47 protein-coding genes (1 of these 47 running past the window's edge) are annotated in these 56,933 nt (G+C 64.3%); 20 read left to right on the top strand and 27 right to left on the bottom strand.

Annotated features, from left to right (window positions below; genetic code table 11):
• The 3 genes from phoU to phoR all read left to right on the top strand — a co-directional run.
• Nucleotides 1–356, top strand: the 3' portion of a protein-coding gene (phoU, locus tag ACHWUQ_RS09490) for a phosphate signaling complex protein PhoU (protein WP_239811620.1). It extends 346 nt beyond the left edge of the window; only the last 356 of its 702 coding nucleotides appear in the window; the start codon falls outside the window, past its left edge; the stop codon is at nucleotides 354–356.
• 10 nt (nucleotides 357–366) lie between these two features.
• On the top strand, nucleotides 367–1,074 hold the full coding sequence (phoB, locus tag ACHWUQ_RS09485) for a phosphate regulon transcriptional regulator PhoB (RefSeq protein ID WP_021026591.1): 708 nt from the start codon (nucleotides 367–369) through the stop codon (nucleotides 1,072–1,074).
• Nucleotides 1,075–1,179: 105 nt separating this feature from the next.
• Complete coding sequence (gene phoR, locus ACHWUQ_RS09480; RefSeq protein WP_394680988.1) at nucleotides 1,180–2,529, top strand: phosphate regulon sensor histidine kinase PhoR; 1,350 nt, start codon at nucleotides 1,180–1,182, stop codon at nucleotides 2,527–2,529.
• Here phoR and ACHWUQ_RS09475 read toward each other — a convergent pair.
• The 3 genes from ACHWUQ_RS09475 to ACHWUQ_RS09465 form a co-directional block, all read right to left on the bottom strand.
• Nucleotides 2,526–3,905, bottom strand: a complete 1,380-nt coding sequence (locus ACHWUQ_RS09475; protein WP_312455252.1) for an MATE family efflux transporter — start codon at nucleotides 3,903–3,905, stop codon at nucleotides 2,526–2,528. The two genes, phoR and ACHWUQ_RS09475, sit on opposite strands and share 4 nt — an antisense overlap.
• 8 nt (nucleotides 3,906–3,913) lie before the next feature.
• Nucleotides 3,914–5,626, bottom strand: a complete 1,713-nt coding sequence (locus ACHWUQ_RS09470; RefSeq protein WP_394680987.1) for a hypothetical protein — start codon at nucleotides 5,624–5,626, stop codon at nucleotides 3,914–3,916.
• Between the two features lie 191 nt (nucleotides 5,627–5,817).
• A complete protein-coding gene (locus ACHWUQ_RS09465) occupies nucleotides 5,818–6,063 on the bottom strand; it encodes a type B 50S ribosomal protein L31 (RefSeq protein WP_021026595.1) in 246 nt (81 codons plus the stop codon).
• Nucleotides 6,064–6,902: 839 nt separating this feature from the next.
• Between ACHWUQ_RS09465 and ACHWUQ_RS09460 the strand changes: the two genes are divergently transcribed.
• Genes ACHWUQ_RS09460 through ACHWUQ_RS09450 form a run of 3 tightly spaced genes read left to right on the top strand, consistent with a single transcriptional unit; the run spans nucleotide 6,903 to nucleotide 11,334 of the window.
• Entirely contained in the window at nucleotides 6,903–7,976 is a 1,074-nt protein-coding gene (locus ACHWUQ_RS09460) for an efflux RND transporter periplasmic adaptor subunit (protein ID WP_394680986.1), read from the top strand.
• Between the two features lies 1 nt (nucleotide 7,977).
• Entirely contained in the window at nucleotides 7,978–9,927 is a 1,950-nt protein-coding gene (locus ACHWUQ_RS09455) for a MacB family efflux pump subunit (RefSeq protein WP_394680985.1), read from the top strand.
• Nucleotides 9,928–9,930: 3 nt separating this feature from the next.
• Nucleotides 9,931–11,334, top strand: coding sequence for an efflux transporter outer membrane subunit (locus ACHWUQ_RS09450; RefSeq protein ID WP_394680984.1), 1,404 nt, complete (start codon nucleotides 9,931–9,933; stop codon nucleotides 11,332–11,334).
• 53 nt (nucleotides 11,335–11,387) lie between these two features.
• On the opposite strand, the gene rho is transcribed toward ACHWUQ_RS09450, so the two are convergent.
• A complete protein-coding gene (rho, locus tag ACHWUQ_RS09445; RefSeq protein ID WP_239811627.1) occupies nucleotides 11,388–12,650 on the bottom strand; it encodes a transcription termination factor Rho in 1,263 nt (420 codons plus the stop codon).
• Between the two features lie 354 nt (nucleotides 12,651–13,004).
• Nucleotides 13,005–13,337: a thioredoxin TrxA gene (gene trxA / locus ACHWUQ_RS09440; protein ID WP_027010832.1), complete on the bottom strand. Its 333-nt coding sequence runs from the start codon at nucleotides 13,335–13,337 to the stop codon at nucleotides 13,005–13,007.
• A 257-nt stretch (nucleotides 13,338–13,594) separates the two neighbouring features.
• Here trxA and ACHWUQ_RS09435 point away from each other — a divergent pair, with 257 nt between their 5' ends.
• The 4 genes from ACHWUQ_RS09435 (at nucleotide 13,595) to ACHWUQ_RS09420 (ending at nucleotide 16,278) form a co-directional block, all read left to right on the top strand.
• Nucleotides 13,595–14,092 (top strand): hypothetical protein, encoded by a 498-nt coding sequence (locus ACHWUQ_RS09435; RefSeq protein WP_394680983.1) that lies wholly within the window; start codon nucleotides 13,595–13,597, stop codon nucleotides 14,090–14,092.
• Nucleotides 14,093–14,250: 158 nt separating this feature from the next.
• A complete protein-coding gene (gene dut, locus ACHWUQ_RS09430) occupies nucleotides 14,251–14,700 on the top strand; it encodes a dUTP diphosphatase (RefSeq protein ID WP_239811629.1) in 450 nt (149 codons plus the stop codon).
• An 80-nt stretch (nucleotides 14,701–14,780) separates the two neighbouring features.
• Entirely contained in the window at nucleotides 14,781–15,329 is a 549-nt protein-coding gene (locus ACHWUQ_RS09425) for a glycine zipper 2TM domain-containing protein (RefSeq protein ID WP_394680982.1), read from the top strand.
• Between the two features lie 160 nt (nucleotides 15,330–15,489).
• Nucleotides 15,490–16,278: a transporter substrate-binding domain-containing protein gene (locus tag ACHWUQ_RS09420; RefSeq protein ID WP_394680981.1), complete on the top strand. Its 789-nt coding sequence runs from the start codon at nucleotides 15,490–15,492 to the stop codon at nucleotides 16,276–16,278.
• A 116-nt stretch (nucleotides 16,279–16,394) separates the two neighbouring features.
• Here ACHWUQ_RS09420 and ACHWUQ_RS09415 read toward each other — a convergent pair whose 3' ends face one another.
• Entirely contained in the window at nucleotides 16,395–16,850 is a 456-nt protein-coding gene (locus ACHWUQ_RS09415) for a hypothetical protein (RefSeq protein WP_394680980.1), read from the bottom strand.
• A gap of 150 nt (nucleotides 16,851–17,000) precedes the next feature.
• A complete protein-coding gene (locus ACHWUQ_RS09410) occupies nucleotides 17,001–17,813 on the bottom strand; it encodes a pyruvate, water dikinase regulatory protein (protein ID WP_394680979.1) in 813 nt (270 codons plus the stop codon).
• 290 nt (nucleotides 17,814–18,103) lie between these two features.
• Between ACHWUQ_RS09410 and ppsA the strand changes: the two genes are divergently transcribed.
• The gene (gene ppsA / locus ACHWUQ_RS09405; RefSeq protein WP_239811634.1) at nucleotides 18,104–20,497 is read left to right on the top strand and encodes a phosphoenolpyruvate synthase; all 2,394 of its coding nucleotides are present in this window, start codon (nucleotides 18,104–18,106) and stop codon (nucleotides 20,495–20,497) included.
• 130 nt (nucleotides 20,498–20,627) lie between these two features.
• On the opposite strand, the gene wrbA is transcribed toward ppsA, so the two are convergent.
• Nucleotides 20,628–21,227 (bottom strand): NAD(P)H:quinone oxidoreductase, encoded by a 600-nt coding sequence (wrbA, locus tag ACHWUQ_RS09400; protein WP_133855561.1) that lies wholly within the window; start codon nucleotides 21,225–21,227, stop codon nucleotides 20,628–20,630.
• A 184-nt stretch (nucleotides 21,228–21,411) separates the two neighbouring features.
• Entirely contained in the window at nucleotides 21,412–22,302 is an 891-nt protein-coding gene (locus ACHWUQ_RS09395) for a LysR family transcriptional regulator (protein WP_394680978.1), read from the bottom strand.
• Between the two features lie 163 nt (nucleotides 22,303–22,465).
• On the opposite strand from ACHWUQ_RS09395, the gene ACHWUQ_RS09390 reads away from it, so the two are divergent.
• On the top strand, nucleotides 22,466–23,944 hold the full coding sequence (locus ACHWUQ_RS09390; protein ID WP_394680977.1) for an MFS transporter: 1,479 nt from the start codon (nucleotides 22,466–22,468) through the stop codon (nucleotides 23,942–23,944).
• A 15-nt stretch (nucleotides 23,945–23,959) separates the two neighbouring features.
• Here the strand turns inward: ACHWUQ_RS09390 and ACHWUQ_RS09385 are convergent, their stop codons facing one another.
• Nucleotides 23,960–24,598, bottom strand: coding sequence for a helix-turn-helix transcriptional regulator (locus ACHWUQ_RS09385; protein ID WP_394680976.1), 639 nt, complete (start codon nucleotides 24,596–24,598; stop codon nucleotides 23,960–23,962).
• Between the two features lie 88 nt (nucleotides 24,599–24,686).
• On the opposite strand from ACHWUQ_RS09385, the gene ACHWUQ_RS09380 reads away from it, so the two are divergent.
• A complete protein-coding gene (locus ACHWUQ_RS09380; RefSeq protein ID WP_394680975.1) occupies nucleotides 24,687–26,129 on the top strand; it encodes an MFS transporter in 1,443 nt (480 codons plus the stop codon).
• A gap of 74 nt (nucleotides 26,130–26,203) precedes the next feature.
• Here the strand turns inward: ACHWUQ_RS09380 and ACHWUQ_RS09375 are convergent, their stop codons facing one another.
• From ACHWUQ_RS09375 to ACHWUQ_RS09355, 5 genes are all read right to left on the bottom strand, one after another.
• On the bottom strand, nucleotides 26,204–26,998 hold the full coding sequence (locus ACHWUQ_RS09375; protein ID WP_239811639.1) for an ABC transporter ATP-binding protein: 795 nt from the start codon (nucleotides 26,996–26,998) through the stop codon (nucleotides 26,204–26,206).
• Nucleotides 26,999–27,011: 13 nt separating this feature from the next.
• Nucleotides 27,012–27,896 carry an ABC transporter permease gene (locus ACHWUQ_RS09370; protein ID WP_239811640.1) on the bottom strand — a complete coding sequence of 295 codons (885 nt, stop codon included), beginning with the start codon at nucleotides 27,894–27,896 and terminating at the stop codon, nucleotides 27,012–27,014.
• A 116-nt stretch (nucleotides 27,897–28,012) separates the two neighbouring features.
• A complete protein-coding gene (locus ACHWUQ_RS09365) occupies nucleotides 28,013–28,981 on the bottom strand; it encodes an ABC transporter substrate-binding protein (protein ID WP_239811641.1) in 969 nt (322 codons plus the stop codon).
• 342 nt (nucleotides 28,982–29,323) lie between these two features.
• Nucleotides 29,324–29,821, bottom strand: coding sequence for a lipocalin family protein (locus ACHWUQ_RS09360; RefSeq protein WP_394680974.1), 498 nt, complete (start codon nucleotides 29,819–29,821; stop codon nucleotides 29,324–29,326).
• Between the two features lie 354 nt (nucleotides 29,822–30,175).
• Nucleotides 30,176–31,882: an electron transfer flavoprotein-ubiquinone oxidoreductase gene (locus ACHWUQ_RS09355; protein ID WP_239811643.1), complete on the bottom strand. Its 1,707-nt coding sequence runs from the start codon at nucleotides 31,880–31,882 to the stop codon at nucleotides 30,176–30,178.
• A gap of 244 nt (nucleotides 31,883–32,126) precedes the next feature.
• Between ACHWUQ_RS09355 and ACHWUQ_RS09350 the strand changes: the two genes are divergently transcribed.
• Entirely contained in the window at nucleotides 32,127–32,549 is a 423-nt protein-coding gene (locus tag ACHWUQ_RS09350) for an acyl-CoA thioesterase (protein ID WP_394680973.1), read from the top strand.
• Between the two features lie 212 nt (nucleotides 32,550–32,761).
• Here ACHWUQ_RS09350 and ACHWUQ_RS09345 read toward each other — a convergent pair whose 3' ends face one another.
• Together ACHWUQ_RS09345 and ACHWUQ_RS09340 are read right to left on the bottom strand one after the other, a co-directional pair.
• Nucleotides 32,762–35,203 (bottom strand): membrane-bound PQQ-dependent dehydrogenase, glucose/quinate/shikimate family, encoded by a 2,442-nt coding sequence (locus ACHWUQ_RS09345; RefSeq protein ID WP_394680972.1) that lies wholly within the window; start codon nucleotides 35,201–35,203, stop codon nucleotides 32,762–32,764.
• 307 nt (nucleotides 35,204–35,510) lie between these two features.
• Entirely contained in the window at nucleotides 35,511–35,870 is a 360-nt protein-coding gene (locus ACHWUQ_RS09340) for a hypothetical protein (RefSeq protein ID WP_394680971.1), read from the bottom strand.
• A 245-nt stretch (nucleotides 35,871–36,115) separates the two neighbouring features.
• Between ACHWUQ_RS09340 and ACHWUQ_RS09335 the strand changes: the two genes are divergently transcribed.
• Together ACHWUQ_RS09335 and ACHWUQ_RS09330 are read left to right on the top strand one after the other, a co-directional pair.
• Nucleotides 36,116–37,267, top strand: coding sequence for a saccharopine dehydrogenase family protein (locus tag ACHWUQ_RS09335; RefSeq protein ID WP_239811646.1), 1,152 nt, complete (start codon nucleotides 36,116–36,118; stop codon nucleotides 37,265–37,267).
• Between the two features lie 500 nt (nucleotides 37,268–37,767).
• A complete protein-coding gene (locus ACHWUQ_RS09330; RefSeq protein ID WP_239811647.1) occupies nucleotides 37,768–38,805 on the top strand; it encodes a TRAP transporter substrate-binding protein in 1,038 nt (345 codons plus the stop codon).
• A gap of 110 nt (nucleotides 38,806–38,915) precedes the next feature.
• Here ACHWUQ_RS09330 and ACHWUQ_RS09325 read toward each other — a convergent pair whose 3' ends face one another.
• Both ACHWUQ_RS09325 and ACHWUQ_RS09320 read right to left on the bottom strand, forming a co-directional pair.
• Nucleotides 38,916–40,772, bottom strand: coding sequence for an AMP-dependent synthetase/ligase (locus ACHWUQ_RS09325; RefSeq protein ID WP_394680970.1), 1,857 nt, complete (start codon nucleotides 40,770–40,772; stop codon nucleotides 38,916–38,918).
• 247 nt (nucleotides 40,773–41,019) lie between these two features.
• Complete coding sequence (locus tag ACHWUQ_RS09320; RefSeq protein ID WP_394680969.1) at nucleotides 41,020–41,589, bottom strand: DUF2007 domain-containing protein; 570 nt, start codon at nucleotides 41,587–41,589, stop codon at nucleotides 41,020–41,022.
• A gap of 226 nt (nucleotides 41,590–41,815) precedes the next feature.
• Between ACHWUQ_RS09320 and ACHWUQ_RS09315 the strand changes: the two genes are divergently transcribed.
• From ACHWUQ_RS09315 to ACHWUQ_RS09305, 3 genes are all read left to right on the top strand, one after another.
• On the top strand, nucleotides 41,816–42,700 hold the full coding sequence (locus tag ACHWUQ_RS09315; RefSeq protein WP_239811650.1) for a 2-keto-4-pentenoate hydratase: 885 nt from the start codon (nucleotides 41,816–41,818) through the stop codon (nucleotides 42,698–42,700).
• Nucleotides 42,701–42,947: 247 nt separating this feature from the next.
• Nucleotides 42,948–43,862 carry an alpha/beta hydrolase gene (locus ACHWUQ_RS09310; protein WP_312834542.1) on the top strand — a complete coding sequence of 305 codons (915 nt, stop codon included), beginning with the start codon at nucleotides 42,948–42,950 and terminating at the stop codon, nucleotides 43,860–43,862.
• Between the two features lie 57 nt (nucleotides 43,863–43,919).
• Nucleotides 43,920–44,831, top strand: coding sequence for a YbgC/FadM family acyl-CoA thioesterase (locus tag ACHWUQ_RS09305; protein WP_394680968.1), 912 nt, complete (start codon nucleotides 43,920–43,922; stop codon nucleotides 44,829–44,831).
• Between the two features lie 30 nt (nucleotides 44,832–44,861).
• Here ACHWUQ_RS09305 and ACHWUQ_RS09300 read toward each other — a convergent pair whose 3' ends face one another.
• Complete coding sequence (locus tag ACHWUQ_RS09300) at nucleotides 44,862–45,131, bottom strand: hypothetical protein (protein WP_312524830.1); 270 nt, start codon at nucleotides 45,129–45,131, stop codon at nucleotides 44,862–44,864.
• Nucleotides 45,132–45,134: 3 nt separating this feature from the next.
• Nucleotides 45,135–46,055, bottom strand: coding sequence for a folate-binding protein (locus tag ACHWUQ_RS09295; protein WP_312454911.1), 921 nt, complete (start codon nucleotides 46,053–46,055; stop codon nucleotides 45,135–45,137).
• Between the two features lie 10 nt (nucleotides 46,056–46,065).
• On the opposite strand from ACHWUQ_RS09295, the gene mltG reads away from it, so the two are divergent.
• Nucleotides 46,066–47,091 carry an endolytic transglycosylase MltG gene (mltG, locus tag ACHWUQ_RS09290; RefSeq protein ID WP_394680967.1) on the top strand — a complete coding sequence of 342 codons (1,026 nt, stop codon included), beginning with the start codon at nucleotides 46,066–46,068 and terminating at the stop codon, nucleotides 47,089–47,091.
• Nucleotides 47,092–47,163: 72 nt separating this feature from the next.
• Here the strand turns inward: mltG and ACHWUQ_RS09285 are convergent, their stop codons facing one another.
• The 6 genes from ACHWUQ_RS09285 to ACHWUQ_RS09260 form a co-directional block, all read right to left on the bottom strand.
• Nucleotides 47,164–49,140 (bottom strand): diguanylate cyclase domain-containing protein, encoded by a 1,977-nt coding sequence (locus tag ACHWUQ_RS09285; protein ID WP_394680966.1) that lies wholly within the window; start codon nucleotides 49,138–49,140, stop codon nucleotides 47,164–47,166.
• A 243-nt stretch (nucleotides 49,141–49,383) separates the two neighbouring features.
• A complete protein-coding gene (locus ACHWUQ_RS09280) occupies nucleotides 49,384–50,136 on the bottom strand; it encodes a sulfite exporter TauE/SafE family protein (RefSeq protein WP_394680965.1) in 753 nt (250 codons plus the stop codon).
• Between the two features lie 118 nt (nucleotides 50,137–50,254).
• Complete coding sequence (gene gcvP, locus ACHWUQ_RS09275) at nucleotides 50,255–53,122, bottom strand: aminomethyl-transferring glycine dehydrogenase (RefSeq protein ID WP_394680964.1); 2,868 nt, start codon at nucleotides 53,120–53,122, stop codon at nucleotides 50,255–50,257.
• A gap of 10 nt (nucleotides 53,123–53,132) precedes the next feature.
• On the bottom strand, nucleotides 53,133–53,516 hold the full coding sequence (gene gcvH, locus ACHWUQ_RS09270) for a glycine cleavage system protein GcvH (protein ID WP_009687031.1): 384 nt from the start codon (nucleotides 53,514–53,516) through the stop codon (nucleotides 53,133–53,135).
• A gap of 327 nt (nucleotides 53,517–53,843) precedes the next feature.
• Nucleotides 53,844–55,049: a sodium/glutamate symporter gene (gltS, locus tag ACHWUQ_RS09265; protein ID WP_033691431.1), complete on the bottom strand. Its 1,206-nt coding sequence runs from the start codon at nucleotides 55,047–55,049 to the stop codon at nucleotides 53,844–53,846.
• Nucleotides 55,050–55,215: 166 nt separating this feature from the next.
• The gene (locus ACHWUQ_RS09260; RefSeq protein WP_047150239.1) at nucleotides 55,216–56,724 is read right to left on the bottom strand and encodes a sigma-54-dependent transcriptional regulator; all 1,509 of its coding nucleotides are present in this window, start codon (nucleotides 56,722–56,724) and stop codon (nucleotides 55,216–55,218) included.
• Nucleotides 56,725–56,933 lie beyond the last annotated feature (209 nt).

Here is a 56,933-nt window from a genome sequence, read left to right as displayed (position 1 = left end):
GTGCGGCCCGCTCGCTGCCGACGTCGGACCTGCGCGTGGCCGCCGAGCTGGCTTCGGGCCTGCTGCGCAAGACCTTGGACGCCTTTGCCCGCCTGGACACGGCAGCGGCCGTATCGATCCTCAAGGAGGACGACCTGATCGATGCCGAGTTCGATGGCTTTGTGCGCAAGCTGATCACCTACATGATGGAAGATCCGCGCAAGATCTCCCCGAGCCTGGACCTGCTGTTCCTGGCCAAGGCCATCGAGCGCATCGGTGACCACTCCAAGAATGTGGCCGAGCTCATCATCTACCTGGTCAAGGGCATTGATGTGCGCCACACCACGATGGACGAAATTGAATCGAGTGTTTTGTAAAGCCTGAGTTATGAAAAAACTGCCACGCGTACTCATTGTCGAAGACGAGCCCGCGATTGCCGAGCTGATCGCGGTGAACCTGCGGCACAACGGCTGCCTGCCCATCTGGGCAGAGGATGGTGATGCTGCACAGCGCGAACTGGACGCGGTGCTGCCCGATGTGATCTTGCTGGACTGGATGCTGCCGGGCCAAAGCGGCCTGTCGCTGGCGCGCAAATGGCGTGCCGATGCGCGCGTCAAGGGCATTCCTATCATCATGCTGACAGCGCGCGGCGATGAGCCCGACAAGATTGCCGGTCTCGATGCCGGTGCCGATGACTACATCACCAAGCCGTTCTCCACGCAGGAGTTGTTGGCCCGCATCCGTGCGGTGCTGCGCCGGCGCATTCCCGAGCAGGTCAACGACAGTGTGACGATTGGCGAGTTGGTGCTGGATGCGGCCACGCACCGCGTGACCTTCCAGGGTGAGCTGCTGAAGCTGGGGCCCACCGAGTTCAAGCTGCTGCACTTTCTGATGAAGCATGCCGAGCGTGTCCACTCGCGTTCGCAGTTGCTGGACAAGGTCTGGGGCGACCATGTGTTCATCGAGGAGCGCACCGTGGACGTCCACGTCAAGCGGCTGCGTGAGGCCCTGGGGGCTGCCAATGTGATGGTGGAGACCGTGCGCGGTGCCGGCTACCGTATCACCGGCCAGCCCCAGGCGCTGCAGCGCGCATAGCCTTGCACCGTGCCGGCGATGCGGAGATACTGCCGCATCCGGGCACCTGGGGTTTCGTAGGCTGCGCTGGTCGCAGCTTTTTTTGTTTTTGAGCGTTAGGCTTGCATGCTGTTTCGCATTGTCAGTTTTTTGGTGTTTCAGGCCCTGGGCGCGGCGCTGGGGTGGTGGCTGGGCCAGCTGCAGGGCGCGCTGTTACTGGCCATCATTGGCGCATGGTGCTGGTTCCTGATCGATATGTGGCGGGCCAACAAGGTGGTGGGCTGGCTGCGGCATGGGGATGTGGATGCGGCGCCCCAGTTGCTGGGCCAGTGGGGCGAGGCGGCTGACCGGGCGCGCCGGCTGGTGCGCCAGCTGCAGAAGAACGAGGCGCAGGCCGATGACCGGCTGCACCAGGTGCTGACGGCCATCCAGGCGTCACCCAACGGCGTGGTGCTGCTCGATGAGCACAGCCATATCGAATGGTGCAACCAGACTGCATGCGACCACTTTGGCTTCAACCTGGAGCGTGACCACATGCAGGTGATTACCAACCTGGTGCGCGCGCCGGAATTCATCGGCTATTTCAACGCCAACAATTTCAGCAAGGATGTGGTGATGGTCAGCCCGGTCGTGCGTGCTGCCAGCCCGATGCGCATTTCGGTGCAGATGTTTCCCTACGGCGGCAACCGCAAGCTGCTGCTGTCGCGCGATGTCACCTCGCTGGAGCTGGCCGATGCGATGCGGCGTGACTTCGTGGCCAATGTATCGCATGAAATACGCACGCCGCTGACCGTGCTGACCGGCTTCATCGAGACCCTGCAGACCCTGCCGCTGAGCGCCGAAGAGCGCACCCAGTATCTGGGCTTGATGTCCAACCAGGCCCACCGCATGCAGGGGCTCGTGGTCGATCTGCTGACCCTGTCGCGCCTGGAAGGCAATCCGCCCCCCAGCCTCAACGAATGGGTCAGCGTCGGCAGCCTGCTCAAGCGCTGTGAGGAAGACGCCCATGGTCTGGCACGCATGATTGCCAAAGAGGGCGACAAGCCTTTGCAACTGTTCTTTCCAGATGCGAACGCGGAGGCGGGTGACTATGAGTTGGCAGGCGCGGGCAACGAGCTGCAAAGCGCGCTGTCCAACCTGGTCAACAACGCCGTGCGCTACACGCCGGCGGGTGGAGAGATCCGGGTGCAGTTCAGCCGCCAGCCCGATGGCTCGGGCCGGGTCAGCGTCACCGACACCGGCCCTGGCATCGCGCCCGAGCATATCCCGCGCCTGACCGAGCGTTTCTACCGCCTGGACCGCAGCCGCTCGCGCGACACCGGCGGTACCGGCCTGGGCCTGGCGATTGTCAAGCATGTGCTGCAGCGCCATGGCGCGCAGCTGCAGATCCGCAGCACGATCGGCAAGGGTTCGGAATTCAGCGTGGTGTTTCCGCCGTCGCGCGTGCGCAAGCAGCTCGCAGAAGAGCTGGTTTAACGGCCCTGGCGCACCGCGCGAGCGGTCACCCGGTGCAGCAGGACCAGGAAGCAGGCCGCAGCCAGCATCAGCGCACTGGCAGCGCACATCCAGAAGGCGATCGGCGAACCCATCGCCGCGTGGCCGGCGATGCCGTGGTAGGCCAGCTGAAAGCCGCCCCACAGCCCTACACCCCAGAGCAGGCTGCAGTACACCAGCAAAGGGGTGACGGTGATGCGGTAGCTGCGCAGCACAAAGATCGACACCGTCTGGCTGGCATCGGCCAGGTGGTAGAGGCTGACCCAGCCCAGCAGGCCCAGCGCAATGGCGGCCACCTCTGGCGTTGCGGTGTAGATCGGCACGATCCAGCCCTTGGTCAGCCAGACCAGCAGTGCCAGCGTAGCCGCCAAGCCCATGGCGCTGAACAGGCCCAGAAACACCACCTGGCGCGCCCGCGCCTCATCGCCGGCGCCGCGCCAGTAGCTGGCGCGCGCGCTGGTCGCAATGGCCAGCGACAGCGGCACCATGTACATCAGCGCGGTGACATTGGCGGCAATCTGGTGCGCGGCCGATGAGGCTGTGCCCATGCGCGCCACGTAGAGCGCCATCAGGGTGAACGAGGTGATCTCGACGAGGATCGACAGGCTGGCGGGCACGCCCAATTGCGCAAACTGCGCCAAGGTGGGCCAGTGCGGCCGCTCCAGGCGGCGCCAGATATCGGCCGGTGCATAGACGGACTGGCTGCGCAGCAACCACCAGCCCAGCGCGCAGAGCAGAAAATTGACCACAAAGGTGGCCCAGGCGCAGCCCAGCACGCCCATTGGCGCCAGGCCCAGGCCACCAAAGGTGAACCAGACGGACAGCGGCAGCTTGACGAGCAAGGACATGGCCTGCAGCCAGGTGACCATCTTGGGCTTGCCCAGCGACTGGCTCAGCGTGCTGAAGATGCGGAACAGCAGCGCTGCCGGCAGGCTCCAGCCGATGATGGCCAGGTAGCTCCGGACCAGCGATTGCAGCTCTTGCGGCACCTCGGTCCAGCGCAGGATCGGTGCGGGGTTGAACAGCACGGCCCAGCCCAGCAAGGTGGCGGCCAGGCAGATGTAGAGCGACTGGCGCAGCGAGGCGCCAATCTCGGCATGGCGGCGCGCACCGTGCATCTCCGACCAGATCGGCATCAGCGCCTGCAGCAGGCCCATCAGCGAGACGTAGACCGTCACAAAGATGGCCGAGCCCACCGACAGTGCCGCCAGCGAGGCCTCGGCATGGCGGCCGGCGACGATGGTGTCGACGACGCCAAAGCCCATCACGGCAATCTGGCCGACAAACACCGTCCCCGCATGCTTGGCCAGCACCCGCATATCGCGGCCTGCCAGCAGGCGCGTCCAACTCTCCCGCATGCGCACCCTCAATTCGCTTGACGACGGTAGATGACGATCTCCGCGTTCTTGTCGGTCGGACGGGCCACCGCAGCCAGGCGCTGCCACTCAGGGCCCAGCACCTCGTTGCTCGGGGTGCGCTGTGACTCCAGCGGCATCGTCAGCCAGTTGCAGGATGCGCTGGTCGGGTCGGTCAAGGTCTTGAGCTGCCAGCCGCCCTGGGCCTGCAGGGCCACAATCTGCGAACGGCTCAGGCCCCAGGCGGCGACGCAGCCCGCCGATGCGGGCGGCGGCAGCACCTTGGCCAAGGCCTGCACCTGGGCGGTGTAGCTGCGGCCATAGTCCAGCATCGGCATCCAGATGCTCATCAGCAAGATCCAGCTGAGCACGGTGCCGCCGGCCGGCAGCACCAGGCTGCGCCAGATCTCGGGCCGGTTGCGGCGGGCACGCCAAAAGGCCAGCGCGCACCAGGCCAGGGTGGCCAGCACGGCCATGACAAACTGGGGCAGCGAGAACTGGGCGACGAAATCGGGGGCAATGCGCGCCACGTTGGCCGCTGGCTTGGCCGGCGTACCGGTGTAGACCGCCAACCAGATCACCCAGATAGTGATGGCCGCTGCGCTGAAAAAGAGCAGGGTGAACCAGTCGATCAGCGCTGCCATTGCGCGGCGGAAGGTAGGCAGCGCAAAGGCGGCCAGCGCGGCAAACGCGGGCAGGCCCAGCAGCAGCGCGCGGTCCGATGGCGTGGTGATGACGGTATTGACCAGCGCCAGGGCGCCCAGCAGGATCGGCAGCCACAGATGGCGGTGCACAAAGCGCCAGTCAGCCACCTGGCGGCGCCAGATCCACAGGGACCACAGCGCCAGCGGCCAGGCCGGCCAGACATACCAGACCACCAGTTCGAACAGCGGGCGCAGCTGGCGGAAGTTCTCGGCCGGCAGAATGCGCCACTGCCACTGGTGCAGATAGACGGCCAGCAGCAACGCAGCCACGCCCAGGATGGCGAACACGCCCGCCGCCTGCAGGCTGCGCGCGCGCAGCTTGGCATCCACCGGGGTCAAGGCCAGAATCAGGGCCACACCCAGACCCAGACAGACCGCGTAGGTGGGCGCGCCACTCAGCGCCAGCATCACCAGGCCTATCGCACCGACGCACAGCGGCGTGGCAAAGCGGATCGGAATGCAGGCGGCCGCGTAGAACACGAAACAGACGCCCGACAGTTGCACCACATAGCTGCTGGCTTCATGCGAAGGCTGGGCCAGACCCAGGCAGGCAATCAGTGCGAGCAGGCCGCCATCGGCCATGGCGCGCGCATAGTCAATCTCGTTGGCTTCGCCACCAAAGGCAAAGGCCACCGGGCCAGCGCCCGGGCTGCGCGCCAGGTAGTACACCGCATACCAGGTGGCCATCAGCGCCAGCCAGAGCAGCGCGGCAAACGGCAGGCGGCTGGCCAGCTCGGGCGAGATGACGTCGCCAAAAGCCTGGATCGCCCAGGCGCCCAGCCAGTAGGGAATCAGGCCCTCGGTGTCCGGGCTCAAGCCCAGAATCTCTGGTGCCAGCCACGGTGTCCGCCCCTCCGCCAAGGCCAGCGCGTAGCCATAGCTGGTGATGTCCAAGGTCTTCCAGGGCGCGCGGGCCACAAAGCCGGGCACCACATAGGCCAGGCACAGCAGCAGCAGGAGTGCACGCGGCAGCGGACGGACAGCGGCTTGGGAGACGATGGCAGGGGTCGGAAAATTCACACCGGGGTACCAGAGGTGGCAAGGCTCAGCAGCTTATCAGGCCCTGCGCCAGAAATGTAGGAGAACCGCGCATCGCCTGCGGGTCAATCAACGGGGCAAATAAAAAAAGGCAGCACGTTTTCGCACTGCCTTTTGCTTTGCAAGACAAAAGGGCGCTGGGCTTTGCAGCCGCACCCTTTGGAGCCTGCAAATTACTTCTTGCCGAAACGGTTGCGGAAACGCTCCACACGGCCGCCCATGTTGTCCACCGACTTTTGGGTGCCGGTGTAGAAAGGGTGCGACTCAGACGAGGTATCCAGCTTGAACAGCGGGTATTCCTTGCCTTCGAAGGTTTCGGTTTCCTTGGTGTTCACGCAGGAGCGGGTCACAAACTTGAAGCCGTTGGACAGGTCCACGAACAATACTTCGCGGTAGTCTGGGTGAATGCCTTCTTTCATGATTCTTCCTTAGGTCAAGTGCGGGAGCCGTGCCAAGCCGGATGCAACCTCTGCATCCCTGTAAACTGGGCGTACTTTCCGCAATAAAAGCCCTCCATTATTGCATATGGTGGCTTTGTGTGCTGCAAAACCTCTGGTTTCAGTCGGCTGATGGGTGGCCGGCCTGAGGCTGAAGCATTGCAGCGCTCGGATTGACAGGGCTTGAGGCCTGCTGGCACCCCACACGATGGCTGCCCGGCGCCACCGGAAAAAACAGCAGCCGGGCACACGAATCTGTTCAGAACCGGCGATCGCGCTTTGGCGGGCTCTGTCGCCCGGGCGGGGCAGGTGGTGGCGGCGCAGCACCCAGCCGGCCCAAAAGGGCACTACGCAGGCAGCCATCGGCGGGGCACCGGGCGTCGAGGAATGGATCCAGCGGACCACGGACTGCGCGTACCGTAGCCAACGACTAGCCGCATGTCCCGCAGATTCTGAGGGCCCCTTTGGCCGGACGCCGATAACAGGGTCTGGCGGCCACTGGGTGGGCACAGCGGGTCAGTGCAGATTTGCGACCAGTAACTTGCGCTTATCGTTTTATAAGTAGGTGTTTTGATCTGGTCATCGAATGTCCATAGAAATTACAAACTAATCCCAATATTTGCCACCAGACTGCAGGCTTGTTTCAAGACTCCTGCTCGCGCGGCGATGGCTGCGCTAGCGGGGGCCCTAGGCAGGGAGGGAGCAGGGTGTCCAAACGCAAAGGGGTGTTAGTGGCAGCGCTGGTTGCCGCAGGTGTGCTGGTGGCGGGCTGCTTCTGGTTGTCGGCCAGGTCGGCGACTGCGCCGTTGTACGCTACGGCAATGGTGACCACCGCAGACCTGCGCCAGACCGTGTTGGCCGTGGGCCGTCTGCGTGCGAAGGAGCTGGTGGCCGTCGGTGCGCAGGTTTCCGGCCAGGTGCAGCATTTGCATGTGGCGCTGGGCCAGCAGGTCAAGGCCGGCGACTTGATTGCCGAGGTCGATGCCCAGCCCCAGCAGGTGGCGCTGAGCAATGCCCGGGCGGCGCTGGCATCGCTGCAGGCGCAGTTGGCGGCTCGCGAGGCTGCCAGGCTGCAGGCGCAACTGGGTTACCAGCGCGAGCAAATGCTGCTGCAAGGCGAGGCGACCGCCCAGGCCACCTACGAGGCCGCCAAGGCTGCGTTGGTGACTGCCCAGGCGGAGGTGCGTTCGCTCGGCGCGCAGATCGAGCAGGCACGGTTGCAGGTGGAGACGGCACGCATCAACCTGGGCTACACGCGCATCGTTGCGCCGATGGACGGCATGGTGGTGGCGGTGGTCACCAAGCAGGGCCAGACCCTCAACGCCTTCCAGACCACGCCCAATATCGTGATGCTGGCCAAGCTCGATGTGATGACCGTGAGGGCGGAAATATCGGAGGCCGACGTGCACAAGATTGCGCCCGGCCAGGCGGTGACATTTACCACCCTGGGCCAGCCCGGAGTGGCCCACCAGGCGACGGTTGAGCGGGTCGAGCCCGCGCCGGAATCCATCGTCAACGATGTGGGTGCAGGCGCCAGCCCCGGCGGCAACGAGGGTGCCGCGACACGAGCGGTTTACTACAACGCGCTGTTCGATGTGGCCAACCCGGATGGGCAATTGCGACCGTCGATGACGGTACAGGTGAGCATTCTGGTGGAGGAGGCGCTACAGGCGCTGCAGGTGCCCAATGCCGCATTGGGGGCACGAGATGCGGAGGGTTTGTACAGCGTGCAGGTGCGCGATGCGGCAGGCCGTGTGGCCAGCCGGCAGGTCCGCGTCGGCTTGCAGACCCATTCGCAGACGCAGGTGCTGGAGGGGCTGGCGCCAGGCGAAGAGGTGGTGCTAGGCGAGGCCTTGCCCAGTGAGGGGCCGGCCAGCGGGCTGCTGGGGTTCTGAGATGCGCACTGCACTTCTGGAGATGCGCTGCCTGCGGCGCGAGTTCCCGGCCGGCGATGGCGCGGTGGCGGTGCTCAAGGACATCAACCTGCGCATTGATGCCGGAGAGATGGTGGCCATCGTCGGCGCCTCGGGTTCGGGCAAGTCGAGCCTGATGAATATCCTGGGCTGTCTGGACCGTGCCACGAGCGGCAGTTACTGCATTGCCGGGCGCGATGTATCGGCACTGGCGCCCGATGCGCTGGCAGCGCTGCGCCGCGAGAGCTTTGGCTTCATCTTTCAGCGCTACCACCTGCTGGCTGATCTATCGGCCCAGGGCAATGTCGTGCTGCCAGCGGTCTATGCGGGCCTGGCGACGGCGGACCGCCAGGCGCGGGCCCAGGCGCTGCTCGAGCGCCTGGGTCTGGCAGACCGCATGCAGCATCGGCCAGCGCAGCTCTCCGGAGGCCAGCAGCAGCGTGTATCGATTGCCCGGGCGCTGATGAACGGCGGCACCGTGATTTTGGCGGACGAGCCCACCGGTGCGTTGGACAAGGCAAGCGGCCAGGAGGTCATGCGTATTCTGCAGGAGCTCCATGCCGACGGCCACACCGTGATTCTGGTGACCCATGACATGGGCGTGGCCGCCCATGCCGAGCGCATCATCGAGCTCAGTGACGGTGAAGTGGTAGCCGACCGGCAACTGCGCCAGGCGCAGCCAAAGCAGCAGGCCAAGGCTATCGCTGCCCAACGTGGCAACTCAGCGCTGCCAGCCTGGAGTCATCGCCTGTTTGAGGCGATGCATATGGCGATGCGTGCGCTGGCAGCCCATCGCCTGCGCAGCTTTCTGACGATGCTGGGCATCATCATCGGTATTGCTGCGGTGGTCTTTGTCGTGGCGCTGGGGCGCGGCGCGCAGGACCAGGTGCTGGCCCAAATCGATAGCCTGGGTACGAGCACCTTGGAGATCTACCCCGGCCGGGATTTTGGCGACCCCAACGCCGGATCAGTGAACACCTTGGTCGCTGGCGATGTGCAGGCGCTGGCTGCACAAACCTATGTGGACAGTGCCTCTCCCAGCCTGTCGGTGCCAGTCACTGCCCTTTACAGAGAGCGTGCCGCGTCGGCCCAGATCAACGGCGTGGGCGCGGACCACTGGCGCGTGCTAGGGCTTCGGCTGGCCGCCGGACGTTTCTTCAACGAGGGTGAGGTCGAGCGCAATGCGCAGGTCACGGTCATCGACCAGCGGGCTGCGCGTGCGCTGTTTCCGCATCAGCCGTCGCCGTTGGGGGAGACCGTGCTGCTGGGCCGCATGCCGGCCGAGGTCATTGGCGTACTGGCACCGGAGACCCACAGCTTCGCAGGCCCCACGCCGAACTTTCTGGTGCCCTACACCGCCGTGTATGCACGCCTGGGAGGGAAACACCACCTCGACAGCATTCGCTTGCGCATTGCCGACACGGTGCCCCTCGAGGCGGCCCAACAGGCGGTGACGGCCTTGCTGACCGCGCGCCATGGCAGCCAGGATTTCTCTATTTTCAACGCCGACCAGATCCGCGAAGCGGTGAGCCGCACCGGCCGGGTGCTGACCTTGCTGATTTCATCCATCGCGGCCATTGCGCTGCTGGTCGGCGGCGTGGGAGTGATGAACATCATGCTGGTTTCGGTGACGGAGCGCACACGCGAGATCGGCGTGCGCATGGCCATCGGTGCCCGCCAGTCGGACATCCTGCAGCAGTTTCTGATCGAGGCCGTGCTCGTATGCCTGGTGGGCGGTCTGCTGGGCATTGGGCTGGCGCTGGGTGTGGGTGCGCTGGTCAGCTTGCTGCATGCGCCGTGGCAGCTGTCGTTCAGCGCCACCTCCATCGCGGGGGCAGTGGCCAGCGCGTCGCTGATCGGCATCGGCTTTGGCTTTTTGCCCGCGCGTGCGGCAGCGCGGCTCGATCCTGTCCAGGCACTGGCAAGGGACTGACCTATGCGGCGTACTACGTTATGGATCACCGTGTTGGCAGGCAGTGCGCTGGCAGGCTGTGCAGCGCCTGTCCGCACGCCCTATGTGCCGCCAGCAGTGGCCTTGCCCGGGCAGTTTGTGCATGCCGAACAAGAGGTGGCCGTTCCGCAGGAGCCGAGCTGGTGGCGCGCATTCGCTGACCCTCAGCTCGATGCCTGGATCGATCTCGCGCTGGCGAGCAACAGCGACTTGGCTGCAGCCGCGATTCGCGTGCGGCGGGCCGCGCTGGAGGCGCAGCTGGCAGCGCGTGCGCTTGTGCCGACGCCGTCACTATCGCTGGCTGGCACTGCCACGCAGCCTTTGTCGGGTGATGCCCGGGGCCTCACGACAAACGCCAATGCGCAACTGGGACTGAGTTGGGAGCTCGATCTTTTTGACCGCCTCGGCGCGCAGCGCGATGCTGCTGCATGGGAGGCGCAGGCCAGCCGTGAGGACCTGGATGCGGTGGCCCTGTCCATGGTCGGCTCGGTGGCCAATCTTTACTGGCAGATCGGATGGGCGAGCGAACGCATCGGCCATGCGCAGCACAGCCTGGCCTATGCCCAGCGGGTGCAAGCCTTGGTGGCCTTGCGTTACCGCAGTGGCGCAGATTCTCGTCTGGCCTTGCGCGAGGCGGAGCAGGCGGTGGCGCAGCAGCAGGTGGCGCTCAGCCAGTTGGTGCAGAGCAGGGCAGAGCTGCGCCAGACACTGATGGTGCTCTTCAACGGCGCGCCGCCCGGTCTTGAGGCGGAGCCACAGCGCTTGCCGGCCACCGCCCTGCCGCCTGTCAATGCAGGGCTGCCTGCCGAACTGCTGGGCCGCCGGCCGGACCTGCGCGCGGCCGAGCTGCGGCTGCGGGCCGCATTGGCGTCCAGCGATGCCGCTGCAGCGCGCCTGTATCCGACGCTGTCGTTGACGGGGTCGCTGGGCACATCCAGCCAGGCACTGTTGCAGGTGCTGGCCAACCCTGTGGCCAGCCTGGGCGCCAACCTGAGCTTGCCCTTCCTCAACGCACGGGAGCTTGGCCTGGCGGCCGACATCGCCCGCATGCGCCATGAGGAGGCGGTGCTGAATTTTGGCAAGACCCTCTATGGTGCGCTGGCCGAAGTCGACAAGGCGCTGTCGGCGCGCGCGCAGCAGATGCAGCAATTGGACTGGTTGCGCCGGGCGCTTGAAGAGAGCCAACAGATCGAGCGCCTCTACGCCATGCGCTACCGGGCCGGGCAGGCGCCGCTGCGTGAATGGCTCGATGCCCAGGAGCGCCTGCGCAGCAGTGAATTGGCCCATGGGTCGGCACGCCTGGCGCTGCTGCAAAGCCATCTGGCTTTGCAGCAGGCCTTGGGCGGTGGCGCGGGCGGCGTGGCTAGGGTCCTGAGCGCTGCGCCATGAAAAAACCCTCCGTGTGGGCGGAGGGTTGGCAGGCGGGAGGGCGCTGAAGGGGGTTAGCCGCCTCGGCGCATCATGTCGAAGAACTCGACATTGCTCTTGGTCTGCTTCATGTTCTTGATCATCAGTTCCATCGACTCGATCTCGTCCATGTTGTACATGAACTGGCGCAGGATGCGGGTCTTTTGCAGGATCTCGGGGGCCAGCAGCATCTCTTCGCGGCGGGTGCCGCTCTTGTTGAGCTCGATGGCGGGGAAGACGCGCTTTTCGTACAGGCGGCGGCTCAGGTGCAGTTCGCTGTTGCCGGTGCCCTTGAATTCTTCAAAGATCACTTCGTCCATGCGGCTGCCGGTGTCGACCAGGGCGGTGGCGATGATGGTGAGCGAGCCACCTTCTTCGACATTGCGGGCCGCGCCAAAGAAGCGCTTGGGGCGCTGCAGTGCATTGGCGTCCACACCACCGGAGAGCACCTTGCCCGACGAGGGCACGACGTTGTTGTAGGCTCGGGCCAGGCGGGTGATGGAGTCGAGCATGATGACGACGTCCTGGCCCATTTCCACCAGGCGCTTGGCGCGCTCGATGACCATCTCGGCCACGTGCACGTGGCGGGCGGCGGGTTCGTCAAAGGTGGATGCAATGATCTCGCCCTTGACCGAGCGCTGCATCTCCGTCACTTCTTCAGGGCGCTCGTCAATGAGCAGCACCATCATGTGCACATCGGGGTAGTTGGCGGTGATGGCGTGTGCAATGCTTTGCATCATCATCGTCTTGCCGCTCTTGGGAGGCGCGACGATCAGTGCGCGCTGGCCACGGCCCACAGGCGCGATGATGTCGATCAGGCGGCCGGTGATGTTTTCCTCGGCCTTGATGTCACGCTCCAGACGCAGCTGTTCCTTGGGGAACAGCGGGGTCAGGTTCTCGAACATCATCTTGTGCTTGTTCTGCTCAGGGGGCAGACCATTGACCTTGTCGAGCTTGGTCAGGGCAAAGTAGCGCTCGCCATCCTTGGGGGTGCGCACTTCGCCTTCAATCATGTCGCCGGTGTGCAGATTGAAGCGGCGCACCTGGCTGGGGGAGATGTAGATGTCGTCGGTGCTGGCGGTGAAGCTGGTATCGAGGCTTCGCAGAAAGCCAAATCCATCAGGGAGGATTTCCAGAACGCCATCGGCAAAAACCTGTTCACCGGCCTTGGCCCGCTTCTTGATGATCGCAAACATCAACTCCTGTTTGCGCATGCGGCCAGTATTTTCAATTTCAAGCTCTTCTGCCAGCTTGAGGACTTCAGACACGTGCAGTGCCTTGAGCTCATTTAAGTGCATGGATGGACTCCAGAACGGAGTAACTGTTAGAGGTAGGGGGAATGCAGAGCCGGTGCAATAAGCGGGAGACCGCGAAGCCGGAGACCATGCGTGATCTATTCTTGGTCGGAATACGATCGGTGATCTGAATGAAGATTATAGACAGGTTGCTGTACGAACATCCCGCTTGAATTATCAACTATATGTATCAAGCGGGACAGCGAGCGGCTAGGGTTTTCGATTTTCTTATAAAAATTATAGATAAATCAAAAGCTTGAAAAAGCAAAAAGCACGGCGCAAACCGTGCTTCTGGTGGCCATAGCCGCTCTGGCGGGATGCTGATGCGGATGTTGCGCTGGCATCCCGGGGCTGAATTTAGGCGAGTTGCTCGTCCAGGAAGGCTGTCAGTTGGGCCTTGTTCAGCGCGCCGACCTTGGTCGCGGCCAGTTCGCCATTCTTGAACAGCATCAGCGTGGGGATGCCGCGGATGCCGAACTTGGCCGAAATGGCCCGGTTCTCGTCCACATTGACCTTGGCGATCTGCAGCTTGTCCTTGTAGCTGACCGACACTTCTTCCAGCACCGGAGCGATCTGCTTGCAAGGGCCGCACCATTCAGCCCAGAAGTCCACCAGAACATTGGTGTTGGGTTGCAGTACATCGCCTTCAAAGCTGGCTTCGTTGGTGTGCTTGATCAGGGATTCCGACATGGCAGGTTCCTTGTTAAATATCGGGTTTCTAGGCAGCGGGGATGCGCCATGGACAAAAGTTGAGGCCATTGTGACAGAAAGCAAGGCCGGGCGCAGGCAACGGACGCCGCATCTGACGCGTTGTAGGGGCGCTGGATGTCAAGCACAATGCGCTCTCAGAGGGAAAGCGTCCCGGGCATGCAAGGCTGCTATGCCGGAGTTTGAAACTATCAATCGCTGCCGCCACTTGCAGGCGGCCGCGCCAGGAGGAGATGCAATTGGCACTGCTGAACAGGGACACAGCCTCTGTCTATGACACACCGCCCCACGGCGACTTTGTGCGCTATGTGGAGCAGCTCATCGCCCGGCAGAACACGGGCGCCGCCCATGCGGCCGGCAGCACGCAGCGTCCGGCGCGGCCGCGCCAGGGACAGGGACAGGCGCTATCGGGGGCATCCGGCCAAAAGGCAAGTCACAACCCGATTGCCGACCAGGCCCAGGAGCTGCTTGACCGCATCCGCCAGATGGACCAGACGCGCAAGGACAAGCGCCCAGGCGCGGCGCAGACAGTGACCGCCACTGCGCGCAGCAACTCGGGCGCGTCCAGCACGTCCATCTTTGCTCCCGCTGGCGATGGCGCGGCCCCTCAAAAGTCTTTCAGCGGCTTCAAGCTCATCGGGCTGCTGATTGCCGCGATCCTGGGCATCATGTTCCCGCCGCTGGGCATCGTGATGTTGATTGCGGCTTTCAGAAAAGGCTGGTCCCAGAAGGGTTAGCGCTGGGAAAAGTCTCTGCAGTGGGGCGGCAGACAGCGCAGGCGCGGGCCGGCGCATTTGTATGCATACGGTAAATGCTTGTAGGCCTGTGCACCAACTGGGGTGCCGGGCGTTGTGTATATGCTAGCCTTCGCTGCATTGCTAGTTGAACCACCACCATGATTGTTGACCTGAAGATTCTCGACCCCCGCATGCAAGACCAGTTGCCCCAGTACGCCACCCCCGGTAGCGCCGGCCTGGATTTGCGCGCCTGCCTGGATGCACCGCTGACCCTGGAGCCCAATGCCTGGCAGCTGGTGCCTACCGGTCTGGCCATCCATCTGCGCGACCCCGGCTATGCCGCCATGATCCTGCCGCGCTCGGGCCTGGGCCACAAGCATGGCATCGTGCTGGGCAACCTGGTTGGCCTGATCGACAGCGACTACCAAGGCCAGCTGATGGTCAGCGCCTGGAACCGCAGCACCCAGCCCTTTGTACTGCAGCCGATGGAGCGCCTCGCACAGATGGTGATCGTGCCGGTGGTGCAGGCGAGCTTTCAGGTGGTGGAAGATTTTGGTGATGTGTCCGAACGCGGTGCCGGGGGCTATGGCTCCACCGGCACGCGATAAGCCGCCGCACCGTATTGAACCTGGCAGGGCGCGGATGCCCTGACCCCCAAGCCATTTTTGTGATCTGAAAGGAGAGCGCAATGTCTCAAACCAATCCAAACTCGCGCAGCATGCTGCAACGCGCAGGCAAGCTGGGCCTGGCCCTGGCGGCCACCTCGGTGCTGGCGGCCTGTGTGCAGGCACCTCCGCGTTATGACAACCGCTACCCGCAAGGCCCCGCGCCCCAGCAACAGGGCAGCTACCCGCAGCAGGGCGGCTACCCGCAGCAGCAAGCGCCTTACGGCATGGAATATGGCACCGTGGCCAATATTGAAGAGCTGCGCTCGCAGTCGCGCAGCACCTCCGGCGTCGGCGCCATCCTGGGTGCGGTGGTGGGCGGCGTGCTGGGCAACCAGGTCGGTGGCGGCTTTGGCCGTATGGCCGCTACCGCCGCCGGTGTGGCCGGTGGTGCAGCAGCAGGCAATGCGCTGGAGCAGTCGTCCAATGGCGGCCGCAGCACCGTCAGCGGCTACCGCATCCATATCAACCTGCAAAACGGCGGCCAGCGCATTTTTGATGTGCCCAACCCCGGCGACCTGCGCCCGGGTGACCGCGTGCAGATCAACCAGGGCCAGATCTCGCGTTATTGATCGCCGCAGTGCCTGCTGCGCTTGGGTGAACCCCGATGGGCAGGCGGCGGGCGCCGGGAGACAATGGCGCCGCGTGTCTCAAAAAGCGTGTACACCGCAACGGTGTGCACGCTTTTTTGCGAGATATTCCCTCCCGATTGTCGAAACACCAAGGTGCCCCATGTTCCAGAAGAAAACCCATGTTCTCGCCGCAATGGCTGTCAGCGCGGCCGCGCTCGCTGCGCTGTCGCTGCCTGCCCAGGCGGGCCCCCGGCTCGATGCCATCCTGCAGTCCAAGGTGCTGCGCGTAGGCACGCCGGGCGACTACCGTCCGTTTGCGATGAAGGCCGATGGCAAATATGCCGGCCATGACATCGAGGTGGTGGAGGCCATGGCCAAGGAGCTGGGTGTCAAGGTCGAGTATGTGGATACCACCTGGCCCAAGCTGATGCAGGACCTGCAGGACAACAGGTTCGATGTGGCCGTGGGCGGCATCACCCGCAATGTGGCGCGCCTGAGCAAGGTGCAGATGCTGCCCGGCTATGCGCCGTTCGGCAAGGTGGCCCTGGTGCGGGCAGCCGACAAGGACAAGTTCACCACACCCGAGAGTCTGAACCAGGCCAGCGTGCGCGTGATCAAGAATCCCGGCGGCACCAATGAAGCCTATGTGCTGCAGAACCTGAAGAACGCCCAGGTGAGCACGCATGACAAGAACGCCGAGATTCCGGGCCTGATCGCCGAAGGCAAGGGCGACGCGATGATCACCGAGACCTATGAGGCGCTGCACTACAGCAAGGCCGATCCGCGCCTCTACGCCGCCTACCTGGACAAGCCGCTGACCCCCGTCAACCAGCTGGGCTTCATGCTGCCGGTGGACGATGCCGACTACCAGCGCGTGATGCAGTACACCTGGGACGTGCTCGCGCTGCGCGGTGTGCTGCAGCAAGAGGCGCAGAAATGGCTGAAGTGATCCGCTAGGTCACCATCGACACCCGCCGGCAAGGCAGCGCATGGCAGGGCCCGGCCGCTGTTGGCGCAACACTGAGTGGGCCGAAGCCCGCTGGTTCTTTGGCGGTGCGGGTGGGCTTATTCCAGCGGCTCGTCGTCAGGTGTGCACTGGCGCTTGAGGCTCTGCGCCTCATAGTCCAATGTCTGCTTCATCGCGCCGCCAAGCAGGGCTGCATCGATATGCAGATGAAAGTTGTCACCGGTATTGGTCTGCTTGGCCTGGGCGGTCAGCATCTTGCCGCAGGTCACCGTCCAGCTCTTGTTGTTCTTGTCCAGCAGCTTGCTGTCCTTGATACGGCATTGGCTGAAGTGCTTGGACAGGATCAGGTCGGGGTAGAGAAAGCCTTCCTTGTCCACCAGCTCGGGGCCGATGCAGCGGTCCTTGGTGCGGGGGGGCTTGGCCGCCTTGTTGCCGATGGCCGATTTGGTCTCGGTGACGGAAAAAGCGCCCGGTTGGGCGGCATGGGCGGGCAGGGCAGCCAGCAGCATGGCACACAGGCCGGCGCTGGCGATCCAGGTCGATGTTGCGTTCATCGGAGAACTCCTGAGCGGCGGCCCATCCACACGGGGCCGCTATCACTTGGTTATAGCAGGCCGGCATGCGGCTTGCTGTAAAGCTGTGCGAAGCAACGGTAACGCTGCGCATCCATGTTGCGCAGCGTGCAGCTCACGGCAGCCTGGCGCTCACTCGTCCTGCTTGAGGTCCTGCAGCACCACGGCCGCAATCTCTTCGATGGACTTGTGCGTGGTCGACAGCCACTGGATGCCGGCGCGGCGCATCATCGATTCGGCCTCGGCCACCTCCATGCGGCAGTTCTGCAGGCTCGCATAGCGCGAGTCCGGGCGGCGCTCGTTGCGGATCTGGGACAGGCGCTCGGGCGCAATGGTCAGGCCAAAGATCTTCTTTTTATAAGGCAGCAGCGCCGGGGGCAGCTGCTGGCGCTCGAAATCCTCGGGGATCAGCGGGTAATTGGCCACCTTCAGGCCGAACTGCATCGCCAGGTACAGGCTGGTAGGCGTCTTGCCGCTGCGGCTGACCCCCACCAGAATCACGTCGGCGCCGGCCAGGTCATGGTGGGTCTGGCCGTCATCGTGCGTCAGGCTGAAGTTGATCGCCTCCATGCGGTCAAAGTATTCCTTGCTCTCGCTGATATCGGTGAAGCGGCCGATGCGGTGGTGCGACTTGGCGCCCAGCTCGTCTTCCAGCGGCTGGACAAACGTGGCAAACATGTCCATCACCAGGCCCTTGCAGTGCGCATGCACCACCTTGACCGTCTCGGGCTCGACCAGGGTCGTGAAGACAATGGGCTTTTTGCCTTCCTTTTCGGCTGTGTGGTTGATCTGGTGCACGGCCTGGTGGGCCTTGTCGACCGTGTCCACAAACGGCAGGCGCACCGCACGGGTGGTGATGTCGAACTGCTTCATGATGGCGCGGCCGAAGGTCTCGGCTGTCACGCCGGTGCCATCAGAGATAAAGAAAATAGTGCGTTGGTGCATGGGGGTACATCGGCGGTAACGGGCGAATTCTGTCGCAGGCGGTGCACCGCTGCGTGCGGGCTTTGTCATTGTTGACCACGGTGTTCAGCAAGTCGCAAGCAAAACGGCGGCAGCACGCCTACAATGACGCCCATTATTCACATTTCCCGCATGTACTCCGGCCTACCAGTACAAATACAAAGCCAGATGTCCGAGCCCGCAGCGGCCGGACAGGAGTCTATGCCTGCGTGCCATAGCCCCCACTGCGGCCATGGGCGCCCGAGCCAGTTTTTAACTTCCGGAGCTTCACCATGTCCAACCTCTACAGCGCGACCGCCCTGGTCGTACCGTTTGAGAACCTGAGAATGACCGATGTCGAGGTCGTAGGCGGCAAGAACGCCTCGCTCGGCGAAATGATCTCGCAGCTGCCGCAAGGCGTGCGCGTGCCGACCGGCTTTGCCACGACGGCCCACGCATTCCGTGAGTTCCTGGCCCACGAAGGCCTGGCTGGCAAGATCAGCGCCAAGCTCGCGGCGCTGGATGTGGACGATGTGCGCGCGCTGGCCCAGGTCGGCGCCGAGATCCGTGCGATGGTCGAGGCCCAGCCTTTCCCACTGGATCTGCAAAAAGCGATTGCCGAGGCCTTTGTGACCTTGCAGGCGGGCAACACCGAGGCCTCGTTTGCGGTGCGCTCGTCGGCCACCGCAGAAGACCTGCCGGACGCCTCGTTCGCCGGCCAGCAAGAAACTTTCCTGAACGTGGTGGGCATCGACGATGTGCTGCACAAGATGAAGGAAGTGTTCGCCTCGCTCTACAACGACCGCGCCATCTCCTACCGCGTGCACAAGGGCTTTGCCCACGACGTGGTGGCCCTGTCGGCCGGTGTGCAGCGCATGGTGCGCTCGGACAAGGGCGCCGCAGGCGTGATGTTCACGATCGACACCGAGTCGGGCTTTGACCAGGTGGTCTTCATCACCTCCAGCTACGGCCTGGGCGAGACCGTGGTGCAGGGCGCCGTGAACCCGGACGAGTTCTATGTGCACAAGCCCATGCTCGAGGCGGGCAAGCAGGCACTGATCCGCCGCAATCTGGGCTCCAAGCTGGTGCAGATGGTGTTTGCAACGCCCGAAGAAAAAGCCGCATCGGGCAAGCTGGTGGCCACCACCGATGTGAGCCCCGAGCTGCGCAACCGCTATTCGCTGACCGACGCCGAAGTGCAGGAGCTGGCGCAGTACGCGCTGGTGATCGAAAAGCACTATGGCCGCCCGATGGATATCGAATGGGGCAAGGATGGCACCGACGGCAAGCTCTACATCCTGCAGGCACGCCCTGAGACGGTGAAGAGCCAGTCCAAGGGCCAGGCCGAGCAGCGCTACAAGCTCAAGGGCAGCGGCACCGTGCTGGCCGAAGGCCGCGCGATCGGCCAGAAGATCGGCACCGGCCGTGTGCGCCTGGTGTCCGACATCTCGCAGATGGACCAGGTCGAAGCCGGCGATGTGCTGGTGACCGACATGACCGACCCGAACTGGGAGCCGGTGATGAAGAAGGCAGCTGCCATCGTCACCAACCGGGGTGGCCGTACCTGCCACGCCGCCATCATTGCGCGTGAGCTGGGCATCCCTGCGGTCGTGGGCTGCGGCAATGCTACCGACTTGCTGAAGGACGGCACCCTGGTGACGGTCAGCTGCGCCGAAGGCGATACCGGCCGCATCTATGACGGCCTGCTCGAAACCGAAGTGACCGAGGTCAAGCGTGGCGAGATGCCGCCGATCAAGACCAAGATCATGATGAACGTGGGCAACCCCCAACTGGCGTTTGACTTTGCCCAGCTGCCCAATGAGGGCGTGGGTCTGGCGCGTCTGGAATTCATCATCAACAACAACATCGGCGTGCACCCCAAGGCCATCCTGGACTACCCCGCTGTCGATGCCGACCTGAAGAAGGCCGTCGAATCGGTGGCCCGTGGCCATGCCTCGCCACGCGCTTTCTACGTGGACAAGATCACCGAAGGTGTGGCGACGATCGCTGCGGCGTTCTACCCCAAGCCGGTCATCGTGCGCATGTCGGACTTCAAGTCCAACGAATACCGCAAGCTGATCGGTGGCAGCCGCTACGAGCCCGATGAAGAAAACCCCATGCTGGGCTTCCGGGGTGCGGCGCGCTACATCTCCAAGGATTTCGGCGAAGCCTTCAAGATGGAGTGCGAGGCGCTCAAGCGCGTGCGCAACGACATGGGCCTGACCAATGTCAAGATCATGATCCCCTTCGTGCGCACCCTGGACCAGGCCAAGCGCGTGACCGAGCTGCTGGCGGCCAATGGCTTGAAGCGCGGCGAGAACGGCCTGGAAGTCATCATGATGTGCGAAGTGCCGTCGAACGCCATCCTGGCCGATGAGTTCCTGGAGTACTTCGATGGCTTCTCGATCGGCTCGAACGACCTGACCCAGCTGACCCTGGGCCTGGACCGTGACTCCGGTCTGGAGCTGCTGGCTGCCGACTTTGACGAGCGCGACCCTGCCGTCAAGAAGATGCTCGAGCGCGCCATCACGGCCTGCCTGGCACAGAACAAGTACGTCGGTATCTGCGGCCAGGGCCCTTCGGACCATCCGGACTTTGCGCAGTGGCTGGCGGACAAGGGCATTGCCTCGATCTCGCTGAACCCTGACAGTGTCATCGACACCTGGCAGCGCCTGGCCGCCAAGTAAGCGGCACTGCCCTGCCACCGCGACGGTGGCAGGTACCGGACAAGGCGCCAAAATCAAAAAGCCAGTCAGAGAGTCTGACTGGCTTTTTTACGTTCTAAGACGGCTACAGCCGGCCGGGCCGGCTAAAGGCTCAGGCGCTCAGCTTGGCGGCCAGTGCGGCGACTTTGGCGCCCTGGGCAAAGGCCAGTTCCAGCTCGGGGGCGGATGGCTGGCGCGAGCCATCGGCACCGGCCAGGGTGGCGGCGCCGTAGGGCGAGCCGCCCTTGGCCTGCGACAGGTCAAACTGCGAAGGCAGGCCAAAGCCGGCGGGCACGATCACCATGCCGTGGTGGGCCAGGGTGTTCCAGAACGAGGTCACGGTGGTTTCCTGGCCGCCCAAGGTGCCGGTCGACGTGAACACGCTGCCCACCTTGCCCGACAGTGCGCCCTTGGCCCAGAGGCCGCCGGTCTGGTCGAGGAAGCTGCGCATCTGGCCGCTCATATTGCCAAAACGGGTGGGGGTGCCAAAGATGATGGCGTCGTACTCTGCCAGCTCGGCAGGCGTGGCCACCGCAGCGGCTTGGTCGACCTTGCCGCCGGCGGCCTGGAAGGCTTCCTGGGGCATGGTTTCGGGCACGCGCTTGATGACGACCTCGGTACCTGCCACGCTGCCTGCGCCTTCGGCGATCTTGCCGGCCATGGTCTCGATGTGACCGTACATGGAATGGTAGAGAACCAGAACTTTAGCCATGGTGAATATTTCCTCAATCGTTGAATACGGACCGCAACCGCGGTGAAGAGCGCCTGCTTGCCATTGGTGGTTGGCGCCTGTATCCACTGTAGGGCTTGGCTGCCGGTTTGGGGTGCCGCTGGTTTGAACGCAGCGTTGCATGGATTTGAACAATCGCTGCCAGCCGCCCACTGGCCGGCCGCCATTACCAGGCGCTGCGCCCCAGCAGCAGCTTGCACAGCGCCTGCACCTTGGGCGAGGCATGGCGTGTGCGCGGGTAGACCAGGGAGAGCTCGCGGCTGCGGCCTTCCAGCGCGGGCAGCAGCCGTTCCAGCCGGCCATCGGCCAGCGCATTGCGCACCGCAAACCCCATCACCTGGGCCACGCCCAGGCCGGCGATCGCGCCTTCGATCAACGGGTCACCACTGTCGAACCGGATGGCGTGGGGCGCGGGCCAGTCGATGGTGCTGCCGTCGGGGTGGCGAAACTGCCAGGGCACGGCAAATCCCCGGTAGTGGTTGTAGACCGACAGGCAGCGGTGCGTGGCCAGCTCTTGCAGGTTTTGCGGCCGGCCGTGGCGGGCCGTATAGGCGGGCGAGGCGACCGTCACCCAGTGCAGCGGCGGCAGCGGCCGCCCGATCATGCGGCTGTCGAGCAAGGGGCCGATGCGCACTGCAGCGTCAAAACCCTCGTCCACCATGTCCACCAGCCGGTCGGTGAAGCTGGCCTCGATCTGCAGGCCCGGGTGCTGCTGCAGCAGCTGGCCCAGCAAGGGCGTCAGCACCACCCGGCCCAGCACCGAGGGCGCCGTCATGCGCAGCACGCCGGTAGGCTCGCAGCGCCGGTCCAGCAGCTGCTGCCGGGCATCGTCCAGCCCGGCAATCAAGTCGGCACTGCGGTCCACCAGCAGGCAGCCATTGGGTGTCAGCGACACATTGCGGGTATTGCGGTGGAGCAGGCGGGTGCCCAGATCAGCTTCCAACTGCGCAATGGCGCGGGAGATGCGCGACTGCGTCGTGCCCAGGCTGTGGGCAGCCTGGGTAAAGCTCTTGTGTTCGGCCACCTTGATCAGCATGTTGACTGCGTTCAAATCCATCGGCTGCTCCTGCCCCACTATTGATTCATTTTTGCATAAGTAAAAGATATTTTTTCTGTTTATCTTCGTTATTGGTTTGAATACCATGTCGCCATGACCGGTCATCACCCGCCTGCAGGCGCTGCCCCAGCACTGGCAGGTTCGTATGTTTTGGAGTGATGAAGTGACCCTTGAAAAACCTCTGCGCCCCGCCGCGGCATTGCGCCATCCGCGCGCCGCGCTGGCGCTGCTGTCGTTGGCGCAACTGCTGATTGCGCTTGATGCCACGATTGTCTTTGTCGCGCTGGATGCCATGGGCCAGCAGCTGCAGCTCGATGCCCGCCACCTGCAATGGGTCATCAGCGGCTACAGCGTGGCCTTTGGCGGCTGCCTGCTGCTGGGAGGGCGCTGCGCTGATCTGCTGGGCCAGCGCCGCATGTATGTGGCGGCGATGGCGCTGTTTGGCCTGGCCTCCTTGGCTGGCGGCTTTGCGCATCTGCCCTGGCCGTTGGTGGCGGCGCGCGCCGGGCAGGGCGTTGCAGCGGCGCTGCTGTTCCCGGCCACCTTGTCGATGATCAATACCTTGTACGCCGCCGGCGCCGAGCGCAACCGCGCGCTGGCCGTCTGGAGCATGGCCAGTGCCGGCGGGCTGGCGGCTGGCGCCTTGCTGGGTGGCCTGCTGACCCAGACCCTGGGCTGGAACTGGGTGCTCTGGGTGCTGGTGCCGATTGCCTGGCCCTGCGCGCTGGCCGCAGGCCGCTACCTGCCGGCGATGCCTGCCGTGCCCGCTGCGCAGCGCCGTTTTGACCTGCTGGGCTGCATCAGCGTGACCGTGGGTGCGAGTGCCTTGGTGGCCGTGCTGGTGCAGGGCCCGCAATGGGGGTGGGGCGATCTGCGCACTGCCAGCCTGTTGCTGCTGGCGCTGGCGGCGCTGGGCCTGTTCTGGCGCACCGAGGCGCGGGTGGCAGCGCCCTTGATGCCGCTGGCCATGCTGCGGGTGGGCAGCTTGCAGACCAGCATGCTGCTGGCCATGCTGTTCATGAGCAGCTACGGCGTGCAGTACTACTTTCTGGGCCTGTATTTTCAGCAGGTGCTGGGTTGGAGCCCGCTGCAGGCCGGCATGGCCTTTGTGCTGCCGACGGCCGTCTGCACCTGGGGCATCCGGCTGGCCGAGCGCGGCCTGGCACAGCACGGTGTGCGTACGGTGCTGCTGCGGGGATGGGCCGCCGGTGTGCTGGGCATGGTCTGGATAGCTGCGGTGCTGCCGCTGGCTGGCAACTATGCCTGGCTGGTACCCGGCTTTGTGGTGATGAGCCTGGGCCAGGGCGCGAGCTGGACCGGCATGTGGGTCCTCGTGGGCCAGGGCATTGCGCCGGCGCGCCAGGGCGTGGCATCGGGTGTGGCGGCGACCGCGCAGCAGGTGGGTGCTGCGCTGGGCCTGGCCTTGCTGGTGATGCTGGCGGCCGCGCCGCTGGCCGGCCTGGAGGGAGCCAGCGCCGAGACCCTGCGCCAGGCCAATGCCCAGGGTCTGCAGCATGCGCAATGGGGCGCGGCGGGCCTGGCCTTGCTGGCCTGGCTGGTCTGCCTGCGCATGGCCAGGCCGCAGGCCCTGTCGCGTACGGATACCCCGCCGGTGGGCGAAGGCCGTGGCGTCTCCGTCTGAGCGGGCCCTGAGCTGCTATAGCGGCTGTACCAGGTAGACGCAGCGCTGGCCGCCGTCAAGCAGGTACTCGCTGCGCTCCAGCGTGGCCAGATCCCGGACCACCTCCTGGAACAGTGCTTGCTCGGAACGGCAAAAGCCCCGGCAGCTTTGCGCAGCCGCGCAGATCGGGCAGTGGTGCTCCACCAGCAGCCAGCCTTGCGGGTGGGGCTCGACATGGGCCATATAGCCCTCCTGGGTGCGGACCTCGGCCAGCTGGGCCAGGCGCTCAGGCAGGCCGGGGGCGGTGCAGGCCTGGCGGTAGCGGCTGCGTGATTGTGCTTCGCGCTCGCTGATCAAACCCTCCATGCCTTGCTGGCCAAACAGCTTTTCGATCGCGCCAATCAGCTGCACCGTGAGCTGGGCATGGGCATCGGGAAAGTAACGCTGGCCCGCTGGGGTCAAGGTCCACAACTGGCGCGGCCGGCCCGCTCCCGCCGGCTTTTGCAGATCGGCCTGCACGAGGCCCTGGTCGGCCAGCTTGTTGATCTGCTGGCGGGCGGCCTCGGCCGTCATCTGCAGCGCGCGCGCCAGATCGGCGGTGCTGGCGGGTGCCTGGCGCTTGAGTGCCTCCAGCATGCGCATGGTGGCCGAGTGATCGAGGGAGGGCGATGGCATTTATTTATACAAGCAATAGCTTGTTTTATTCCTTGGGTGGCGGAATTATCAAAGACAATGCTTGCATTATTTCACAACAAGGAATGGCATGGCATCGTCCTCTTCATCGTCCACGACTACGGCCGCAGTGCCGATGGCAGAGCCCCCTGCAGGCTGGGCCCAGCTGCTGGGCCGGCCGCATGGCCTCAAGGCGCTGGCGCTGACCGGCGCGGTCGCCATGCATGCGATCAATGTGCATATCGTCACCACCATCCTGCCCTCGGTGGTGCAGGAGATTGGCGGCCTGGCCTGGTATGCCTGGAGCACCACCTTGTTTGTCGTGGCCTCCATCATTGGCGCCGCACTGGCGGTGCGCATGCTGGCCGGCTGGGGCGCACGGGGCGCCATGCTGGCGGGCCTGCTGGTGTTCAGCCTAGGCAGCCTGCTGTGCGCGACGGCGCCCTCCATGCCGATGCTGCTGCTGGGCCGCGCGGTGCAGGGCCTGGGCGGTGGCGCGGTGGGGGCGCTGAGCTACACCTTGATCCGGCTGGTGTTTCCGCCCGCGCTGTGGCCGCGTGCGATTGGGCTCATCTCGGCGATGTGGGGCGTGGCCACCCTGAGCGGCCCGGCGGTAGGCGGCCTATTCGCCCAGGCCGGCCATTGGCGGCTGGCCTTTGGAGCCCTGCTGCCCTTGCTGCTGCTGCAAATGCTGCTGGTGCACCGCCAGCTGGCGCCGCAGCGCCTGCTGCGCAGCACGCCGGCGCAGGACAGCGGCATTGCCGGCTCGCAGATCGCGATGCTGGCGCTGTCGGTGCTGTTGGTGGCAGCCGCCAGCGTGGTGACGGAGCCGCTTTGGCAATGGGGGCTGGGCGCGGCAGGCTTGCTGGCCGGTGCGGCGGCGGTTCGCCATGAACGCCGCGCCAGCCGCCGCTTGCTGCCCCAGGGCGGCACGGCCTTGGGCCAGCCCCTGGGGATGCTGTATGCCGCTGTGGCCTTGCTGCTGATGGGGACGATGACGGAGGTGTTTGTGCCCTATCTGCTGCAACACCTGCATGGCCTGCAGCCTTTGACGGCGGGCTATGTGACGGCCTTGCTCGCGGGTGGCTGGTCGGTGGCCTCGGTACTGTTCTCTGGCAAAAGCGGCCGGGTGGGCCGGGCGCTGATGCTGATCGGTCCCGTGCTGTGCACCTTGGGCTTGCTGGCGTTGGCGCTGGCGATGCCCTGGCAGGGGAGGGCAGCCCTGGTGGTCTGTGGCCTGGCGCTGGCGCTGCTGGGCTTGGGCGTGGGCATGGCCTGGCCCCATGTGCTCAACGCGATCATGCACAGCGCCAGTGCGCAGGAGGCCGACAGTGCTGCCTCGGGCATCACGACTGTGCAGCTCTACGGCATGGCCGTCGGTGCCGCGCTGGTCGGCCTGGTAGCCAATGCACTGGGGCTGACCGCGCTGGCCGACCCAGCAACGCTGGGCCGCTCGGCGCTCTGGCTGTTTGCGGTGTTTGCGCTGTTCCCCGCACTGGCGGCCTGGTCGCTGCGGCGCTTTTTGCGCGGCTGATAGCAGCAGGCCTAAAAAAACAGCGGATGCCACCTCGGTGGCTCCGCTGTCTTTGGGGTTGAGACCGGTGCGGCTCAGCTCAGCAGCAGCGCATCGTCGGCGAGCTTTTCACCACGCACCTTCTCGAACATCTGCAGCAGATCGGGCACGTCCATCCGGGCGCGCTCCTCCCCGCTGACGTCGAGCACCACCTGGCCCTGGTGCAGCATCACCGTACGGTCGCCCACATCCAGCGCCTGGCGCATGCTGTGGGTGACCATCATCGTCGTGAGCTTGCCTTCGTCAACGATGCGGGCGGTGAGCTTGAGCACGAAATCGGCGGTGCGGGGATCGAGCGCGGCGGTATGCTCATCGAGCAGCAGGATGCGCGAAGGCTGCAGCGCTGCCATCAGCAGGCTGACGGCCTGGCGCTGCCCGCCCGACAGCAGGCCGATACGGTCGCTGAGGCGGTTTTCCAGGCCCAGGCCCAGGGTGGCGAGTTTCTCGCGGTACAGCGCGCGGTTGGCGTTTTTGACAGCCTTGGACAGGCCGCGAAAATTGCCGCGCTCATGCGCCAGGGCCATGTTCTCCTCGATGGACAGGTCTTCGCAGGTGCCAGCCATCGGGTCCTGGAACACGCGGGCCACCTTGTGCGCACGGTCCCACACAGGCTTGCGGGTCATGTCTTCCCCATCGATAACGATGCTGCCCGAGTCGACCATCAGGTCGCCGGAGATCGCGTTCAAAAAGGTTGATTTGCCCGCGCCGTTGGAGCCGATCACGGTGACGAACTGGCCAGCGGGAATATCCAGCGCCATGCCGCGCAGCGCGCGGGTTTCGATCGGGGTGCCGGGGTTGAAGGTGATCTTGAGGTCTTTTGCGCTCAGCATGTCTCTCTCCTTGTCAGTGCTTTTTCGCAAAACGACGTTTGAGCTGGGGGATGACCAGCGCGATCGTGACCAGCAACGCGGTGACCAGGTTCAGATCCTGGGCTTTGAGGCCGATGAAATCCACATTCAGCGCCAGCGCAATGAAGAAGCGGTAGACGATGGCGCCGATGACCACGGCCAAGGTCGCCAGAATCAGCCTGCGCGACGGCAGGATGGACTCACCAACAATCACCGCAGCCAGGCCGATCACGATGGTGCCGATGCCCATCGAGCTGTCGGCGCCGCCCTGGGTTTGTGCAAACAGCGCACCGGCCAGACCCACCAGCGCGTTCGATACGGCCATGCCCAGCAGGATCATGCCGCCGGTGTTGACGCCCTGGGCGCGCGCCATGCGGGCGTTGGTGCCGGTGGCACGGATGGCCAGGCCACGCTCGGTCAGGAAGAACCAGTCCATCGCCAGCTTGGCGAGCACCACGATGGCGCACATCAGCAACGGACGGAACACATAGTCTTCCATGCCTGCGGGCTGCAACTGGTTGAAAAGCGTGGGGTCGTTGATCAGCGGAATGTTGGGGCCACCCATGATGCGCAGATTGATCGAGTACAGCGCGATCATCATCAGGATCGAGGCAAGCAGGTCCATGATCTTGAGCTTGACATTGAGCCAGCCGGTGATCAGGCCAGCAACGGCACCTGCGAGCGTGGCGCCAATGGTGGCGACAAAGGGGCTGTAGCCATGGGTGATCAGCACCGCGCAGACGGCAGCGCCCAACGGAAAGCTGCCGTCGACCGTGAGGTCAGGAAAGCGCAGCAAGCGAAAGGAGATGAACACACCGAGCGCTACCAGCGCAAAGATCAGGCCGATCTCGATGGCTCCCAAAAAGGAAAATAAGGTCATGGAGTTTTCTTGTCAGAGGTAGTCCGGATAACAAACAAGCCCCGCTTCTGGCGGGGCTGCGTCTTGTCACCCCCTGCGCTGCGCGGGTTGCACAGCAGCAGGCGAGGCGGCATCCATCACTGAATGACTTTGGCAGCCGACTTGACCAGCTCGTCGGACAGCTTGATGCCTTGCTTCTCGGCGGCACCGGGGTTCACGTACAGCTCCATCTTGGTCGAAACTTCGGTCTTGATGTCGCCTGGCTTTTCACCCTTGAGGATGCGTGCCACCATGCGGCCGGTCTGCTCGCCCAGGTCGCGGTAGTTGATGCCCAGCGCAGCCACGGCACCACGGGCCACCGAGTCGGTGTCCGATGCGACCAGCGGCAGCTTGGAGTCCTGGCCGACCTTGACGAGCGCTTCATAGGACGACACGACGTTGTTGTCGGTGTTGGTGTAGATCACATCGGCCTTGCCCACCAGCGAGCGCGCTGCGCTGGAGACGTCCACCGAGCGAGGCGCCGCGGCTTCCACCAGGGTCATGCCCAGCTTGGGCAGCAGTTCCTTGAGTTCCTTGACGACCACGGCGGAGTTGGCCTCGCCGGGGTTGTAGACCATGCCCACGCGCTTGGCGTTGGGCACGACTTTCTTCAGCAGTTCCATCTGCTTGTCCAGCGCCAGCAGGTCGGACACGCCGGTCACGTTGTTCTTCGATGGCTCCCAGCTGGGTACCAGCTTGGCGGCCACCGGATCGGTCACGGCAGAGAAGACCACCGGCACGGTCTTGGTGGCAGCCACCACGGCCTGCGCCGATGGCGTAGCAATGGCGACGATGGCATCGGGCTTGTCACCGACAAACTTGCGGGCGATCTGCGCGGCGGTGCCAGGGTTGCCCTGGGCACTCTGGTACTGCCACTTCAGGTTCTTGCCGTCTTCAAAGCCTTCGGCCTTCAGTGCCGCCTTGACGCCGTCGCGCACTGCATCCAGCGCAGGGTGTTCCACGATGGCCGTCACTGCCACAGACTTCTGGTCTGCAGCCTGCGCGGGCGCAATCGCCGCGATTGCCAGTGCCACAGCGCCCAGAGGGGCCCAAGCCAATTTCTTCATGCGTATATCTCCGCCAGGTTTGTTGAATAGCGTCAGCAGAACTGCTGCGTTGTATGCCCTGTAACAACAGGTGGCAAACAGGTAGCAGCAGTCTACACCCCACTACCCACGGGATGACACATTTGTGATCTATGGGATTGCCCTAGTTGCCCTGCCAGGGCGAAACCTGTGTTGGGTTGCGCAAGTGGGTGCACTCTCACAATAATATTTCTTTTAATAGTATTTTTGGTCAAAAAAGCTGTGCGCAGTCGATAATTTTGCAGCGCTGTGACAATAAAACTGTGCGCGCTGCCCGCTCCCGATGCCCTGCATGGGAAGTCCGATCGCGCCTACCCCGGGTATCTACCGAGGTGGCGGATCCTGGTCCGGTGCGGCCCAATGCAGCGGTGCCTTCAGGCGGCTGGTGCTGCTGGCCAACTGCTCCAGCGATGCGCGCAACTCCGGCTCCAGATCGCTGCGGCGGCTCAGGATGAAAAGCGATTTCGGCCCGGGCCCGGCCACCACGGCCCATTGGTAGTAGGGGTCGAGTGCCACGACGTAGTAGCTGACCCCGAAAGGCCCGAAGCGGCTGATGCTGAAATGCACGGGCATCGTGAGCTGGTAATGGCTCGCCAATGCCGCGCCTTTCGCATCCACCGGGGCCATGTAGTCCTGCCGCCGGTCCCAGCGGTTGGAGAGCGGGTCGTAGGACGTGGCAATCACTCGGACGCCCCCGTCGTAGCGTTGCAGAAACTCATAGCGCTCACGGGTGCGTAGCGCATCCTGCGGCTCATCGACCTTGGCGACCTTGTACCACAGGCCCATGAAGCGCTCGAGATCGAGAGAGGTGGCTGAGCTCAACGGCGCAGGGGCCGCAGCAGGAACTGCATCTGCTGGCTTGGCAGCCATGGGCGCGGCTGCGCGCTTGCCGCGTTTGGGCAGCGTGGCAGGGGTTGCCAAAGCCGCGCTTGCACCCAGCAGCATGCCCAGTAGCGCACACAGCCACTGGCGGTACAGGTGGGCACGGGCACTCCGGACCGGAGCACAGGCGCTGCCAGCCAGGGCGCGGGCGGAACGGCGTGGAAGGCAAAACCAGACAAACATGGGCCATTGTCTGCACGCCTGCAGGCGTGCGCTTGTCGGCCAAATTCGGCAATCCATGGCCGGGCAACCGGTGTTTGCCCTGGCATCGATTCCCGAACCGGCGCCGCTTGCTTACATGCCGGTGTAGTTCGGTCCGCCACCGCCTTCCGGCGTCACCCAGACAATGTTCTGGGTCGGATCCTTGATGTCACAGGTTTTGCAGTGCACGCAGTTTTGCGCATTGATCTGCAGGCGCTGGGCATCCCCGCCCTGGCTTTCGTCCGCCACGAACTCGTAGACCCCCGCGGGACAGTAGCGCTGCTCGGGACCGGCGTACTTGGCCAGGTTGATCTGCACCGGCACGCTGGCATCTTTCAAGGTCAGGTGGGCAGGCTGGTCTTCGGCATGGTTGGTGCCGCTGATGAAGACGCTGGAGAGCCGGTCAAACGTCAGCTTGCCATCGGGCTTGGGGTACTGGATGGGTTTGCATTCCGACGCGGGCTTGAGGTAGGCGTGGTCCGGCTTGTCGCGGTGCAGGGTCCAGGGCATGTTGCCGCGCAGCACGAACTGCTCCAGACCGTTCATGATCGAGGCGGTCACCAGGCCCTTCTTGAACCAGCTCTTGAAGTTGCGGCTCTTGTTGAGCTCTTCGTAGAGCCAGCTCTTCTCAAACGCGGCGGGGTAGGCGCTGAGCTCATCACCCTGGCGGCCAGCGGCAATCGCTTCAAAGGCGGCTTCTGCGGCCAGCATGCCGGTCTTGATGGCCGCGTGGCTGCCCTTGATGCGGCTGACGTTCAGGAAACCGGCATCGCAGCCCACCAGCGCGCCACCGGGGAACACGGTCTTGGGCAGGCTCATCAGGCCGCCGGCAGTGATCGCGCGGGCGCCATAACCGATGCGCTTGGCCGGCTTGATGCCCTTGGACTCGTCGCCTTCCAGGTAGTAGCGGATGTTGGGGTGGGTCTTCCAGCGCTGCATCTCCTCGAACGGAGACAGGTAGGGGTTGGAGTAATCCAGACCGGTGATGAAGCCCAGGGTGACCTTGTTGTCGTCCAGGTGGTAGAGGAAGGCGCCACCGTAGGTGTCGTTGTTCATCGGCCAGCCGGCGGTATGCATCACAAAGCCGGGTTGGTGGCGCTGCGGATCGATCTCCCACAGCTCCTTCACACCCAGGCCGTAGGTCTGCGGATCCTTGCCTTCGTCGAGCTTGAACTTGGCGATCAGCTGCTTGCCCAGGTTCCCACGCGAGCCTTCGGCAAAGATCGTGTACTTGCCGTGCAGTTCCATGCCGAGCTGGAACTCGCCGGTGGGTTCGCCGTTCTTGCCAACGCCCATGTTGCCGGTGGCCACGCCCTTGACCGAGCCGTCTTCGTGGTAGACCACTTCCGCGGCGGCAAAGCCGGGGAAAATCTCGACGCCCAGGGCCTCGGCCTGCTCGGCCAGCCATTTGACGACAAAGCCCAGCTGCACGATGTAGTTGCCTTCGTTGTGGAAGCAGGGCGGCAGCAGCCAGTTGGGGGTGCGCAGACCGGATTTTTCGCTCAGGAAGACCATCGCGTCCTCGGTCACCGGCTGCGTCAAAGGTGCGCCCTTGGCTTTCCAGTCGGGGATCAGCTCGGTCAGCGCGCGGGGATCCATGATGGCGCCCGACAAGGTGTGCGCGCCCGGCTCGGAGCCTTTTTCCAGCACGACGACGGAGACATCGCTGCCTTTTTCCGCTGCCAGCTGCTTCAAACGGATGGCCGTGGCCAGCCCGCCTGGGCCGCCGCCAACGATGACAACGTCGTATTCCATTGACTCGCGGGGGCCATATTGGGCCAGTATTTCTTCGTTGGTCATCGGGGCTCCGTACAAATTCTTTTCAAGCGATGGGCAGGCATGTGGCAGATCTGTGTCTGGGTTGCATGCAGTGCCATGGATTTTAGGGCGATGTTGCAGTGCGGTAACCGCCTTGATCCTAGGGTTAGCCCTAGATTTGCGGCGATCTTCGCTCTGATTTTTGAGACAGGGGCTTTGTGCCAGTGAAAGTCGGCGACAAGGCCTGGCCGCTGGCGCCCGCTGCTTGGCCGTAATATGCCAGTCTATGAAAATCTTGCTGCCTGACCACAAACGCTGGGTTCATGACTCGCTGATGGATGTTCGCTGGGGGGATATGGACAGTCTGGGACATGTCAACAACACCGTGTATTTTCGCTACATGGAAAGCGCGCGGGTGGAGTGGCTGCGCTCGACGCGCGACACGCCCCATGGCGCGGGCCAGGGCCCGGTGGTGGTGAACTGCTTTTGCAACTACCTGCGGCAGATCGAGTACCCGGCCCAGCTGGTGGTCAAGATGTATGTCAGCGATGCGGCGCGCACCGCGTTCGAGACCTGGTACCAGATCGAAAAGCAGGGCGCGCCCGGCGAGGTCTACGCCAGCGGCGGCGCCACCGTGCTCTGGGTGGATTTTGCGCGCCAGAAGGCGGTGGATCTGCCCGACTGGATGCGTGGCATGGTGGAAGGCTGATAACACCGGATTCTGCTGCGGCTGGCTGATTTGCGATGCAACGTTGCGATGCATCGTTGCTATGCAATGTATAGCAAATCAAAACCTGTGGCAGTTTTGGGGTTGGTCGGCGCTCGGGCTGCATGCCCTGCATCTTGCGCAGGCATGAAAAAGCCCGGTGAAGGCCTTCCCTGGCGGGAAGTCTTGCACCGGGCGGCTGAGGCCGAAGCGGATCAGCGGCGTGGCAGCGCGTAGGCGATCACATAGTCGCCACGGTCAGGCGAGTTGCGTGCACCGCCTGCCGAGACCAGCACAAACTGCTGGCCCGTCACCGGCGACTGGTAGCTGATGGGCGTGCCCTGGCTGCCCACGGGCAGGCGTGCTTTCCACACTTCCTGGCCGGTGCCGGTTTCATAGGCGCGCAGGTAGTAATCCTGCGTGGCGGCGATAAAGACCAGACCGCCTTGCGTGGCCATGGTGCCACCTATGGTGGGCATGCCAATGGGGATAGGCAGGCCCATCTTGATGCCGAAGGGCCCCGTGTCCTTGACGGTGCCGACCGGCACTTGCCAGGCGATCTGCTGGGTCTTCAGGTCCACGGCGGTCAGTGTGCCAAAAGGCGGCTTCTGGCAAGGGATCTCCAGTGGCGACATGAAGCGCACCTTGGCATTGATCGCATAAGGCGTGCCATCCAGCGGCACAGGCTTGGTGATCGCAGCGGCTTCGTTGCCGTCGGACTTGGCGCCGGCATCGGCCGGGTCGGCCTTGATCAGCTGCACTTCCAGGCCCACGCGCATGTCGTTGATGAACAGGTAGTTGTTGGTCGGATCGACCGAGATGCCACCCCAGTTCATGCCACCCAGCGAGCCGGGCAGGTTCAAGGATGCATCGGTGCCCGGCGGCGTGAACAGGCCGGTGTAGCGCTTGGACTTGAACTTCAGGCGGCAGAGCAGCTGGTCAAACGGCGTTGCACCCCACATGTCGGATTCGCGCATGTCGTCGGCGCCGATGTTGGGCATGCCGACCGAGAAGGGCTGGGTGGGCGAGTAGGTTTCGCCCTCGATCTTGCCGGCAGGCACGCGGCGCTCTTCCACCTGGGTCAGGGGCTGGCCGGTCGCGCGGTCCAGCACAAAGATCTGGCCGGCCTTGGTGCCGAACACCAACGCAGGCGTGGTTTTGCCACCAGCGCCGGGGAAGTCCACCAACGAAGGCTGCATCGGCACGTCGAAGTCCCAGAGGTCATCGTGCACGGTCTGGTAGACCCATTTTTCCTTTCCGGTGCTGGCATCCACGGCCAGCATCGAGGCACCGTACTTGCGGTCCAGCGCGGTGTGCTTCACACCCCAGAGGTCCACCGCCGCGCTGCCCACAGGCATGAACACGGTGTTGGACTGCGGGTCGTAGGACATCGGTGCCCAGACGTTGGGGGTCGAGCGCACATAGGTCTTGCCGTCAGCGGGGGCGGTCTGGTCGTCAGGGTTGCCCGGGTCAAAGGCCCAGCGCAGCGCGCCGCTCACCACATCAAAGCCACGCACCACGCCGCCAGGCATGTCGGTGCTGACATTGTCGGCCACGCGGCCACCAATCACGATGGTGGTGCCGGCCAGGGTGGGGGCGGAGGTGGGGTAGTACTCGCCCTTGTCAGCGCCCTTGCCCATGCCATTGCGCAGGTCCACGCGGCCGTGGGTGCCAAAGTCTTCGCAGAAGGCGCCGGTGTCGGCGTCCAGGGCGATCAGCTCAGGCGCCACGCTGTTCATCAGAATGCGGCGTTGGCAGGCGGCGCCAGGCACCACGCTCACAGCCTGTACCGGCGTTGCGCCGGCCACCGTGGGCTGGCTCAGCGGCTGGGCGGCATCAAAATAGGCCAGGCCACGGCAGCGCATCCACTTTTTCTGCTTGGCATTGATCTCGGTCTTCCAGAGTTCCTTGCCGGTGGTCGCGTCCAGCGCGATCACATTGTTGTGTGGGGTGCAGACAAAGACCTGGTTGCCAATCTGCAGCGGCGTCAGCTGGTCTTCGGCACCGCCGCCGCCAGGGCTCACCGGCACATCACCGGTCTGGTAGCTCCAGGCCACCTGCAGATCCTTGACATTGCTGCGCGTGATCTGGTCCAGCGCCGCAAAGCGGGTACCGCCTGGCGTGCTGCCATAGTGCGCCCAGTCAGCAGGCGCCTGGCCCTTGGCCACCGGTTGCAGCACGGTCGCATCCGACTTGGCCGACACCGAGGCATGGGGCAGGAACATGCCGCCCACGGTCGCCAGGCAACCCAGCAGCAGCAGGCCGGCCACCACGGTGGAGCCCGTCTTGCCAGCCGCTTGGCCGCGTGCACGGCGCAGCACCGGGAAGGACAGCGCGACCAGAATGCCGATGCCGGCCAGCAACAGCAGGCGCGAGACCAGGGGCCAGAAATCCAGGCCCACATCGGCCAGGGCCCAGACTGCCGTTGCCAGCAAGGTCAGGGCATACAGCCAGGCGCCACCGGGGCGCGCGGCGGCAATCAGCAGGCCCGAGAGGACCAGCGCAATCCCGCTGATCAGAAAGTACCAACTGCCCTGCAGCGCCACCAGCTGGTAGCCATAGACAGCAAAGAACAGGCCCGAGGCCAGCAGGCACAGGCCCAGAAGAAGCAGCCAGGCCTTGGAAGCCAAGCCGGGTCGCGTGTTGTGTTTATCCATTGTCACTATTGAGTTATGCGAATCGCTGCATCGCCGTGGGCGGGCGGATGGCGGGTCTGGGGCCGCAAAGCCCGGCAGACCCATCGCATGGGCTGGAGAGAGGCGCGGCTTGATCTATGTCATGTCCGCGACAGCGCATTATCGGCGCAGAACAAAGCCGGGGAGGGTGGTGGGTGCAATTTTTGGCAGCAAGCGAGCGCACGCCAACACCAACTTACACCACCCGATGCGCTGCTTTATCGGCCTGACATACCAGCGGGAGCTAGCGTTCAGGTGCACCTATGCTGTAACTGAGTGCATGTAGATGCTATGAAGCGCTGGCCTTGGGCAGCGGCGCCTGCCAGCGCGCGACAAACCAGAAGTAAAAACCGGCCGCGGCAAAGATGGCGGCCATCACGCCCAGCAGCAGCTGCATGTCGGGGTTGTTGGCATAAGGCCCCCAGACCACGCGGCCCAGCAACACGGCTACGACCACCGCTGAAATGACCGCGCAACGCCGGTTGCGTGACAGCACACGCTTCTCTGCCTGGGCGATGAACAGCTCGGCATGCTCGCCATTGAAACCGGCAGCCTCCAGCTTGGCCAACAGATCTTCGCGCGACTTGCCCTTGAGGATGTCGCGTGCCAGCAGAAAACGAAGAACTTTGTTGGATGCGGAATCGGCCATGGTTTGGATACGGATAGCGGAAAAAGAGGATGGAGTGAGTGCGAGCCGCCCATTGTGCCTGGGGCAACGAAACCCCTGATTTGCGACACATTTAGCTACGGGTTAACCATTATTTTGGTTGATATGTCGTGAAATATTGCCGAAATGGCTAGCAAAAACAAATAATATGACGCTTTAATATGTTCATTTTGACAGCTGCCGGTTGTAACATTTCTCCATCATTCACCCTGATCAGAGAGCCAACCATGAACGACAAAACCAGCAAAAAGTCCGTCCAAGCCAATTCCACCAAGGCCCCCGCCGACAAGAAAGTGACCATCCTGGGCGCCGGCAAAATCGGCTTTGCGATGGCCGTGCTGCTGCAGGCGGCGGGCGGCTACCAGCTGCGCATTGCCGACCAGTCCAAGGCACAGCTCAAGGCCGCTGCCGCGTTGGGTCTGGAGACTGTGCAGATTGGCAAGGGCGGTGACCTGCTGCCGGCCGTGCAAGGCCAGTTCGCGGTGCTCAATGCGCTGCCCTTCCACATGGCGATCGAAGTCGCCGGCGTTGCCGCTGCACATGGCGTGCATTACTTTGACCTGACCGAAGATGTGCAGTCCACCCATGCGATCCGCAAGATTGCCGCCAAGGCCGGCAGCGTGCTGATGCCCCAGTGCGGCCTGGCTCCTGGCTTTATCGGCATTGTGGGCAACGACGTGGCCAAGCATTTCGACACCTTGCATGACCTGAAGATGCGCGTCGGTGCGCTGCCCCGCTACCCACAAGGCAGCCTGCGCTACAACCTGACCTGGAGCACCGAGGGCCTGATCAACGAGTACATCAACCCCTGCGAGGCGCTGGTCGATGGCCAGCCGCTGACCGTGCATGCCCTCGAAGGGTTGGAGACCTTTGCGCTGGATGGCATCGAGTACGAGGCCTTCAACACCAGTGGCGGTTTGGGTACCCTGACGGAAACCTGGGCCGGCAAGGCGCGCAACGTGGACTACAAGTCCATCCGCTACCCCGGCCACTGCGCGATCCTGAAGATCCTGCTCAACGAGCTCAAGCTGCGCGACAAGCGCGAACTGCTCAACGAGATTTTTGACAACGCGATTGCTGCCACGCGCCAGGATGTGATCGTGATCTTTGCCAGCGCCACGGGCTACAAGGGTGAGCGGCTGATGCAGGAGTCCTACTCGGCCCGTATTGTGGGCACCACGGTGGCCGGCCATGCACTCACTGCCATCCAGCTGACCACTGCTGCCGGTATCTGCTGCGCGCTCGATCTGGTCGCGAGCGGGGTGCTGCCACAGAAGGGCTTCATTGCGCAAGAATCGATCGCGCTGTCCGACTTCATCGCCAACCGCTTTGGCCAGTACTACCGCGCGCAGGATCTGAATGCCGCGCTGGCAGCCTGAAGCCTGAGCCGCATGCCTCGCGGTGCGGCAGGCGAGCAGCTGCCAACCTGCCGGGGTGGCGATGCACAGAGCGGCCGCTGCCGTTGAAGTCCCGCTGTGGGGCGCATACATCTATCCGCTAAAAAATGGCTGCTTTCGTCCCTCGGAGGGGAGGAAAGCAGCTATTATTTTTGTAGTTTCAGAAAGTGTGTGCTGTGACTAAATGCTAGTCATCGCCAACTTCTGGCGCGGCAACAACTGACTTGCATCAAGCAATGTCTCACCGGTGATCGATAGCGATTGCTTTGTTGCGCAGGCCAAGATAGATTGCGTCGCCTCCTCACAAAATTTGTGACGTTAGTGACCAAATAAATCGAATGGCACGGTTGCTGAATGCGTCGCATGGCTCGCCATGGGGCTGCGGGCAGCGTTTGCTCTTTGTGGGGCTTTTCAGTACACATGCGGCCTGCAGCATCCACCGGAATGGGGGATGCCTGGCTCAGATACCAAGGAATCGTCATATGGCAGATCACAACACCAACGAAACGCTTGCCAGTCCGTCCCGGCGCAAAGTGCTCGCCCGCATGGGCCTGGCGGCAGGCTCCGGGCTGGTCGGGTCGCTTCCCCATATGGCCAGAGCGGCTGCCACGCCGCTCAAATGCGCTGGCGCCTACACCGACGCGTTGTTCCACACCCGCAACCTGACGCAGTTCGCCCGTGAAGCCAATGGCCTGAGCCAGGGCGGGCTGCAGATCGAGGTGGTCACCAACGCCAAGCTGATGCCGATGAACCAGGTGATGCCTGCGCTCAGCAAGGGCGATCTGGCGATCGGTGAGATCTTCATGTCGAACTTCAGTGACCAGTACCCGGCTTTCGCGATCGATTCGCTGCCGTTTATCGTGCGCAGCTTTGACGATGCCAAGCGCCTGTGGGCAGCCACGCGTGAACCGATCGAGGCGCTGCTGAAAAAGCAAGGCATTCGCCTGCTCTACACCGCGCCATGGCCGGGCCAGGGCCTGTTCTCGCGCGCGCCGGTGAACAAGCTCGAAGACGTCAAGGGCCAGAAATTCCGCGTCAACAATGTTGCCTCCAAGTACATCGCGGAGGTGGCGGGCGCAACCCCGGTGGACACCCCTGCCAACGATCTGGCCAAGGCCATCCAGGCAGGCAAGGTCGATGTGATGCTGACATCCAGTACCACCGGCGTCGACAGCCAGTCCTGGAACGCGATGGGCATTTTCATCGACATGCGCGCCTGGATTCCCAAGAACCTGATCCTGATGAGCGAGAAGAGCTGGACGGGCTTGTCCGACAGCGCCAAGACAGCGCTGGACACTGCCGCCAAACAGGCCGAAGCGCGCGGCTGGCAGTTGGCCAAGGATGCCGACGATGCGGCGCAGAAGGTGCTGGTCGAGCATGGCACCAAGATCAGCCAGCCTTCCTACGAACTGCGCCGCGCGCTGGATCTGATGGGCGAGAAGTTTGCCCGTGAATGGTCGTCCAAGGCAGGTGTCGATGGTGCCGGCGCGTTGCTGAACTACTACTTCCCCAAGAAGTAAGCGCCGGACCGTACCAGCAGCTCTGCAACCCAGACCCCTCTGCAGCAGAGATACAAAAACCGCCAATGCCTGCAGAGGGCATCGGCGGTTTTGCATTTCGGCGCTGCGATTTACTTCGCGTAGAGGTTCGCGATCTCGGCGGCGAACTTCTGCATCAGCTGGGGGCGGCGCAGCTTCAGGGTCGGGGTCATCAGGCCGTTGTCGATGGTCCAGGGCTCGCTGACCAGGTAGACCGCACGCGGCACCGCATATTTGGCCAGGCCCTGGCATTGCGCAGCAATGCGCTCGAGCGCGATCTTGCGCACGGCGCTGGCCTGCAGGCTGACGCTGTTGTCCGGGTCCAGGCCCAGGCTGCTGGCCAACTGCTTCCATTCTTCGCGGTTGACCACGGCCACACAGGCGATAAAGGGCTGGTGCTCGCCAACGACAAAGCTTTGCTCGAACAGCGGATCGGCGCAGAGCGCCTGCTCGATGTCCGAGGGCGGAACCTTCTCGCCGGTCGCGGTGACGATGATCTCCTTGATGCGGCCCACAATGCGCACTTCGCCATCGACCAGCTCGGCCTGGTCACCGGTGCGCAGCCAGCCGTCATCGGTAAAGGCCAGGCGCGTGTCTTCCGGACGGCCCCAGTAGCCCATCATGATGTTGGGGCCGCGCGCCTGCAGCTCCTTGTTCTCGCCAATGCGCACTTCCATGCCATCGAGCGGCTTGCCCACGGTGGAGGGGTCGTTGTGCTGCAGCGAGTTGGCGGTCAGTACCGGCGAGGTCTCGGTCATGCCAAAGCCCTGCAGCACATTCAGGCCCAGGCCCAAAAAGCTGTGCGATACCACCGAAGGAATGGCCGCGCCGCCCGTCACTGCAATGCGCAGCCGGCCGCCAAACAAATCGAGGATGGGTTGGGCCACTTTTTTCTGCAGCAGCGGCCAGGGCAGCCAGCGCGCCCAACCGCCTTGCGGGGGATCGGTGTTCACCAGACCATGGGCCGCGCAGTGGTGGGCCCAGCCTTTGGACACGGCGTCAGCGAACAGCGCGCGCTTGAAGGCCGACTTGGCCAGCTTTTCCTGGATCTTCGCGTAGATGCGTTCGTAGATGCGGGGCACCGACACAAGGATGGTCGGGCGGATGCTGAGCATGTCCTCGGCCAGCAGCGCAACCGAGCGGGCATAGACCACCGTGCTGGCGACTGCCATCGGCAGGTAGTAGCCGCAGCTGCGCTCAAAGGTGTGCGAGACCGGCAGAAAGGACAGAAAGACATCGTCCTGCGTCGGCACGACGCGGCCGAGCACGGCTTTGACATCGCTCAGCACATTGCGGTGGCTGAGCATCACCCCCTTGGGCTTGCCGGTGGTGCCGCTGGTGTAGACGATGGCGGCCATGTCCTCAGCCTGGGGGGCCAGTTGGGCCTGCGCGCGGGGGCTGCTGCCATCGGCCTCGGCCAGCCAGTCCTGCAAGCGCACCACGCGCGCCAGGCCGTCGCTGCCGGCCTGGACGGGGATGGCTGCTTGCTCGGGGTCGTCGATCACCACGCAGCGCAGCGCCGGCAGTGGCGTCCCGGTGGCCACGATCTGCTCCCAGGTCTCCAGGCGGTTGATGAGCAGCAGCGAGGCGCCGGCATCGGCCAGGATAAAGGCGATATTGCCGGGGTTGTCATTGGCATGCAGCGGCACGGTGGCGCAGGCCTGGGCCATACCGGCCTGGTCGATGCAGATGGCATGCACGCTGTGGGTCAGCAAGGTGGCGATGCGTGCACCGCGCGCCAGCTGCAGGCCGTGCAGCGACTGGCTCCACAGCGCCACCTTGGTTTGCATATCGGCCCAGCTGAAGGATTGCCAGGCATTCGTCGCGGTATCGAACCAGCGGTAGGCTTCGCGCTCGGGGGTGTTGTTGCAACGGTAGGCAAACAAGTCCGGCAGGGTGGACAGGGCGCTGAACTCAGGGGCCAGGGGCGCTGGAATGGGGGCGGTCATATCTCTCTCGTTCTCCTCGGTCGCCATCATCGCATTGGCGCGCTGCCGTTTTGGCCATTGGTGACCCAGAATGCATGCGGGCTTGCTGCGATTTGCGATGGCGCGATTGTCGGCATCGCGCTGCAGCAGATGCCAATATTTGGTTGCTTGCTAGGTTTTTATGCCGGAGTGGTATCGGTATTTGATACTTTGCAACGTCAGCGGAGGCCGGGACAGCCCGCTCGAGGCGCATCGCAACCGCTGCCGTTCATCGGCTGCCTGTGGGTTCTGCTTGCCCGCGTTCACTGTGGACGGATGCGGTATCGGGGGCTTGCCCGGCCTGCTCTGTAGCACCCGCATTGCCCGTGGTATCCGCCTGAGGCACGCCGCCGAGCAGGTAGTGCAGACACAGCGCCAACAGCGCCGCGCCGCCGGCCCACCAGCAGGGATACCAGCGCCGGGCGTCGCTGTAGGCTTCTTGTTCGCCGTCCCGCTGCGAAGCGGCACGCACACCTGGGTCGCAGGCCAGGTCAAAGCGCGAATCAAAGCGACCATCGTGCGCGGGCGCAGACGGCGGCTGCTCACCCAGGCTGGGGTCGGCCCGGGCCAGCTCGGCGTCATCGATCAGCGGGGCACGCTCCCACTCCTCCAGCGCGCGGCGAGCAGCGGACCAGTCGGCCTCATCGACCCACAAACGCAGCAGGCTGCCCGCTGGCAGCTCGCCGATTGCGCCTTGCAGATGCTCACCGCTGACAAAACTGGCTATGCCGTGCTGGCGCAGCACGTCCTGCAGAACATGGGCTTGCACGGCATTGGCGGGCTCATAAACGCTGCGCATCTTGGGTCTCCTGTCGCCGGGTGGTTACGCAAATACTATAGCGTCTGTTGCTTTGTGGCTATGGCGGCATGACCTGCATCAAGCAAAAGCAGGCGAAGGGTCGGTGGGCCGCGCAGGCTGCGCGCTTTCCCTAGTCAGTCCTGTCGATGCGGGTGGTATGTTGGTGCCCGGGGCGGTCTACAAAACCGCATTCGGAACAGGTTCTTGGAACAGGAGACTTTGGATGATGCACCCAGCTTTGCGTATTCGCCGCTCCCCACTTTGGCTGGCCGCCTGCCTGGCTGCCTGCAGCAGCCTGGCCCAGGCCGCTTGCCTGGATGACGCACAGGTTGCGCAGTGGCTGCAGGCCTATGAGGCCAAGCAGCCCGTGCCGTCGGCGGGTGCGATGACCGAGGCCGATGGCAAATGCAGCCGCAACAAGCTCCATGCCGCCTGGGCAGCCCAGGGCAAGAAGCCCATTGGCTACAAGGCGGGGCTGACCAGCGCGGCCATGCAAAAACGCTTTCAGACCGACAAGCCGGTATGGGGTGTGCTGTACGAGGGCGCCTTGCTGCCCAACCGCAGTGCGGTGCCCGCCGCCTTTGGCGCGCGGCCGATGTTTGAGGCGGACATGCTGGTACGCGTCTCCAGCAGCGCCATCAACCGCGCGACAACGCCGCTGCAGGTGCTCAACCACATTGACCGCATCGTCCCGTTTGTGGAGCTGCCTGACCTGGTGGTGGAGAATCCCGCCCAGCTCGATGGCGCGGCCGTTGAGGCCATCAACGTGGGTGCGCGCATGGGCGTGATGGGCCAGGCACTGGCGGTGCCGCAATTCCGGGCCGAGCGTTACGCGCTGTTGAATGCGCTGCAGAGCATGCAGGTCGACATCACCGACCAGAGCGGCGCACGGCTGGGCGGCGGCCGTGGCGGCGATCTGATGGGCCAGCCGCTCAACGCCGTCGTCTGGCTGGCGCAGGCCCTTCAGGCCGAAGGCCAGCGGCTCAAGGTGGGCGACTGGATCAGCCTGGGGTCCTATTCGGCGCTGCTGCCGCCGCAGCCCGGCCAGCAGATCCGGGTGGAGTACAAGGGCTTGGAGGGGGCGCAGCCGGTGGAGCTGCGTTTCGAGTAAACCTGGGCGGCCTTGGGCAGCGGTGAAGCAGGGCTCTGCCGCATTGGCAGGGCCTTACAACATGGGTGACCGAGATGCCCCGTCGTGAATGGGCGATGGCCGATAATCAGCCGGCCTTGTCCCTGAATTGCGCCCTTGCCTGCTGGCCGGGCAACGTTGTATGTCTGACGCTTCACCTCGCTCCAAAGCCCATCTCCCCGCCGAACTGCCGATGCCTGCCGATGTGGTCGCAGAGCTGACCCCCACGATGCGCAGCGTGGTCGAGCGCATGGCCCGCGCCCAGCACACCCCCCTGTGGGAGATGACGGTGGAGCAGGCGCGCCAGGCCTACGGCATCGGCGCCGGGGTGCTGGAGATTGCCAAGCCCGCGCTGGCGCGCGTCGAGGATCTGCACATCCCTGCGCGCGATGGTTTTCAGATACCGGCGCGGCTCTATGCCGCCAGCTGGGATCCGCTGCAACCGGTGCTGCTGTTCACCCATGGTGGCGGCTTTACGATCGGCAGCGTGGACACGCATGACACGCTGTGCCGCGAGTTGGCGCACCAAGCGGGCTGCATGGTCGTCTCGGTGGACTACCGCCTGGCGCCCGAGCACCGCTTTCCCACCGCCAGCAACGATGCCTGGGATGCCTTGCAGTGGCTGGTGGCCGAAGGCATGGCGCTGGGGGCCGATACCGGCCGTGTGGCGGTGGGGGGCGACAGTGCAGGTGGCACCCTGGCGGCGGTCAACGCGATCCTGGCACGCGATGCCGGTATCGACCTGGCCTTGCAGCTGCTGATCTATCCCGGTTGCGCAGCCCACCAGGATACGCCTTCGCACGCCCGCTACAGCGAAGGCCCGATCCTGACCAAGCCGATGATCAGCTGGATGTTCAGCAACTACCTGCGCTCGCTCGCCGACCGCGAAGATTGGCGCTTTGCGCCGTTGCTGGCGCCGGATCTGCGCGGCCTGGCGCCTGCCAGCATCCACCTGGCGCAATGCGATTCGCTGGTGGACGAGGGCGTCATGTATGCCGATCGCTTGCGCGCAGCCGGCATCGAGGTGGACCTGCACACCTATGCTGGCGTGGCCCATGAGTTTGTGAAAATGGGCCGCGCGCTCAAGGAAGCGCGGGCCTGCCATGCGCAGATGGCCCAGGCGCTGCGGGCTGCGTTTGACTGAGCAGGACCGCTGCCAGACCGCCGCCAGATTGCCCCTATGTTGAATCCAGAAAAGACCATGAGCTCCTCTTCCCAGATCCTGTTCGAGACCCCCGCCCGAAGCCTTTCCGATTTTCGCTGCCGCAGCCGCCAGCGCGTGCGCTGGTCCGAGGTCGATCTGCAGAAGGTGGTCTTCAACGCCCACTACCTGAGCTATGTAGACATTGCGATGTCCGAGTACTGGCGCCAGCTGGCCGTGCCCTACGAGGAAGGGATGCAGCGCCTGGGTGGCGAGCTGTTCCTGCGTGCCACGCAGCTCGAGTTCCATGCCTCGGCCCGCCTGGATGATGTGATCGACATCGGCTTGCGCGTGGCCAAGCTGGGCCACACCTCGGTGCAGTACGAGGCGGCGATCTATTGCGCCGACAAGCTGCTGGCCACGGCGACCATGGTCTATGTGTTTGCCGATGCTGCGCAGCAGCCCCAGCCACTGCCCCAGGCTTACCGCAGCATGGTGCAGCGCTTTGAAGCGGGCGAGGACATGGTGACGCTGAAAACCGGCAGCTGGAATGTGCTGGGCCAGGAGGCGATGCGCCTGCGCATGCAGGTCTTTGTGCGAGAGCAGGGCATTCCCGCCGAGATCGAGGCCGATGCCTTTGATGTCAGCGCGTTGCATGCGGTGGCGCTCAATGGCCTGGACATGTGCGTGGCCACCGGCCGCATGTTGCCCAGCGCGCAGGACGAACACCGTGCCGATGTGATGCGCATTGGCCGCATGGCCGTGGCCAAGCCGCTGCGCGGTGGCCGCCTGGGCCGCCAGGTGCTCGATGCCTTGGTGGATGCCGCCGATCGCCAGGGCAAGCGGCAGGTCGAGCTGCATGCGCAGCGCACGGCCGAGAGCTTCTACCTGCGTGCGGGATTCAGTGTGGTGGGCGAGCCCTATGAGGAAGCGGGCATTGCCCACATCTCGATGCAGAAAACCCTGCGCTGACGGACCGATCCCTGCATAGCGCCAATGGCCCTATGCAGAGGCCTGATAACTTGGCCAATAAAAAGCCGGGTCTGGTTTCCCAGACCCGGCAAGTGTGATGGTCAAGATGCGCTTGAGTAGTTGTTCCGTCAGGCTCACAGGGCTTTTTGGAAGGCTCCTGCTCGCAAAGTCACGCAATTTTAGCAAATTACGGCGCAAATGCCATAAAAATTCTGTAACGGCTGCAGTGGCGGCGTTTTTGCCTGAGAAATTGTCGTATTTGTGCTGAAGCAGACGGTTACCGCTGTCATAAGCGATCACAAATCAGATGTCTTCCTTGAGCGCATAAGGCAGGCTGAGCAGCTGCAAAGCTGCGCCGGTGCTGCTCCCCAGGTGCAGAGGCGCGCTGGCCGCCGCAATCTGCATCGACACCAGCGCCTCAAAGCCCGATGCGCTGGCGGCCGATTGCACCACGGTGCCCACCGGCTGGCTGTCGTCGTTGGCGGCAAAGACCTCCTGGCCGGGCTCGGGCTGCGCAGCCGAGGCCAGGCGGTACATGCGGCGCTTGAGCGTCCCTCTGAACTGGCTGCGTGCCACCACTTCCTGGCCGGGGTAGCAGCCCTTCTTGAAACTCACGCCATCGACCGATTCAAAGTTCAGCATCTGCGGCACAAAGGCATCGACCACGGGCGCTGTGATCAGCGGCACGCCGGCTTGCACGATGGACAGTTGCCAGGCCGCAGCGGTGATCGTGGGGCTGCCGGTGATCTGTGCGGGCAGGGCGCTGGCTGCGGGCGCCGCGAGCAAAGCGCGGCTTTCGCCTTCGGCGGCGTAAAGCCGCACGATGGAGGCATCGTCCAGCGCCAGCACTTGCCAGGGCGCCAGCTTGCGTGCCTCGGCGGGAACGGCATCGCCGGCCAGGCCCAGCAGTTGCACGGCCTCGGTGGCATCGCTGAGCTTGCACTTGGCGCGCAGCACAAACATCGACAGGCGCTTGAGCGTGGCGGGCAGCACATCTCGGCTGGTGATGAGCCAGAACTCTTCGGCGCTGCGCTTGATGACGATGAAGCTGGCCTGCATGCGGCCCTTGGCCGACAGAAAGGCCGCCAGCCGGGCCTGGCCCACGGGCAGCAACTGCACATCATGGCTGAGCTGGCCCTGCAAAAAGCTGGCAGCATCGGCGCCCTCGGCGCGGATCACGCCCAAATGCTGCAGCGAAAGGTGTCCCTGTAATGCTTGAGTCATGGGGTGAATTATGATGCTCGATCCATGGCACGGAGGCGGTAGGGTTGTGAAGCGTTTATTGACATTGATCGTGGTGGTGGTGCTGGCGACAGCGGGCGCTGCCTATTTCTGGTTGAACCAGCCGCTGGTGCTGGGCAAGGGCGGCCAGACGGTAGAGCTGGAGATTGAGCCCGGCACCTCGCCGCGTGCGGTGGCCCAGGCGGTGCAAGCGGTGGGCATCGAGGTCAACCCCGATCTGCTGTACTGGTGGTTCCGCCTTTCGGGCCAGGACCGCAAGATCCGCGCCGGCAACTATGAGATACCTGCCGGCACCTCACCGCGCAGCCTGCTCGCACGCCTGGTGCGCGGCGAAGACAGCCAGCGCGTGCTGACCATTGTCGAGGGCTGGAACCTGCGCCAGATGCGCGCGGCCATCGCCAGGGAAGAGCATCTGCGCCACGACAGTGCAGCGATGACGCCCGAGGAGATCATGGCCGCGCTGGGCCGCCCTGATCTGCCCGCCGAAGGCCGGTTTTTCCCGGACACCTATGCATTTTCGAAAGGCAGCAGCGATCTGGCGCTGATGCGCCGCGCGATGCTGGCGATGGACAAGCGGCTCGAAGCGGTCTGGTCGCTGAACCCGCCCGACAGCCCTCTCAAAACGCCGCAGGACCTGCTGACCCTGGCGAGCATTGTCGAGAAGGAAACCGGCAAGGCCGAAGACCGGGCGATGGTGGCAGGGGTGTTCATCAACCGGCTGCGCATCGGCATGTTGCTGCAGACCGATCCCACTGTCATCTATGGCCTGGGTGAGAAATTTGACGGCAATCTGCGCAAGCGCGATCTGCAGACCGATACGCCCTGGAACACCTACACCCGCGTGGGCCTGCCGCCCACCCCCATCGCGATGCCCGGCAAGGCCTCGCTGATGGCCGCCATCCATCCGGAAAACACCAAGGCGCTGTACTTTGTGGCCCGGGGCGATGGCAGCAGCCACTTCAGCGAGAGCCTGGATGAACACAACCGCGCGGTGAACACCTATATCCGAGGCCGGTAGTCTGCGCGCATTGCACTGAGAAGCCAGCCGCAGTGCTGGCTTTTTCGTTTCAGCGCGCAGGGGGCGGGCGTGTTATCGGCTGCCGCTGCCCAGCGCGTCGGTGTAGAACGCATAGCGGCCCCGGCCCTGCTGCTTGGCCTGGTAGAGCGCCATGTCCGCCTTGCGCAGCAGGCTGTCGGGATCCTGGGTGTCAGAAGGCTGGGTCAACAAGGCAATGCCCACGGACACGCCGATGCTCACCCGCTGTCCCTCGATCGCATAGTCGGCGCTGAGCCGGTCAATGACACGCTGCGCCAGGCCTGCGGCTGCCTGCGCCGACGAGGCGTTTTGCACGATGCAGAATTCATCACCACCCATGCGCACCACCAGATCGGTATCACGCAGCAGCTCGCGCAGGCGCTCTGCCACTGCGCAGAGCAGTGCGTCTCCGGTGGCATGACCGAGCGTGTCGTTGACCTGCTTGAAGCGGTCCAGGTCCAGGTAGAGCAAGGCCCCTGCCGTGCCACCTTGGGTGCGGATCGGCTTTTGCAGCAGGCTGCGGTTGGGCAGACCGGTGAGCGGGTCGTGCAGCGCCAGATAGGCCACTTCGGCCTGCGCACGCTTGCGGTCGTCGACGTCTTCCAGCACGCCCAGCCATTCGCTGATGCGCTGCTGCGGATCCAGGATCGCCGCTCCCCGTGCGCGCATCCAGCGCCAGGTGCCATCGCGGGTGCGCAAACGCAGCTCCACATCCAAGGTGTGACCATGGTCCGTCAGCAGCTGCGCTGCCTGGCGCTGCAGCTGCTCGGCATCCTCGGGATGGACCTGGCGCAGCCAGCCCAGTTGCAGCGCTTGTGCATCGGGCGCGCCGCCCAGCGCCTCCCAGCCGACGATCGACAGCGCACGGCCCTTGGCATCCAGGCTCCACTGTACCGAGGCGCCGGCATGGGCCAAGGTGCGGGCCCGCTGCTCGCTGGCGGCCAGCGCGGCTGCCACCTGCTTTTGTGCGGCCAGTGCCGATTCCAGACGCGCACGCGCACGGCTGAGACTCTCGCGCAGGATTTCGTATTCCTGCACCACCAGTACCTGGCCACCGCCGGTCGCGGCAGCGTAGGAGGCGCCGGTGCGCGTGCTGACCGTCAACTGCCGGATGGGGCGCAGCAGCTGGCGCGAGACCCAGGCGCATAGCAGGCCGGCAATGGCCAGCGCCATCAGACTGGCCAGCACGATGTGGGTGACCGGCGTTTGCCAGCGGGCATTGAAGTCCTCCAGCGGCTCACCGGCAACGACCACCCAGCCTGGCGTCCTGGGCAATTGGTAAAAGCTGAAGATCACTTCTCCGCCGTCGGCACGCTGGGCTTCAAAGCTGCCGCGGCGGGCATGGACGGCCTGCAGCCGCGCCCAGTCCGGAACGGTGGTGCCGATAAACCGCTCTGCCTGCGCCGAGCGCGCCAGAATCCGGCCTTCACCATCGGTGATGGCGATCAGCACACCGTCGCTGGTCTGGCTGGGGGCGATGCTCACCGCCTCGGCCGGTGGCATGGTCAGCACCAGCACCTGGGCAGAGGCGGGTCCGGCGCGCACGGCCATCGATACGGCGGGCATGCCGTTCTGAAAGAAGAGTTGCGAGAACACCGGTGCACTGCTGTGCAGGGCCCGCTCGGCCAGCGCTTGCTGGGCCGGCAGGGGCGCTGGCGCTCCGGAAGACGCCAAGACCGGCTGGGCCTGGCCTTCGCGCAGCAGCGCCAGGCTGCTGGCCGTGCCCATGCCTGTCAGATGCAACCACCGGTCCAGGCTCTGCGCAGAGGAGAAGTTGCCGTCCGCTGCGAACGACTGCAGCATCGCTGCCCGGCCCAACAGGTCCGACTCGGCTGCCTGGCCCAGGTTGCTGGTGATGTCGAGCATGCGGTTGAGGCTGCTGTCCCGGTAGGACTGCGCGACATGCTGCACCGTGTAGATGCCAGCGGCCAGAATCGGCAGGGCTGCTGCCAGCATCAGCATCACCAGATAGGTACTGAGCCCACGCGCACCCGCAGCCATGGACTCCAGGGCAGGGCCATTGGAGTCCATTCCTTCAGCGGGCAAAAGGGTCTGGGTGTGCGGTGCGGGCATGGGCAGAGGTGTGCCCGGTTCCAAGCGCACGGCCAGGTGCGCAGGGATTGGGGCTGCCTGGGCGGGAAAGGGGCCGACTGGATTATCGGGGGCGGGCGGGGGGGATTCTCAGCGCAACGGAGACACTCTGACGATTGTTATAGGAGTGGGTCTGTGCGTCTCCCGGACACCCGGGTGCGACTGTCACCTCGATGCAACAGCTCAGGCCCAGCTGGAGGCCAGCATGGCCAGGCCGGCCAGGGTCAGCAGGCCCAGCACGACGCGTTTGAAGGCCACATCGCTGATGCGCTCATAGAGCCGTGCGCCCCACAGCGAGGGCAGCACCATGGCGGGCAGTGCGACCGCCAGCTGCGGCAGCATGTGCTGGCTCACCAGGCCCGTGCCCACATAGCTGGCAAAGGTGACGGCCAGCATCGTGAGGTTGAAGTTCTGGATCACCTGGCGCTGGGTGTCCCGGGCCATGCCGGTGATCTGGCACCACAACGTGGGAACCACGCCCGAGAAGCCGCCCAGCGCTGCCATGGCGCCACCGGCCAGGCCTGCCAGGCCATTGGCCAGCGAGCGCCCAGAGCCCTGGCTCAGCGGCCCGGACGCGATGCCGCCCAGCCGGTGGGAGAAGGCCATCAGCGGGCAGAAGATGACCAGCATCGCGCCCAGCACCGTCTTGAACAGCTGGGCATCGAGCATCGGCAGCAGCCGCAAGCCCAGCGGCAGGCCGCACAGCCCCCCCAGCAGGAAGGGCCAGAGCATGCGCCAGTCAAAGCCACGCCGCACCTTGAATGCCTGGATGAGCTGCCCGCACAGACCGCCAAACACGGCGAGCACCGCCGCCAGTGTCGGCTCCAGAGTCCAGGCCCACAGGGCCATGGCGGTCATGCTGTAGCCAAAGCCCGAGAGGCCCTGCACAAAGCCGGCAAGGGCCGCGCCGATGGCAATGATGAGAAGGGTGTCCATGCCGAGAAGTCTCCGGGCTCGGGTGCAGTCCCGGGCTGATTTTTGCTGATAGTTGCCAAGGCGTAAAAAAGCGACCCGGTGGGTCGCTTCGGAAGAAGCCCGAAGGCTATCTTAAGACCTAAGCCGAGGTGCCGTAGCTTTCCAGCGGCACGCAGCTGCAAAACAGGTTGCGGTCGCCATAGACGTTGTCGACACGGCCCACGGGGCTCCAGTACTTGGCGCGGCGCAGCGCAGGCACGGGATAGGCGGCAGCCTCGCGGCTGTAGCCATGGCTCCACTCGCTGGCCAGCAGGGTTTCGGCCGTATGGGGGGCGTTCTTGAGCAGGTTGTCATCCTGCGCCGCACGGCCCGCTTCGATCTCGGCGATCTCGCCACGGATGGCGATCATCGCATCGATGAAGCGGTCCAGCTCGTACAGGCTCTCGCTCTCGGTGGGCTCCACCATCAAGGTGTTGGGCACCGGGAACGACAAGGTCGGCGCATGGAAGCCATAGTCGATCAGGCGCTTGGCGACGTCTTCAGCCATCACGCCGCAGCTGTCCTTGAAGTGGCGCAGGTCCAGAATGCACTCGTGTGCGACATGGCCGTGCTCACCGGCGTACAGGGTCGGGAAGTGAGGTTCCAGGCGCTTGCTGATGTAGTTGGCGTTCAGGATCGCCGTCTCGGTGGCGCGCTTGAGACCGGGTTCGCCCATCATGCGGATGTACATCCAGCTGATCGGCAGCACGGCGGCATTGCCCAGCGGTGCGGCGCTGACCGCGCCCACCTTGCCGGGCACGCCAGCGGTGGCATGGCCGGGCAGGAAGGGCACCAGGTCCTCGACCACGCAGACCGGGCCGACACCAGGGCCGCCACCGCCGTGCGGGATGCAGAAGGTCTTGTGCAGGTTCAGGTGGCTGACATCGCCGCCGAACTCGCCCGGTGCGGCCAGGCCGACCTGGGCATTCATGTTGGCGCCGTCCACATAGACGCGGCCCCCATGGCTGTGTACCAGCTGGCACAGCTCCTTCACCTGGGTCTCGAACACGCCGTGCGTGCTGGGGTAGGTGATCATGATGCAGGCCAGGTTGGCGCTGTGCTTTTCGCAGGCCAGCTTCAGGTCCGCCATGTCCACGTTGCCGTTCTCATCGCATTTGGTGACGACCACCTGCAGGCCCACCATCTGCGCGCTGGCCGGGTTGGTGCCGTGGGCGCTGCTGGGGATCAGGCAGATATTGCGGTGCGACTCGCCCTTGGAGGCGTGGTAGGCCTTGATGGCCAGCAGGCCGGCGTACTCGCCTTGCGAGCCGGCATTGGGCTGCAGGCTGATGCCGGCATAACCGGTGGCCTGGCACAGCCATTCGCGCAGCTGGGCATCGAGCATCGCATAGCCTTGCAGCTGGTCGGCCGGTGCAAAGGGGTGCATGTTGGCAAACTCGGGCCAGGTGATGGGGATCATCTCGCTGGTCGCGTTGAGCTTCATCGTGCAGCTGCCCAGCGGGATCATGCTGCGGTCCAGCGCCAGGTCCTTGTCGGCCAGGCGGCGCAGGTAGCGCATCAGTTCGGTTTCGCTGTGGTAGCGGTTGAATACCGGGTGTTCGAGGATGGCCGACTGGCGCAGCAGGGCCGCGGGCAGCAGCCAACCGGTGCTGGCGGCCAGCGCGGCGAAGTCAGGCAGGGGCTGGTTGCCGGCGAACAGTTGCCACAGGGCCTGCACGTCAGCCTGGGTGCTGGTTTCGTCCAGCGACAGGCCCAGGTGGGCGGCGTCGACCTGGCGCAGGTTGATACCTTGGGCGCGGGCCTGCTCATGCAGGCTGGCAGTGGCGGTGCCGGTGGCCAGGGTCAAGGTGTCGAAGGCTGTTGCACCGACCACTTGCAAACCCAGGCGGTTCAGGCCGGCTGCCAGAACCGCGGTCAGCGCATGGGTGCGCTCGGCGATGCGCTTGAGGCCGGCCGGGCCGTGGTACACGGCGTACATGCTGGCGATATTGGCCAGCAGCACCTGGGCGGTGCAAATGTTGCTGGTGGCCTTCTCGCGGCGGATGTGCTGCTCGCGGGTTTGCATGGCCAGGCGCAGGGCGGTCTTGCCGAAGCGATCGATCGACACGCCGACCAGCCGGCCTGGCATGTCGCGCTTGAAGGCGTCACGGGTGGCGAAGTAGGCCGCGTGTGGGCCGCCGAAGCCCAGGGGCACGCCAAAACGCTGGGCGCTGCCGATGGCCACGTCGGCATCGAACTCACCCGGTGGGGTCAGCAGGGTCAGGGCCAGCAGGTCTGCTGCCACGGCGACCAGCGCGTTGGCGGCATGGAAGCGCTGCACCACTTCACGGTAGTCGAACACCTCGCCATTGCTGGCCGGGTATTGCAGCAGCGCGCCGAAGAAGGCACTGGCATCGCCCAGCTCGCGTTCGTCGCCGACCACCACGTCGATGCCCAACGGCTCGGCGCGGGTGCGCAGTACGTCCAGGGTTTGCGGGTGGCAGTGCACCGACGCGAAGAAGCTGTGGCTGGTCTTGTTCTTCGACAGGCGCTTGCAGAAGGTCATGGCCTCGGCTGCGGCGGTCGCTTCGTCGAGCAGCGAAGCGTTGGCGATCGGCAGGCCGGTGAGGTCGCTGATCAGGGTCTGGAAGTTCAGCAACGCTTCCAGGCGGCCCTGGGAGATTTCCGGCTGGTAGGGCGTGTAGGCGGTGTACCAGGCCGGGTTTTCCAGCAGGTTTCGCAGGATGGGGGCCGGGGTGTGGGTGTTGTAGTAGCCCTGGCCGATGAAGCTCTTGAACAGCTGGTTCTTGCCGGCGATGGCCTTGAGTGCTGCCAGCGCGTCGGCTTCACTCTGGCCGTCGTGCGCGCCGAGCACGCTGGTGCCCTTGATGCTGTCGGGGATGACCGCCGCGGTCATGGCGTCCAGCGATTCGAAACCGAGGGCGGCGAGCATGGCCTGCTCGTCGGCGGTGCGCGGGCCGATGTGCCGGGCGATGAATTCGTTGGCGGTGCTGAGGTTGATGGTCATGGCGCAGTCCTCAGGCTTCAGCGTTGGCTTTGATCAGGCGGTCATAGGCGTCCTGGTCGAGCAGGGCGCTGACTTCGCTGATGTTGGCCGGGGTGAAGCGGAAGAACCAGCCTTCGCCCATGGGGTCTTCGTTGACCAGCTCCGGGCTTGAGTCGAGCTGTGCGTTGACTGCAACCACCTCGCCGGTCAGGGGCATGTATACGCCGCTGGCAGCTTTCACCGACTCGACGGTGGATGCTTCGCTGCCTTTCTCGTACTGCTGCAACTCGGGCAGTTGCACAAACACCACATCGCCAAGGGCGTTCTGGGCGAAGGCGGTGATGCCCACGGTGACACTGCCGTCGGCTTCGACGCGCAGCCATTCGTGATCTTCGGTGAAACGCAACTCGCTCATGCGGAATCCTCGGGCGTTGGGCGCGGTGTGCCCGCGCTCTTGGGTCGGGATTCCCATAGCAATAATGCGGCCAATTTCAAAAAAGGCTTATAAAACAATAAGTTAAATTTTTACTGAGGCGCTCGATTTTTGGCGGTGGAACGAAAACGCTACATTGCACGCGGGGTGAAAAAGCGTTTCTCTATCAAACCCTTGTATAACCGCATGCGCACACCCATGTAGCGTTTTCGATACGGTGTAATCAAAGCGTTACAGTGCCGCGGCGTCTGTTTGGCACGTTACTGCCAACTCTTTAGTCGGGCGACGCCACAGGTACGGTAAAAGGCATCAACCTGCCATGAACAGCGGCAGTGCCAGATAGAGTTTGATCACGATGACATTGATGATGTCGATGAAGAATGCCCCCACCATGGGTACCACCAGAAAGGCAATGTTCGAAGCGCCGTAGCGCTGGGTCACTGCCTGCATGTTGGCAATGGCAGTGGGCGTGGCCCCCAGGCCAAATCCGCAATGGCCGGCAGCCAATACGGCAGCATCGTAATTGCGACCCATGACCCGGAACGTCACGAAAATTGCGAACAGCGCCATGACCAGTGTCTGTGCGGCCAATAATGCGAAGAACGGCAAGGCCAGCGCTGCCAGGTCCCATAGTTTGAGCGACATCAAGGCAATGGCCAGGAACAGCGACAAGCTGACATTGCCCAGTACCGAAACTTCCCGTTCGAACACACGGTAGAAGCCGAATGCGGATAGCCCATTGCGCAGCAATACACCCACGAACAGCACACACACAAACGTCGGCAGTTCGAATGCAGTTCCTTTGAGTGCGCCATTGAGCAAAGAACCGGCAAGCAGGCTTACCGCAATCAGCGCCAGTGTTTCTACAAATGAAAACGATGTTATCAGGCGCTCTTTGTCAGGCCGCTCGAAACCCTGGGGCAGTTGCGGCAGTTCCTCATCGGCCCCCGGCGTTTTCACCCGCTTGATCAGCAGCCGGGCAACCGGCCCGCCAATCAGGCCGCCCAGCACCAGCCCGAAGGTGGCCGAGGCCATCGCCAGTTCCGCAGCCGAGGCCAGGCCGAACTTTTCGCTGAACGTGGCGCCCCAGGCGGCGCCGGTGCCGTGGCCGCCGGACAGGGTGATCGAACCGGCCAGCAGGCCCATCAAAGGGTCCAGCCCCAATGCCGAGGCCAGGCCGATGCCCATGGCGTTCTGCACCAGCAACAGGCTAGTGACCACCAGCAGGAAGACCACCACCACACGGCCGCCTTTTTTCAGGCTGGCAAAGTCTGCGCTCAAGCCGATGGTGGCGAAGAAGGCCAGCATCAAGGGTGTTTGCAGTGAGGTATCGAACTGCACCTGCACATCGAAACTGCGCAACGCCAGCAGGGCAAAGGCGACGACCAGGCCACCGGCAACGGGTTCCGGAATATTGTAGACGCGCAACAAACCAATCCTTGCAACCAGCCCGCGCCCCAATAACAGGACGAGAGAGGCGGCTACAAGTGTCCCGTAAAAATCGAGTTCAAACATCAGGTGCTCTCGTTATATCCAGTAGCGAACCACGCTCCGCACTTGGGCGGATCAGTGGGATGACAAGTGGCAATACACCGTCACCATTCTACGAGGCATATGTGGGAGAGTATCTTTCACGCGCGTAGGAAAGGTCTGAACAACTAACAGGTTATTGCAACGACTATCAGCCTTTGCCGGGTATTCCATATTTACGCAAGCGCTGGGCAATGGCGGTGTGCGAAGTGTGCAAGCGCGCAGCCAGTTGCCGGGTGGAGGGGTAGCTGGCGTACAGACGTTGCAGCAGCTCACGCTCGAAATCGCCCACGGCTTGCTCCAGGCTGGCCACTTCGCCATCTTGCCCGCGCGCCACCGAGGTGCCGGCAATGTCCAGGTCACCAATGTCCACCAGGTTGCTTTCGCAGATGGCCGCCGCACGGAAAATCACGTTCTGCAGTTGGCGCACGTTGCCCGGCCACGGGTTGGCCAGCAGCGCCGAATGGGTGGCCGGGGTCAACCGGCAGGCTGGGCGCTGGATCTGCGTGCAGGCCTGCTGCATGAAGAAGTGCGCCAGCATCAGGATGTCCTGGCCGCGGTCGCGCAGGGGCGGTACCTGCAGGTTGAGCACATTCAGGCGGTAGAACAGGTCTTCGCGGAAGCTGCCTTCGGCCACCATGCGCTCCAGGTCGCGGTGGGTGGCGCTGATGATGCGCACATCGACCTTCACTTCGCGGTCGCCGCCCACCCGGCGGAAGCTGCCGTCACTGAGGAAGCGCAGCAGCTTGGCCTGCAGGTACGGTGACATTTCGCCGATCTCATCCAGAAACACCGTGCCCTGGTTGGCCAGCTCCATCAGCCCCGGCTTGCCGCCGCGTTGCGCGCCGGTGAAGGCGCCGGGGGCGTAGCCGAACAGCTCGCTCTCGGCCAGGCTCTCGGGCAGGGCGGCGCAGTTCAGCGCCAGGAACGGTGCCGCCTGGCGGCTGCTGATGGCATGGCAGGCGCGGGCCACCAGCTCTTTGCCGGTGCCGGTTTCGCCATGCACCAGCAGCGGCGCATCGAGTGCGGCAACGCGCATGGCGCGTGCTTTGAGAGTACGGATGGCCGGTGACTCGCCCAGCAGGGCGTCGAAGCCCTCGGCGTGGTCGTGGTGCAGGGCCGACAGGCGTTCGCCCATGCGCGATGGCGGGTAAAGCGTCAGCAGGCCACCGGCGTTGGTAATGGGCATGGCATCGAGCAGCAGGCTGTGGCCGTTCAGTTGCATCTCGCGCATAGGCAGGTGGAAGTTGTTGTCCAGCAGCGCCTGCAGCAGCCCGGCGTCGCCGAACAGCTCGCCCACCGAGCGCCCGGCCGATTCGCGGCCGCATAGCTCGATCAGCGCCGGGTTGGCCAGCAACACCTTGCCGGCGCTGTCCACGGCCAGGACCGGGTCGCTCATCGCTGCCAGCAACGCATCCAGTTGCAGGTGCCGACGTTGCCCGGGAAGGATGTCGACCACGTCCACCGACTGTACCCCGTGCACTTCGAACAGTGCGTCGTGCAGCTCTTCGAGCACCGCGGGGCTGAGCGTCGGGGCGTCGATGTAGACGTTCGGCGGGACCATCTCCACGGCGTCCAGGTTGAGGTTGCGGGCACCGAGCAGGGCTAGCACTTCCTGAGTGATGCCGACGCGGTCGATGAAGCTGACGTGGATGCGCATGGGAACGTAGAGGGTGGTGGCCGGGGAGGGCGGTAGTATGCCTCAACATCGCCGGGGCCGCCTTGCGGCCCATCGCAGGCAAGCCAGCTCCCACAGGGATCGCGTCAGGGCTGATAGGTGTTTGTCACAAGATATGCAGCGCCTGTGAGATCGAGCGCCGCCCGCGCGGCGCATCGCGAGCTGCGCTCGCTCCTACGTTTGTTTCGGGC

The sequence above is a fragment of the uncultured Comamonas sp. genome (assembly GCF_964277875.1).
GTDB lineage: Bacteria > Pseudomonadota > Gammaproteobacteria > Burkholderiales > Burkholderiaceae_C > Comamonas > Comamonas sediminis.
The sequence above is the reverse complement of the archived record's forward strand: the minus strand, read 5'-3'. Positions and strand labels throughout refer to the sequence as shown.

Coding starts and splice junctions, on each gene's coding strand:
- ACHWUQ_RS09420 (WP_394680981.1), top strand. CDS start 15,490: ATGTTCCAGAAGAAAACCCATGTTCTCGCCGCAATGGCTGTCAGCGCG.
- ACHWUQ_RS09370 (WP_239811640.1), bottom strand. CDS start 27,896: ATGACCTTATTTTCCTTTTTGGGAGCCATCGAGATCGGCCTGATCTTT.
- gcvH (WP_009687031.1), bottom strand. CDS start 53,516: ATGAGCGAGTTGCGTTTCACCGAAGATCACGAATGGCTGCGCGTCGAA.
- ACHWUQ_RS09365 (WP_239811641.1), bottom strand. CDS start 28,981: ATGAAGAAATTGGCTTGGGCCCCTCTGGGCGCTGTGGCACTGGCAATC.
- ACHWUQ_RS09340 (WP_394680971.1), bottom strand. CDS start 35,870: ATGGCCGATTCCGCATCCAACAAAGTTCTTCGTTTTCTGCTGGCACGC.
- ACHWUQ_RS09455 (WP_394680985.1), top strand. CDS start 7,978: ATGCGCACTGCACTTCTGGAGATGCGCTGCCTGCGGCGCGAGTTCCCG.
- ACHWUQ_RS09380 (WP_394680975.1), top strand. CDS start 24,687: ATGGCATCGTCCTCTTCATCGTCCACGACTACGGCCGCAGTGCCGATG.
- ACHWUQ_RS09285 (WP_394680966.1), bottom strand. CDS start 49,140: ATGGACTCCAATGGCCCTGCCCTGGAGTCCATGGCTGCGGGTGCGCGT.
- ACHWUQ_RS09460 (WP_394680986.1), top strand. CDS start 6,903: ATGGTGACCACCGCAGACCTGCGCCAGACCGTGTTGGCCGTGGGCCGT.
- gltS (WP_033691431.1), bottom strand. CDS start 55,049: ATGTTTGAACTCGATTTTTACGGGACACTTGTAGCCGCCTCTCTCGTC.
- ACHWUQ_RS09325 (WP_394680970.1), bottom strand. CDS start 40,772: ATGACCGCCCCCATTCCAGCGCCCCTGGCCCCTGAGTTCAGCGCCCTG.
- ACHWUQ_RS09295 (WP_312454911.1), bottom strand. CDS start 46,055: ATGACTCAAGCATTACAGGGACACCTTTCGCTGCAGCATTTGGGCGTG.
- wrbA (WP_133855561.1), bottom strand. CDS start 21,227: ATGGCTAAAGTTCTGGTTCTCTACCATTCCATGTACGGTCACATCGAG.
- phoB (WP_021026591.1), top strand. CDS start 367: ATGAAAAAACTGCCACGCGTACTCATTGTCGAAGACGAGCCCGCGATT.
- ACHWUQ_RS09330 (WP_239811647.1), top strand. CDS start 37,768: ATGGCAGATCACAACACCAACGAAACGCTTGCCAGTCCGTCCCGGCGC.
- ACHWUQ_RS09385 (WP_394680976.1), bottom strand. CDS start 24,598: ATGCCATCGCCCTCCCTCGATCACTCGGCCACCATGCGCATGCTGGAG.
- ACHWUQ_RS09260 (WP_047150239.1), bottom strand. CDS start 56,724: ATGCGCATCCACGTCAGCTTCATCGACCGCGTCGGCATCACTCAGGAA.
- ACHWUQ_RS09350 (WP_394680973.1), top strand. CDS start 32,127: ATGAAAATCTTGCTGCCTGACCACAAACGCTGGGTTCATGACTCGCTG.
- gcvP (WP_394680964.1), bottom strand. CDS start 53,122: ATGACCATCAACCTCAGCACCGCCAACGAATTCATCGCCCGGCACATC.
- trxA (WP_027010832.1), bottom strand. CDS start 13,337: ATGTCGGAATCCCTGATCAAGCACACCAACGAAGCCAGCTTTGAAGGC.
- ACHWUQ_RS09315 (WP_239811650.1), top strand. CDS start 41,816: ATGCACCCAGCTTTGCGTATTCGCCGCTCCCCACTTTGGCTGGCCGCC.
- ACHWUQ_RS09305 (WP_394680968.1), top strand. CDS start 43,920: ATGAGCTCCTCTTCCCAGATCCTGTTCGAGACCCCCGCCCGAAGCCTT.
- mltG (WP_394680967.1), top strand. CDS start 46,066: ATGATGCTCGATCCATGGCACGGAGGCGGTAGGGTTGTGAAGCGTTTA.
- dut (WP_239811629.1), top strand. CDS start 14,251: ATGATTGTTGACCTGAAGATTCTCGACCCCCGCATGCAAGACCAGTTG.
- ACHWUQ_RS09415 (WP_394680980.1), bottom strand. CDS start 16,850: ATGAACGCAACATCGACCTGGATCGCCAGCGCCGGCCTGTGTGCCATG.
- ACHWUQ_RS09355 (WP_239811643.1), bottom strand. CDS start 31,882: ATGACCAACGAAGAAATACTGGCCCAATATGGCCCCCGCGAGTCAATG.
- ACHWUQ_RS09280 (WP_394680965.1), bottom strand. CDS start 50,136: ATGGACACCCTTCTCATCATTGCCATCGGCGCGGCCCTTGCCGGCTTT.
- ACHWUQ_RS09320 (WP_394680969.1), bottom strand. CDS start 41,589: ATGCGCAGCGTTTATGAGCCCGCCAATGCCGTGCAAGCCCATGTTCTG.
- phoR (WP_394680988.1), top strand. CDS start 1,180: ATGCTGTTTCGCATTGTCAGTTTTTTGGTGTTTCAGGCCCTGGGCGCG.
- ACHWUQ_RS09475 (WP_312455252.1), bottom strand. CDS start 3,905: ATGCGGGAGAGTTGGACGCGCCTGCTGGCAGGCCGCGATATGCGGGTG.
- ACHWUQ_RS09410 (WP_394680979.1), bottom strand. CDS start 17,813: ATGCACCAACGCACTATTTTCTTTATCTCTGATGGCACCGGCGTGACA.
- ACHWUQ_RS09395 (WP_394680978.1), bottom strand. CDS start 22,302: ATGGATTTGAACGCAGTCAACATGCTGATCAAGGTGGCCGAACACAAG.
- ACHWUQ_RS09465 (WP_021026595.1), bottom strand. CDS start 6,063: ATGAAAGAAGGCATTCACCCAGACTACCGCGAAGTATTGTTCGTGGAC.
- ACHWUQ_RS09335 (WP_239811646.1), top strand. CDS start 36,116: ATGAACGACAAAACCAGCAAAAAGTCCGTCCAAGCCAATTCCACCAAG.
- ACHWUQ_RS09345 (WP_394680972.1), bottom strand. CDS start 35,203: ATGGATAAACACAACACGCGACCCGGCTTGGCTTCCAAGGCCTGGCTG.
- rho (WP_239811627.1), bottom strand. CDS start 12,650: ATGCACTTAAATGAGCTCAAGGCACTGCACGTGTCTGAAGTCCTCAAG.
- ACHWUQ_RS09450 (WP_394680984.1), top strand. CDS start 9,931: ATGCGGCGTACTACGTTATGGATCACCGTGTTGGCAGGCAGTGCGCTG.
- ACHWUQ_RS09310 (WP_312834542.1), top strand. CDS start 42,948: ATGCGCAGCGTGGTCGAGCGCATGGCCCGCGCCCAGCACACCCCCCTG.
- ACHWUQ_RS09375 (WP_239811639.1), bottom strand. CDS start 26,998: ATGCTGAGCGCAAAAGACCTCAAGATCACCTTCAACCCCGGCACCCCG.
- ACHWUQ_RS09425 (WP_394680982.1), top strand. CDS start 14,781: ATGTCTCAAACCAATCCAAACTCGCGCAGCATGCTGCAACGCGCAGGC.
- ppsA (WP_239811634.1), top strand. CDS start 18,104: ATGTCCAACCTCTACAGCGCGACCGCCCTGGTCGTACCGTTTGAGAAC.